The sequence below is a fragment of the Andreprevotia chitinilytica DSM 18519 genome, assembly GCF_000711875.1.
Classification (GTDB): Bacteria; Pseudomonadota; Gammaproteobacteria; order Burkholderiales; family Chitinibacteraceae; genus Andreprevotia; species Andreprevotia chitinilytica.
The window spans coordinates 1-48,459 of sequence record NZ_JONM01000027.1 but is presented as its reverse complement, the minus strand read 5'-3'; the positions used below and the strand labels follow the sequence as shown (position 1 = coordinate 48,459).

At 61.9% G+C, this 48,459-nt stretch carries 34 protein-coding genes; 15 read left to right on the top strand and 19 right to left on the bottom strand.

The features are described 5' to 3' along the window. Nucleotides 1-237, top strand: a 237-nt coding sequence (locus tag BR41_RS19515; protein WP_156970808.1) for a transposase, incomplete at its 5' end; no start/stop codon positions are given. Nucleotides 238-455: 218 nt separating this feature from the next. On the opposite strand, the gene BR41_RS19510 is transcribed toward BR41_RS19515, so the two are convergent. The 7 genes from BR41_RS19510 to BR41_RS19490 form a co-directional block, all read right to left on the bottom strand. Next, nucleotides 456-731: a hypothetical protein gene (locus BR41_RS19510; RefSeq protein ID WP_156970807.1), complete on the bottom strand. Its 276-nt coding sequence runs from the start codon at nt 729-731 to the stop codon at nt 456-458. Then, the gene (locus tag BR41_RS24360; protein WP_156970806.1) at nt 724-990 is read right to left on the bottom strand and encodes a hypothetical protein; all 267 of its coding nucleotides are present in this window, start codon (nt 988-990) and stop codon (nt 724-726) included. The genes BR41_RS19510 and BR41_RS24360 overlap by 8 nt, the downstream gene beginning before the upstream one ends. 1,316 nt (nt 991-2,306) lie before the next feature. Further along, complete coding sequence (locus tag BR41_RS19505; protein ID WP_035060453.1) at nt 2,307-3,683, bottom strand: beta-1,3-glucanase family protein; 1,377 nt, start codon at nt 3,681-3,683, stop codon at nt 2,307-2,309. 140 nt (nt 3,684-3,823) lie between these two features. Continuing rightward, the gene (locus tag BR41_RS19500; protein WP_035060450.1) at nt 3,824-4,573 is read right to left on the bottom strand and encodes a protein-tyrosine phosphatase family protein; all 750 of its coding nucleotides are present in this window, start codon (nt 4,571-4,573) and stop codon (nt 3,824-3,826) included. 209 nt (nt 4,574-4,782) lie between these two features. Continuing rightward, nucleotides 4,783-11,532 carry a retention module-containing protein gene (locus BR41_RS19495; RefSeq protein WP_035060446.1) on the bottom strand — a complete coding sequence of 2,250 codons (6,750 nt, stop codon included), beginning with the start codon at nt 11,530-11,532 and terminating at the stop codon, nt 4,783-4,785. 146 nt (nt 11,533-11,678) lie between these two features. Further along, entirely contained in the window at nt 11,679-12,164 is a 486-nt protein-coding gene (locus BR41_RS24355; RefSeq protein ID WP_156970805.1) for a hypothetical protein, read from the bottom strand. Further along, complete coding sequence (locus BR41_RS19490; protein ID WP_035060443.1) at nt 12,142-13,224, bottom strand: hypothetical protein; 1,083 nt, start codon at nt 13,222-13,224, stop codon at nt 12,142-12,144. Before BR41_RS19490 ends, BR41_RS24355 begins: the two co-directional genes overlap by 23 nt. A gap of 362 nt (nt 13,225-13,586) precedes the next feature. Here BR41_RS19490 and BR41_RS19485 point away from each other — a divergent pair, with 362 nt between their 5' ends. After that, a complete protein-coding gene (locus BR41_RS19485; RefSeq protein ID WP_156970804.1) occupies nt 13,587-14,783 on the top strand; it encodes a hypothetical protein in 1,197 nt (398 codons plus the stop codon). A 377-nt stretch (nt 14,784-15,160) separates the two neighbouring features. Here the strand turns inward: BR41_RS19485 and BR41_RS19480 are convergent, their stop codons facing one another. The 7 genes from BR41_RS19480 to BR41_RS19450 all read right to left on the bottom strand — a co-directional run bounded on the left by BR41_RS19480 (nt 15,161) and on the right by BR41_RS19450 (nt 23,321). Continuing rightward, on the bottom strand, nt 15,161-15,763 hold the full coding sequence (locus tag BR41_RS19480) for a response regulator transcription factor (RefSeq protein ID WP_051711406.1): 603 nt from the start codon (nt 15,761-15,763) through the stop codon (nt 15,161-15,163). 14 nt (nt 15,764-15,777) lie between these two features. Continuing rightward, on the bottom strand, nt 15,778-17,148 hold the full coding sequence (locus BR41_RS19475; protein ID WP_051711404.1) for an HlyD family type I secretion periplasmic adaptor subunit: 1,371 nt from the start codon (nt 17,146-17,148) through the stop codon (nt 15,778-15,780). A 7-nt stretch (nt 17,149-17,155) separates the two neighbouring features. Then, nucleotides 17,156-19,306, bottom strand: a complete 2,151-nt coding sequence (locus BR41_RS19470; protein ID WP_035060440.1) for a type I secretion system permease/ATPase — start codon at nt 19,304-19,306, stop codon at nt 17,156-17,158. A gap of 250 nt (nt 19,307-19,556) precedes the next feature. Continuing rightward, the gene (locus BR41_RS19465; RefSeq protein WP_035060437.1) at nt 19,557-20,942 is read right to left on the bottom strand and encodes an FAD-binding oxidoreductase; all 1,386 of its coding nucleotides are present in this window, start codon (nt 20,940-20,942) and stop codon (nt 19,557-19,559) included. A 212-nt stretch (nt 20,943-21,154) separates the two neighbouring features. Then, nucleotides 21,155-22,096: a homoserine kinase gene (locus BR41_RS19460; protein ID WP_035060434.1), complete on the bottom strand. Its 942-nt coding sequence runs from the start codon at nt 22,094-22,096 to the stop codon at nt 21,155-21,157. A gap of 131 nt (nt 22,097-22,227) precedes the next feature. Next, complete coding sequence (locus BR41_RS19455; RefSeq protein WP_035060431.1) at nt 22,228-22,551, bottom strand: DUF2782 domain-containing protein; 324 nt, start codon at nt 22,549-22,551, stop codon at nt 22,228-22,230. A gap of 35 nt (nt 22,552-22,586) precedes the next feature. After that, complete coding sequence (locus BR41_RS19450) at nt 22,587-23,321, bottom strand: LOG family protein (protein ID WP_035060428.1); 735 nt, start codon at nt 23,319-23,321, stop codon at nt 22,587-22,589. A gap of 138 nt (nt 23,322-23,459) precedes the next feature. Here BR41_RS19450 and polA point away from each other — a divergent pair, with 138 nt between their 5' ends. The 11 genes from polA to BR41_RS19395 all read left to right on the top strand — a co-directional run bounded on the left by polA (nt 23,460) and on the right by BR41_RS19395 (nt 39,472). Beyond that, a complete protein-coding gene (gene polA, locus BR41_RS19445; protein WP_035060426.1) occupies nt 23,460-26,255 on the top strand; it encodes a DNA polymerase I in 2,796 nt (931 codons plus the stop codon). A gap of 73 nt (nt 26,256-26,328) precedes the next feature. Beyond that, nucleotides 26,329-27,444, top strand: coding sequence for an AAA family ATPase (locus BR41_RS19440; RefSeq protein ID WP_035060423.1), 1,116 nt, complete (start codon nt 26,329-26,331; stop codon nt 27,442-27,444). Beyond that, nucleotides 27,438-28,037 (top strand): DUF4276 family protein, encoded by a 600-nt coding sequence (locus BR41_RS23800; protein ID WP_084187437.1) that lies wholly within the window; start codon nt 27,438-27,440, stop codon nt 28,035-28,037. Before BR41_RS19440 ends, BR41_RS23800 begins: the two co-directional genes overlap by 7 nt. A 68-nt stretch (nt 28,038-28,105) precedes the next feature. After that, nucleotides 28,106-29,965, top strand: a complete 1,860-nt coding sequence (locus BR41_RS19430) for a sensor histidine kinase (RefSeq protein WP_051711402.1) — start codon at nt 28,106-28,108, stop codon at nt 29,963-29,965. A gap of 6 nt (nt 29,966-29,971) precedes the next feature. Beyond that, nucleotides 29,972-31,324: a sigma-54-dependent transcriptional regulator gene (locus BR41_RS19425; protein ID WP_035060417.1), complete on the top strand. Its 1,353-nt coding sequence runs from the start codon at nt 29,972-29,974 to the stop codon at nt 31,322-31,324. 522 nt (nt 31,325-31,846) lie between these two features. After that, nucleotides 31,847-33,145: a dicarboxylate/amino acid:cation symporter gene (locus BR41_RS19420; protein ID WP_035060414.1), complete on the top strand. Its 1,299-nt coding sequence runs from the start codon at nt 31,847-31,849 to the stop codon at nt 33,143-33,145. Nucleotides 33,146-33,554: 409 nt separating this feature from the next. Beyond that, entirely contained in the window at nt 33,555-35,360 is a 1,806-nt protein-coding gene (locus BR41_RS19415) for a type IV pilus assembly protein FimV (RefSeq protein ID WP_035060411.1), read from the top strand. Between the two features lie 113 nt (nt 35,361-35,473). After that, nucleotides 35,474-36,421, top strand: a complete 948-nt coding sequence (hemC, locus tag BR41_RS19410) for a hydroxymethylbilane synthase (protein WP_035060409.1) — start codon at nt 35,474-35,476, stop codon at nt 36,419-36,421. 7 nt (nt 36,422-36,428) lie between these two features. Next, nucleotides 36,429-37,217 carry a uroporphyrinogen-III synthase gene (locus BR41_RS19405; protein ID WP_035060405.1) on the top strand — a complete coding sequence of 263 codons (789 nt, stop codon included), beginning with the start codon at nt 36,429-36,431 and terminating at the stop codon, nt 37,215-37,217. Between the two features lie 30 nt (nt 37,218-37,247). Further along, nucleotides 37,248-38,270 (top strand): uroporphyrinogen-III C-methyltransferase, encoded by a 1,023-nt coding sequence (locus BR41_RS19400; protein ID WP_035060402.1) that lies wholly within the window; start codon nt 37,248-37,250, stop codon nt 38,268-38,270. Next, the gene (locus tag BR41_RS19395) at nt 38,267-39,472 is read left to right on the top strand and encodes a heme biosynthesis HemY N-terminal domain-containing protein (RefSeq protein ID WP_035060400.1); all 1,206 of its coding nucleotides are present in this window, start codon (nt 38,267-38,269) and stop codon (nt 39,470-39,472) included. Before BR41_RS19400 ends, BR41_RS19395 begins: the two co-directional genes overlap by 4 nt. A 301-nt stretch (nt 39,473-39,773) precedes the next feature. On the opposite strand, the gene BR41_RS19390 is transcribed toward BR41_RS19395, so the two are convergent. The 5 genes from BR41_RS19390 to BR41_RS19370 all read right to left on the bottom strand — a co-directional run bounded on the left by BR41_RS19390 (nt 39,774) and on the right by BR41_RS19370 (nt 47,229). Continuing rightward, nucleotides 39,774-40,235, bottom strand: coding sequence for a SixA phosphatase family protein (locus BR41_RS19390; RefSeq protein WP_035060397.1), 462 nt, complete (start codon nt 40,233-40,235; stop codon nt 39,774-39,776). 143 nt (nt 40,236-40,378) lie between these two features. Next, nucleotides 40,379-42,457 (bottom strand): polyphosphate kinase 1, encoded by a 2,079-nt coding sequence (gene ppk1, locus BR41_RS19385; RefSeq protein WP_035060393.1) that lies wholly within the window; start codon nt 42,455-42,457, stop codon nt 40,379-40,381. 137 nt (nt 42,458-42,594) lie between these two features. Further along, the gene (locus tag BR41_RS19380; protein ID WP_035060390.1) at nt 42,595-42,867 is read right to left on the bottom strand and encodes an oxidative damage protection protein; all 273 of its coding nucleotides are present in this window, start codon (nt 42,865-42,867) and stop codon (nt 42,595-42,597) included. A 119-nt stretch (nt 42,868-42,986) separates the two neighbouring features. Further along, nucleotides 42,987-46,085: an efflux RND transporter permease subunit gene (locus BR41_RS19375; protein ID WP_051711401.1), complete on the bottom strand. Its 3,099-nt coding sequence runs from the start codon at nt 46,083-46,085 to the stop codon at nt 42,987-42,989. Between the two features lies 1 nt (nt 46,086). Further along, on the bottom strand, nt 46,087-47,229 hold the full coding sequence (locus BR41_RS19370; RefSeq protein ID WP_051711400.1) for an efflux RND transporter periplasmic adaptor subunit: 1,143 nt from the start codon (nt 47,227-47,229) through the stop codon (nt 46,087-46,089). A 281-nt stretch (nt 47,230-47,510) separates the two neighbouring features. Between BR41_RS19370 and BR41_RS19365 the strand changes: the two genes are divergently transcribed. Both BR41_RS19365 and BR41_RS19360 read left to right on the top strand, forming a co-directional pair. Continuing rightward, nucleotides 47,511-47,954 carry a cupin domain-containing protein gene (locus BR41_RS19365; protein WP_051711399.1) on the top strand — a complete coding sequence of 148 codons (444 nt, stop codon included), beginning with the start codon at nt 47,511-47,513 and terminating at the stop codon, nt 47,952-47,954. A 276-nt stretch (nt 47,955-48,230) separates the two neighbouring features. Beyond that, on the top strand, nt 48,231-48,459 hold a 229-nt coding region (locus BR41_RS19360; protein ID WP_156970803.1), incomplete at its 3' end, for a helix-turn-helix domain-containing protein.

Sequence of the window (48,459 nt, the reverse complement as noted above, 5' to 3'; positions counted from 1 at the left end):
GGGCCGTCCCGCCTGTCCAAAGCCGGCCCGGCGCGGGTGCGGGCTGTTCTGTACATGGCGGCGGTGGTGGCGATCCGCTACAACCCGGACATCAAGGCGCACTACGAGCGGCTGCTGGCGCGCGGCAAGGCGAAGAAATCGGCGCTGGGCGCTGCCATGCGCAAGCTGGTGCACCTGTGCTTTGGCGTACTCAAAACACAGAAGCCTTATCAGCCCGATTTTGCGTTCAGTGATTGACGGGCAAGACGGTATCTACGCATTTGCTGAACATTGAAATGAAACGACCTTGGCCGTAGGTTGGGCTAAATGAAATGCAGCCCAACACTCGCCATGCGCGAATCGCCAAGATCGTTGGGCTTCGCTGCGCTCAACACCAACCTACCAAGACCGGCAAAAACTGAAAAGGCCAGCGCGTTTAGCTGCGCTGGCCCACCATCATATCCACCGCACGGTGGTTAACGCCGATCCGTCATCCGATTCGTGGATGGCGTCACGCCAAGCCGCTGCACCGTCTCGTAGCGGGTTGTATCCAGCCCGAAATGCCATTCTTCCGCCAGATAGACGCCAACCCTTGCCAGCGCATGCAGATCAGATTCCGGCTCGGCGATGCCGACCATGGCCCGAAATACGCAGCCTAATTGGGCGATGCGATCCAGGCCGATGTCGGCGATATGGTTGAAATCATCGACAGCAAGCTTGGGCGGGACGGGGATGCGGTGTAGTTCAGCCATGTTGACCACCAATACGCGCATAACGCGTGCTGAGTGAGGCTGTGATGCGACGATCCGTGAACGGCACTTGCATTGCCGAATGGTGTCGCTCGGCCAGCCGGCGTCCATCGCGTGCCAATTGGTAGCCGATGCTGCGCTGGTCGATCAGGGAAGTGAGGATGGTAAAAATCTGATCCAGTTCGGCAAAGCCATCGCGAGCTTGGGCGATGAGATGACCGGGGTCGGGAGGTGCAGGGGTTCCTTGAGGGGTATGTGACATGGTGAGACCTCTTGTGTGTGCGGACTAACCCCGCCCCTTTCGTCGTCAAACGAAGGGGGCGGGCGCAAGGTGGGTTTGACGAACCGGCACACAAGAACCGGCGCACCCGAAGGTGCCCCCACCCCGGCCCGCCACTGAAGACGCACCACGGGTGTTGCAGACAAAAAGCCGCTGAAAGCGGCTGTCCGCTTGTGTGTTCGGGTCGTCAAACCCGGTCGCGCTATTGAACGCGACGCCTTGAAAGTATCCCAGCCGCTCCGGCTTGGTCAAGGCAGCGAGTAGGGCGGGTCGTTTGACCCGCGCAGGGGGATGTATGGCGAGCTCACAACGTTTGCGGGTTACGCCTCCCGGCTAACCCGCACTACGGGGCTTGGTCAATACGGCGACCGCGACAGCACGTAGCCCGGACGGCTTTGCCGGCCGGGGTAGCCATGCAGGCAAGCGCCACAGGCATAAGCAAGTGAACCAACCCCGGCCGGTAAACCGTCCGGGCTACGGAGACTGCTAGCGAGTAGGGCGGGTCGTTTGACTCGCACAGGGGGATGTATGGCGAGCCCACAAAATTTGCGGGTTACGCCTCGCGGCTAACCCGCGCTACGGGGCTTGGTCAATACGGCGACCGCGACAGCACGTAGCCCGGACGGCTTTGCCGGCCGGGGTAGCCATGCAGGCAAGCGCCACAGGCATAAGCAAGTGAACCAACCCCGGCCGGCAAGCCGTCCGGGCTACGGAGACTGCTAGCGGGTAGGGCGGGTCGTTTGACCCGCGCAGGGGAATGTATGGCGAGCCCACAGAATTTGCGGGTTACGCCTCGCGGCTAACCCGCGCTACCAGCGCTCAACCCATCCTACACATGCGGCCTCCCTGATCCATTGGACGGGCACCCCCACTCGACTGACGCCGTCGGGTGGAATTGGGCGGTAGCTGGCCCATTGCTTGGCGTGCGTCCACCAAACACCCCCAAGCGCGCACGTTCCTGCTCGGGCATCCCACCTAAAACCCCCGGCGTCGGATGAAAAACCGCCGGTGACGCACCAAATAGGGGCGTCGCCGGACCTTTGAGCGCCGACGCAGGCCGTTTTTCGCCCGACGACCGAGGTCTAGGGCTCCGGCATTGCCGCTTTTTTATGCGACGCCGGAGCCCTGGCCCCCCGACCTCGGCCCTTTTAACGCCGACGTCGCCCCTATTTGATGCGTCGTCGGAGGGGGAGGGCTCCGGCGTCGGGGGTTTTGGGCGGGACGCCGGCAGTGGCCGGCCCGGCGTCGACGCAAAAAGGCGCGTGGTCGGGCCTCCGCCTGCCGGCAAGCCTGCGCCTTTAACTGCCCATATCCACCGCCGCCCCTTCCAGCGTGATGGTCAGCGTATCCACCTTAGCCGGGTTCAGGCTGGCGAAGACAGCGGCGAAGCGGTCGGAGTAGGCGAAGTTATAAGCCTGCGACAATGGCGCCAGCGTGGCGGCCCACTGGTTGTAGTAGGTGCTGCTTTGCAGGCCGGCGAAGAACTGGCTGCTGGCCAGCCCAAACCACTGCTGGCTGTTGAGCGAGCCCACCATCATCGATTTGCTGCCGCTGTCGACGATGGTGGTGCTGCCTACCGCGCCGATGTTCAGGCCAGAGAACAAGTCTCCGCCTACCCAGCCGTATACATCGTTGCCCGGATTAGTAGAACTGGTCGCGCCATTGAGGTAGTACGGCGTGTTGCCGCCGTAGATGCCGGATGGGTTGGTCAGATCGGCCACCTTGTAAAGCATCGTGGTGGTGCCGCTGATACCGCCCAGTGTGCCGGTGAGGGTGATGTCCAGATTCGCGTCGATGGTGGCGCTGAGGTTGTAGCTTTGCGGGCTGAGCGGGCCGGTGGCTGGCGGATTGGGACCAACGCCGGCGAACTGGCCGGCAATGGTGGCGATCACGCCATTGCCCAGGGTGGGCACGACTGCACCAAGCGTGGTGCCGGGCCCGAAGGTAGTCGCCAAATATTGCAGGTAATCCTGCCAGGTGTCGTACGGCGTGACCGGGATCGATACCGGCTGGATCGGCGGGTAGGAGGACGGCCCGATCAGGCGCGCGAAGGTGGTGCCAGGCACCGGCCCGCTGCCGTACTGCAGGAAGTCGCCGGGCACCAGCGCCGGCAGTGGCGCACCGTCGGTGCCGCCCGGCCCGGTCACGCCCGATACCGGTGGCGTGGTCAGGGGATTGAGTGCATCGAACACGTTCTGCGCGGTGGTGCTGCCCAACAGGCCGGATACCGTCTGCACCGCCGTGCCACTTGAACTGGTGGTGAGCGACAGCGGGATGCTCCAGTAATCGATGCTGGTCAGGTTGGCGACGTCGGCCGGCTGGCCGGTGAAGGTCATTTCCAGCTTGTCATAGCGCAAGTAGAAATTGGGATCGGTGACGGCTTGCGCCGGCTCGTAGCCCGCACCCTCTACCGCCCATTCGGGGCCATAGGCCACGTACACACGGCCGCTGAAGGCGCTGATCGTCACGCCTTTCGGCAGCGCGCTGAGCGCATACCAGTTGCCGTTGAATGGGTAGGTGCCATCGCTGGCGATATTCAGCGGCAGCAGCGCGGTTTGGTCGGAAACGTTCTGAATGGTGAAGCCGGCGTTGGATGCGCCCGGCACGAAGCCGATCGACACCAGGCTATCGTCCACGCCGCTGTTATTGGTGAACTGCACGGTCAATGAAGCCATTGTTCTTCCTCGTTGTTGATTCCACGGTGGCGTTGCGCTGCCGCGGGGGTGTCGTGGCTCGGGCTATGGATCACCCGGCATCAGGCGCTCGACCAAGGCAAGCGCCCGATGAGCCCTTGGTTCATAAGGGGTTAAGCCACTCAGGCCGGATCGGCAGACGGTGCGGGAGTTGGCGTGGGGGATGGTGCGGGCGGGTTGATCACGGTGGCGTAGTAGTACTCCACCAGTTGCTTGTAGGTCGGCTCCCAATGGTGCTTGAACGCCTTGGCACCGTTGGGTGGCCCCTCGGTCAGCACGTCGTTCAGGCTCTTGCCCATGTACTTCATCATGTAGGCCGCGGTCAGGGCGCTGGTGCGGTCATGGCCGTGCTCGCAGTGGTAATAGATCACCGTCTTGGTGGTGGCGTGCAGCAGCGTGTGCAGCAGGACGACCAACTGGGTGAACTTGAATTGGGTCGGCTCCACCAGCGCGCAGTTCGACATGCTGGTACAGCCTTGCACTGGATACCAGATGATGGCGCCCGGATGCCCGGACACGCTGGTGCCGTATTGCGTGGTCAGGTTGAGTTTGGGATCGAGTGCCGGCGGCCAGCTTTGCGGCCACGGGAACGTCGCATCGAATTGGGTGGGGGTGATGCCATAGGCCTTGAACTCGGCCTCCAGCAGTGCCCGCTCGCTGTTGGGGTTGTCATCGATCAGCGGGATGTCGATCAGCTTGTAATGGGTCAGATTGAATGTTCCGCCAATCAGCGCTTGCAGCCGGGTGTTCAGCGCGTCGTAGGCAAAGGTCTTCTCATCCGCCAGCAACGGCTCGTTGCCGCGCACCAGGTAATTGCCATTGACGTGCGTGACGACGAAAGTGCGATCGGGAAGGTAAACAGGGGCGGTCAATTGGCGACTCCTCAGGATGGGTTGCAAACAAATCGCGACGCACCAGCCCGATAAACGGTACCCGGCTGGCGGTACTCATTGTTGATAGCCGATGCCATTGGAATAGCAAATGTCGCCAAGCCCTCCGGGCTGCATGAACCATGAACGTCGTCCTGCCCACAAAAAACCGGCAGGTCAGGCCTGCCGGTTTAACGTCACGCCCACTTTCCTTAACCGTGCTTGAGCAAGTCGTTATCGAGCATGTACTTGATCGCTGCATGCGATGTGTCGTGCCCGGTGTCGATCAGGTCGGCCACGCCTTGCAGCACGATCACCTGCGTAACCGACGTGCCGCCAGCCTTGACCGTGACGGTTGTGCCGGCACCGTTTTCGGTCAGATGCAGGTAGTTATCCAGCACCGTGGCCAAGGCTTCATGGTTGGTGTTGGCCCAGTTGACGCCGGTCAGCAGATCGCGCAGGTCGAGCGCATCGTGCTGGCTGCTATGGAAATCGGTCACGGTATCCTTGGGTGGGGTGACCGAGGTGTGGTCATCCGGCAGCCATTTGAAGACGTTCGCGCCCAATCCGCCCGTCAAGGTTTCATCGCCTTCGCCGCCGATCAGGATGTCGTTGGCCGCGCTGCCGATCAGCGTGTCGTGGCCTCCGCCTGCCAGCGCGGTATGGGTCGAATCGCCCACCAACAGGCCCGCGTTCTGCTCGGTGATATGGAACACGCCCGTGGTCGAATCACCATCACCGTCATGCGCGGTGAAGGCGAACGGCAGATCCCTGGCGTGCGCGTCGTCATACAAGTAGGTGGTCAACGAGTTGATCCGCACCGATGTGTCCGCCCCGGCGCTCAGATCGACGTGATCGAGGAATAGGCCGGTTGGCGAGGTGATCTTGAACGTGCCGTGGTCGAGACTCGCTGCCGTTACCGTGCCGGATGTAGCGGAGCCATCGGTGAAATGCGCCGTCCAGGTCACCGTCCAGTCGCTGTGTTCGCCGACGTCGGCTACGCCGATCTTGGCCGCGTACATGAGGTCCGGAATGCCGTGGCCCACCGTGCTCGCACCCGTGGCATCGAACTTCAGGTGCATCGTTTCACCGGTCTGGAACAGGTTGTTGCCTACCCCGATGCCTTGTGCGCTCGGGTTGATCTCGTCCGAGCCGGTGATCTTCACGACCCAATCCTTGGCGCTTTCCACCGAACCGAACGAGCCATCGAGATACACGTAGTAAGCCGGTTCAGGGCCACCGGCGTGCACATCGGCTTGCAGGCCAGAACTGACGACCGAGAGATCGAGCAATCTGGATTGATCAAACAGGTAGGTGCCATCCGCGAGCGCGGACAAGGTGAATACCGTGTCCTCACCCGCCTTGGCGGTCAGCACGCTATGGTCGGCGGACAAGCTGTACGTCACTGCATCGCCTTCCGACGTCAACCCGGTGGGCGGCGTACCGCTCAAGGTCACGTGTGCGCCGATGTTGTCCGCGCCGATGCTGGCGAGCGTGCCAGCCAGCACGGTATCGGCGGTGTTCTGCACCAGGCCGTTGGTGATCATGGCAACCGGCGCATCGTCCTCGACGTTGACCGTGAGCGTGGACGTGGCGGTGGGGTTATTCATGCCATCGTCCACCGTGACGCCGACGGCAAAGCTCGTCGTGACTTCCGTGCCTGCCGGCTGGTCGATCGGTCCTCCCAGCGTTACTTGATAACCACCGTGGGTATCGGTTTGCGCAATGTGGATGACTTCCTGACCGTGCGCCGTACCGATCAATACACCGGTGCCCGCGCCCGACCAGACAATGGCCTCGCCGCCTGAAGTCAGTGCACTGCTCGGCGCGGCGAACTTGAGGCTGAAGGTGGTCGAATCCACATCCGTAATCGCAAAGTGGCCGGACATGACGGCAACGTCGGTCGCATCCGCTGGCGTATCCGGATTGCCATGCGGCAATGCTTCCTCGGAGAGGGTGACGTTGCTTTCCGCCTGCACCACCGGCGCATCGCTCGTCCCCAGCACCGTGATATCGACCACCCCGTGCCCGGAGCCATCGACACTCGTGACCGCGAAGTGCAACAACACGCTGGCGCCGGTGCCCAAGGCTTCGACCGTCGGGCTACTGTCGTTGAGGGTGAAGCGCCACGTGCCATCCGCGTTGGCGACAAAGGTGCCGTACTCATTCGTCACCGTGGTGGGGGTCAGCGCAGCTTCGGCGTGTTCGTCGTCGGTCACGGTCACATGACCGGTGGCGACCAATCCGGCCGATGAGCCGACGTTGTCATCGTCAGCCCCACCCTTGTCACCTTCCGAATTGCCGTCTTTGTCGCCCTCATCGCTGCCGTCCTTACCTTCGTCGTCGCCGCCTTCTTTATCACCATTGCTGCTGTCTTCCCTGACCACGCCGGAATCGCTGCTCACCGTGCTGACATCGCTGCTGCCCTGCACGGTGATCGATACCGTGCCGTGGCCGGTGCCATCGACGCTGGTGACGTCGAAGTTGAGCGCCACGCTATCTTCCGAGGTCAGCGCTTGCACCACCGCGCTGTCATTGTTGAGGGTGAAGCTCCACGTGCCGTCGGCATTGGCGGTGAAGGTGCCGTAATCGTTGGTGACCGTGGTCGGCGTCAGCGCCGATTCGGCCTGCTCGTCGTCGGTTACGACCACGTGGCCGGTGGCAACGGTTTCAGCCGGCGTATCTTCCGTGACCACGCCGGAGTCGTTACTCACCGCGCTGACATCGCTGATGCCCTGCACGGTGATCGATACCGTGCCGTGACCGGTGCCATCGACGCTGGTGACGTCGAAGTTAAGCGCCACACTATCTTCCGAAGTCAGCGCTTGCACCTGCGGGCTGTCGTTGTTGAGGGTGAAGCTCCACGTACCGTCCGCATTGGCGGTGAAGGTGCCATAGTCGTTGGTGACCGTGGTCGGCGTCAGCGCCAATTCGGCGTGCTCGTCGTCGGTCACGAAGACTTGACCCGTAGCGACGGTTTCAGCCGGCGTATCTTCCGTGACCACGCCGGAGTCATCGCTCACCGTGCTGACATCGCTGGTGCCCAGCACCGTGATGTCGACGGTGCTGTGGCCGGTGCCATCGACGCTGGTCACATCGAAATGCAGCGATGCGCTGTCGTTTTCAGCCAGCGCCTGCACCTGCGGGCTGTCGTTGTTGATGGTGAAAGTCCAGTCGCCATTGGCGTCGGCATGGAAGGTGCCGTAGTCATTGGTGACCGTTTGCGGCACCAGCAGCGATTGGCCGTGGTCGAGGTCCGTCACGGTCAGGTGACCGTTCGCCACGCTTTGATCCGGCGTGTCTTCCTTGACCACGCCAGAACCCACGTCTTCCGAGCCCTGGCCGACCACCGCGATATCGTTCACGCCGGTGATGGTGATGCTGACGTCTTGGGTGGCGATACCGCCGTGATGGTCGTCGACCTGCACGGTGAAGGTCTCGGTGGCTTTTTCATCCTGCGCAAGCGCCTGCGCGGCGTTGTTATCCAGCAGGAAAGTCCACTTGCCGGTGTCGTCGACACTGAAGCTGCCATAGGTGGCGTGATCCGGTCCGACCACGCTCCAGCTATGCGTGTCGTGGATATCGACATCCGTTTCGGTGAGCTGGCCGGACACCGTGATGGGGGCTGGCGTTGGCGGTGGCAGGAATTGGCCTTCGCCTTCGAAAAGGGTGGGTTGGAAATCGTCCGCATCCGGCGCGCCGTTATCTTCCGTGACCGCGCCAGTGTGTTCACCGCTGATCACCGGCACATCGTTGGTACCCAACACGGTGATCTCGACCGAGCCATGACCGGTGCCATCGACACTGGTGACCGGGAAGCTGAAGCTGGTGCTTTCGTCCGCACCCAGCTGTTGCACCAGCGAGCTGTCGTTGTTGATGGTGAAGCTCCAGTCGCCATTGGCATCGGCATGGAACGTCCCGTAGTCGTTGGTGACCGTGGTCGGCGTCAGCGCAGACTGCCCGTGGTCGAGGTCCGTCACGGTCAAGTGACCGTTCGCCACGCTTTGCTCCGGCGTATCTTCCTTGACCACACCAGAACCCACGTCTTCCGAACCTTGGCCGACCACGGCGATATCGTTCACGCCAGTGATGGTGATGGTGACGTCCTGCGTGGCGATGCCGCCGTGATGGTCGTCGACCTGCACGGTGAAGGTCTCGGTGGCTTTTTCATCCTGCGCAAGCGCCTGCGCGGCGTTGTTATCCAGCAGGAAAGTCCACTTGCCGGTGTCGTCGACACTGAAGCTGCCATAGGTGGCGTGATCCGGTCCGACCACGCTCCAGCTATGTGTGTCGTGGATGTCGACATCCGTTTCGGTGAGCTGGCCGGACACCGTGATGGGAGCCGGCGTTGGCGGTGGCACGAACTGGCCTTCACCTTCGCCTTCGAAAAGGGTAGGTTTGAAATCGTCCGCATCCGGCGCGCCGTTATCTTCCGTCACCGCGCCAGTGTGTTCGCCGCTGATCACCGGTACATCGTTGGTGCCTAGTACGGTAACAGTGACGAAGCCATGACCGGTGCCGTCGACACTGGTGACCGGGAAGCTGAAACTGGTGCTTTCGTCCGCACCCAGCTGTTGCACCAGCGAGCTGTCGTTGTTGATGGTGAAGCTCCAGTCGCCATTGGCATCAGCGTGGAACGTCCCGTAGTCGTTGGTGACCGATTGCGGCACCAGCAGCGATTGGCCGTGGTCAGGATCAGTCACGGTCAGGTGACCATTCGCCACGCTTTGATCCGGCGTATCTTCCTTGACCACACCAAATCCCACATCGTCCTTGCCGTGGCCGACCACGGCGATATCGTTCACGCCGGTGATGGTGATGGTGACGTCTTGCGTGGCGATGCCGCCGTGATGGTCATCGACTTGCACCGTGAACGTCTCGGTGGCTTTCTCATCCTGCGCAAGCGCTTGTGCTGCGTTGTTGTCCAGCACGAACGTCCACTTGCCGGTGTCATCGACGCTAAAGCTGCCATAGGTGGCATGATCCGGGCCGACCACGCTCCAGCTATGCGTGTCGTGGATATCGACATCCGTTTCAGTAAGCTGGCCGGACACCGTGATGGGAGCCGGCGTTGGCGGTGGCAGGAACGGGCCTTCGCCTTCGAAGAGGGTAGGTTGGAAATCGTCCGCATCCGGCGCGCCGTTATCTTCCGTGACCGCACCGATGTGTTCGCCACTGATCACCGGCACATCGTTGGTGCCGAGTACGGTGATCGATACCGTGCCATGACCAGTGCCATCGACGCTCGTCACCGGGAAGCTGAAGCTGGTGCTTTCATCCGCACCCAGCTGTTGCACCAGCGGGCTGGCGTTGTTGATGGTGAAGCTCCAGCTGCCATCCGCATGGGCAGTGAAGGTGCCGTAATCGTTGGTGACCGTGGTCGGGATCAGCGCGGCTTGGCCGTGATCGACATCGGTAACAGTCAGATGGCCGCTGGCAACGGTTTCGGCCGGCGTGTCTTCCTTGACCACACCGGAACCCACGTCGTCTGCACCTTGGCCGACGACGGCGATGTCGTTCGTACCCAGCACCGTGATGCTGACCGTGCCGTGGCCGGTGCCATCGACACTGGTCACATCAAAGCTGAGCGGCACGCTGTCGCCCTCGGCCAGTGCCTGCACCACCGGGCTGCCGTTGTTGATGGTGAAGCTCCAGGTGCCATCGGCATGGGCGGTGAAGGTACCGTAGTCGTTGGTGACCGTGGTCGGAATCAGCGCAGCCTGATCATGATCGACGTCGGTCACGATGACGTGACCACTGGCAACGGCTTCCGTCGGCGTGTCTTCCTTCACGACGCCAGCATCATTGGTCACCGTGGCAATGTCATTGGTGCCCAGCACCGTGATGCTGACCGTACCGTGACCGGTGCCATCGACACTGGTCACATCGAAGGTGAGCGGCACGCTATCGCCCGCCGCGAGGGCTTGCACGATCGGGCTGGCGTTGTTGATGGTGAAAGTCCAATCGCCATTGGCATCGACATGGAAGGTGCCGTAGTCATTGGTGACGGTATTGGGAATGGCTACCGCCTGGCCGACGTCCGCATCGGTCACGACCACATGACCGCTGGCAACGGTTTGTGCCGGCGTATCTTCCTTGACCACACCCGCATCATTGGTCACGGTGGCCACGTCATTGACCGGCGTGACGATGAGATCGACCGTCGCGGTCGACGTGTTGCCGTGGCCGTCGCTGATGGTGTAGGTAAAGCTGGCCGCGCCGTTGAAGTTGGCGTCCGGCGTAAAGATCACGTGGCCAGTGGTATCGAGCGCCACCGTGCCGTGCGTTGCGCCTTGCACGCTGACGATGGTCAGCGTGTCGCCATCCGGATCAGAGTCGTTGGCCAGCAAGACAATCGGCGCGATGCTCAGCGGCGTGTCTTCCGGCGTGGTCAGCTTATCGCCCTCGGCATCGGGCACCGCATTGTCGTTCACGGCCGTGGGTGCCTGATTCGGCTGCCCGGTGACGGTGTTCAGCGCCAGACCATTGGCCGATGGGCCTGCCCCACCGTTAAAGTCGAACGATACCCCGCCGGCGCTTTCATCAATCCGGGTCAGTTGTATGAAGGTGTGGCCGCTGTTCGCGCCAGCATCCGCCCCGCCCCCGCCCAAACCGGCCGCCGCGGATTCCAGTTGCGTAGACAGGTCACCGCCTTGCGCAATGATCTGCGACACCTGCGCGGCAGCACTTTGATCCAGCGACTTGAGCGCCGCATCGACCGTATCGACCGGCGTCATCCCCAGGAATTGGGCATCCAGCAACACCGAGCGATCGGGCCCGATGTCCTGCGTTGTGCCGTTGGGCATCAACAACGCGGCATCGCTGCCCGGATCGGTCACCAGCACCTGATCCTGATGAATGACATCGCCCGGCTTGAGTTCGGTGACATGGCCCGCTGCATCGCGGATGAACACGTGACCGTTAAGGCGAACCAGAGTGGCTTGAGCAGCTGGGGTGGCCATGATGAACTCCGCACAGGCAGATAGGGACGCTTCCAGCTTATGCGTGTGACATGGCGGAAAATATTGTACGGAAGTACAGGAAAACTGCCGTTGGGCGGGTGGGGAGGCGCTGTAGGCGGAAAGACGCCCGTAGGATCGGGCCTTGTTTAATCTGGTTTGCCGAATGGGTATGGGGGTGGGTTGAGGATTGCTGCTCCTACAGAGCCCAAACAATTAGGACTTTGTTGAGCGAAGCCAAAGGTCAGCTTGCTTGTCTCAAATGAAGCAACATAGACAATTTCAGAGTCAGGAGCATTCGGGCGAGGAGTTTCTATCACAGGTAGTCTTCCATACCGCAGCCAAACTTCTTCACGAGTAATGCACACCCCGGAGATATTGAAGTACCCAAATATTTCTATCCTGTTTCCGTTGCTGGCAATGCGGCCTGGAGAGATCGTAACGCTCCCCGGCAGCCGTATCACTTCAAACACAAAGTTGCGCCAATATTTATTTCTCTTATTCAAAATGAGCGCGCCCGTCACCTGCTCAATTTGTTGGATATTTTGTGCTGCAATGGCAGCATGAAATGAATCAACAAAGTCGAAGACTCTTTTCTTTGCTGCAGTGATATCAATGTCCACAGCATCGGTCATAGTCGTCTCCGTAATAGGTTTCATAGGATAGGCCCGAGCCAGAAGCATTTTCGTCTCGGCGGTAGATATTGCCAATTGCCTCTCTTGCTGCGGGGGCATTACCTGTTCGTTTGTATCGATCATACGCGGCGTTGTATCCAGAAATATTCGCGTTTCGCCCGGCAATACCGATATCAACACCAGAGTCAGCAAGAATTTCACGTTGGACCTCAATATTTTTGAGAGTAGCGGCACCCTCATTGTCTAACTTGCCGTTGATATATTTCTCTCGGTTGGAAACGTCAGCCTCCAGGGGATATAAGGCGTGGCCAACTTCATGAGATAAAACCTGCACAGCAGATATGGGACTCCCTTGCAAGCTGCCATCTAAAACAATTTCCTTACGCTCATACCTCATCCACGACCCTCTTCCCGAGGCCCCATATCGTATGTCCCACCCTTCCCCCAACAGCGCCCGCAAATCCCGCTGCAACGTCGCCGACGACACCGCCAACTGATCCACCTCATCCCCCAACCCCGTCACCACCGGCCGTCTGGCGGCCTTGGCAACCCTGATTGCCTCTTGCACCAAATCCGGCAAGTCGTCGTAGGGCGCGGGGTTCTTGGGCATGTTGGGGTCGGTCAGCCGGGTCGGCCACGGGCTGGAATCGCGGCGGGGAATGGGTGGCGGCCAGTTCGCCAGCGGGTTCAGATGACGGTACAGGACGGCGTGGAGGCCGGCTTGCAGGTCGTGCGCGGCGGCAAGCGAGGGCTTCCAGTCGTCTGCGCCCATGCGTGGACGTTGCGATTCGTCATGGGGTGATTTGTTGGCGGCGAGCTTGAACGGGGGGTTTTCCTTGCGCAGGAAGAGCGGATTGCGGGCGGTGGTGTCGCTCAAATAGAAGATTTGCCCGCTGGCGAGTTGCTCGACCAATTCGTGGTCGTTGAGATGGCTGCACGTGTGGTCGAAGGTGTTGCGGGCCGCAACTGCGATGCTGAAAAGCGGCAGGTGCCGAGGATCTTCGACGCGCGGATAGAGGTGGGGGGTGAGTCGGTCAGCGCGGATGAGGGTAGCGGGCAAGGCGCAATCCGGATCGGGGAGAAAACGGGATGCGCCAGCTTAGTAAAGGGTGTCGAGCGTGACTTCAGACAACTCTGAGCAAGTGGAATGTTCACGCGGTTTGGCGTTTAGCTCGAACCCAAACTTGAACCACAGAGAACACAGAGTTGTAGGGCGGAACACCCAAAGGGCGTTCCGCCGTATCTCACCATGTTGCGTCGAAGGTGCGGCGCAATGCCCTACGGGTATTGCGCCCTACGCGCTGACCCTAAGGCTTTAACCCTACGGCTTCCCAGTTGTGCTGCCCTGCGAGCGACAGTAGCCTTTGGCAAAGAACGGCATTGCTTGCCTCGTCACAAGACAGTTTCACCCGAAGGAAAGAAATGCCACCGGCACTGAATACCACGTCCCATGCCCGCTTCATCGCGATCGCCTTCCTGTGCGCAGGCATCGCCGCCTGCGGCGGAGGCGGGTCGTCGTCGACAAGCCCCGACGCGACGGCCGCGTCGGCGCCAACGCCAACGCCATCGTCTGCACCGTCGATTAACACAGCGCTTGGCTTGCCCAATCGGCTTCTCGGCGGCTTGGGCGCCGGCAACGCGATCTCGGACATGACGAGCCAGCAGATTCACCCGGACATCATCGATACGTACCTTGTAGGGGTGGGCAGCGGTTCATGGCCGACATGGAACAGCCCCGCCGGGAGCTATGTCACCTATGTCTCCGCGAACGACAAGGCCATCGGCGCCGTGCCCATGTTCACGCTGTACCAGATGGCCGCCAACGGCGACGGAAACATCAGCGGCATCAACGACGCGACGTTCATGGCCAGCTACTGGGCACAAGCCAAGTTGATGTACCAGAAGATTGGCGCGACGGGCCAAGCCACGCTGGTCAACCTCGAACCGGACTTTTGGGGCTACGTCCAGGCAACGGCACCCGGCGGCGACCCTGCAAAGTTACCGGCACGCGTGAGCATGACGACGGAATGCGCGAGCCAACCGGATACCGCCGCAGGCATTGCGGGATGCCTGTTGACGCTCGGGCGGACCTACGCGCCCAAGGCGAAGATCGGGTTTCCGCCGTCCTTCTTCGGACAAGATGCAACCAGTGTCGGCACCTTCATGGCGAAACTTGGTGCAGACAAGGCCGACTTCATCGTGGCGCAGACGAGCGATCGTGATGCCGGTTGCATGGAAATCGCATCGCCAGTGTCTGAGTGTGCGGGGCGCGGCAATGGACCGTTCTACTGGGACGAAAACAACGTCACGACACCCAACTACAGTCAGAGCCTTGCCAAATGGAGCACCACGCGAAGCATCCTCGGCAATCTGCCCATATTGTTTTGGCAAACGCCGATGGGGGTGCCCTCGACAACCTCCGGTGGCAGTCCCGGCCACTACCGGGACAACCATGTCCACTACATGCTCACACACCCGACGCAGTACACCGCCATCGGTGTGTTTGCGATCGTATTCAGTGGCGGCGGAAGTACCTCGGCAAACATCACGACAGATGGCGGACAGTTCGCGCGCCTGTTCCAAGCCTACTTGACTAGCCCTGCTCCGTTGCCCCGGTGAGGGTGTTGAACGGTACGAATCGGCAGATCCTTAGCTCGGATGGGAATGGGTCTATCCAATAAACCAGACAGATATGGGGCAGGTTACGGCAGCGCCGTAGGGCGGAACACCCAGAGGGCATTCCGCCGTATCTCACAAGGTTGCGTCGAAGGTGCTTCAGACAACGCTGAGCGAGTGGAATGTTCACGCCATTGTGAAATGTAGCCCGGACGGCTTTGCCGGCCGGGGGGACCGTCACAAGGAGCATTGCCCCCAGCCGGGACCCGTTCACAAGCGCCGTAGCGCGGGTTAGCCAAAGGCGTAACCCGCGATCTCCCATCGACTCGCACATCGCTCCGCGCGGGTCAAACGACCCGCCCTATGGGACTGCAGGCCCATCACCGAATCCCATTCACCTTCAGCGCCAGCTGCAGCCGATCCGCCACGTGCAGCTTGGCGAGCAAGGCGGTGAGGTGGGCTTTGACGGTACGTTCGGTGATATCGAGCGCGCGGGCGATGTCTTTGTTGGATGCGCCGATCGCCACCAGCCGCGCCACTTCGGCCTCGCGGTCGGTGACGTGGGCTTGCCAGTCGCCGGGTTCCGGCACGTCGTTACGCGTCATGGTCTGGATCAGCTGCTGCAGCACCACCGGCCCGACCCACGCACCGCCGTCGGCCACCACTTCCAGTACCTGATGCCAGAACTCGACCGGCGCATAGGCGTGGCCGTAGCCGCGGGCGCCGGCTTGCAGGGCGCGCAGGTTTTCCAGATCGCTGGGCATGCTGCTGCCGATGACGATATGGCGGGTCGACGTCCACAAGCGCCAGTGCGGGTCATCCAGCGGCGGCAGGCCGGGCAGCGCCAGATCGACCAGCGCGAGCGGACCGGCTTCGCTGGGGCGCAGGGCGGCGCAAACGTCGAAGTTCTCGGCGGCGTGTCGCCAGTGGGTGACCAGCACCGGATCGATGGTGACGAGGGTGAGGGGCGAATGATTGACCACGGCTCATGGCTCCATCACCGCTCCGTCAGCGCGTTGGCCTTGGCGCGCAGCACCGGTTTGAGCAGGTAGGTCAGGATGGAGCGCTTGCCGGTGAGGATGTCCACCTCGGCGACCATGCCGGGGATGATGGGCAGCTTCTTTTCGCCGATGAAGGCGTTCTTGGTGCGCACGCGAACGACGTAGAAGGCGTTGCCTTTGTCGTCGGTCACGGTGTCGGCCGAGATGTGTTCCAGCGTGGCGTCCAGCCCGCCGTAGGTGGCGAAGTCATAGGCGGTGAACTTGACCAGCGCTTTTTCGCCGGGATGCAGGAAAGCGATATCGCGCGGCAGGATGCGCGCTTCGAGCAATAGCGCGTCGTCGGTCGGCACGATCTCGATCACGTCCTTGCCGGGCTGCACCACACCACCCACGGTGTTGAAAAACAGCGTCTTGACCGTGCCGCGCACCGGCGAGCGGATGTCGGAAAGCGTGACCCGATCCTGCAGCCCTACGCTGCCGGCGGTCAGGCTGGCCAGCTTGCCCAGCGTTTCGGACAACTCCGCCTTGGCCAGATTGCGGAAGGTGAGCTCAACCTCGCTGATCTTGGCGCTGGCTTCGGCGATGGCCGACTGGATGCGTGGCAATTGGGCGGCGGCCGAATCGCGCTCGCCGCGAAAACGCGCCAGATCGCGCTCCAGCCGCAGGATATCGACATCCGATACCGCGCCGCTCTTGAGCAGCGGCCGGGTGGCTTCCAGCTCTTTCACGGTCAGATCGTAGCTTTGCGCCGCCTGATCGCGCCGGGCGCGCACTTCATACATTTCCTGACTGTGCTGCGCGAACTGCTGCCGCGCCACGCCGATGCTGGCATCGAGTTCGGCGCGCTTGGAGAAATACAGCGATTGCTCCTGCGGAATCAGGCTGGGCGCTTCGGCGACCACTTCGGGCGGCGGCTCGAACGGCTTGCCGCTCGCCACCGCATCCAGCCGCGCCGCCTTGGCCTTGAGCGACAGGTATTGGGCGCGGTTTTCCTTCAGCGACGACATGAAGCGTGTCTGGTCGAGCTTGAGCAACATCTGCCCTTTTTCGACCTGTTGACCTTCCTGCACCAGGATCTGCAAGACCACGCCGCCGTCGAGACTCTGCACGATCTGCACCTGCCGGGACGGGATGACCTTGCCTTCGCCACGCGCCACTTCGTCGATCGGCGATAAGCCGGCCCAGAGCAACAAGGCGCCTAACGCGGCGGCGGCGAGCCAGATCAGCGTGCTGGCGCCACGCGGCTCCTGCTGGGCGATGGCCCAGTCGGCATCCCCGATGAAATCGCCTTCGTGCCACGGGTCTGCCGCTTCCGGCCCCCACAGCAGGCGGCTGAACCAGACCGAGATGCGCGTTCGCTTGACCATCTCATCCTCACTCGCCGCGTCCGACCCGGCCTTGCTTGAGCGCCTCGACCACCAGTTCCTTGGGGCCGTCGGCCACGATGGCCCCGTTGTCGAGCACGATCAGGCGGTCGACCAGATCGAGCAGCGAGGTGCGGTGTGTCACCAGCAGCATGGTTTTGCCGGAGATATACGGCCGTAGCCGCACTTTCAGCCGTTCTTCCGACAGGTGATCCATCGAGCTGGTCGGCTCATCGAGCAGCAGGATGGCCGGATCGCTGAGCACGGCCCGCGCCAGCGATACCGCCTGGCGCTGCCCGCCGGAGAGCGATTCGCCGCGCTCGCCGATCAGCATTTCGTAACCATGCGGATGGGCGTCGGCAAAGTCGCTCACGCCAGCCAACTGCGCGGCGGCCAGTGTCATTTCGTCATCGGCGAACGGTGCGCCCATGGCGACGTTATCGCGCAGGCTGCCGTAGAACAGGATCGGGTCTTGCGGCGCGTGGCCGATGTGGCGGCGCAGGTCGGCCGGATCGAGCTGGCGGCAATCGATGCCGTCGATCAGCACCGCGCCTTCGTCGGGTTGATAGAGCCCGAGCACCAGTTTCTCCAGCGTGGTCTTCCCCGAGCCCACCCGACCGATCACCGCGACTTTTTCGCCCGGCCGGATGCGCAAAGAGATGCCCTTGAGCACTGGCGGGTTGTCGCCATAGGCAAAGGTCACATTGCGGAATTCGATGCCGCCTTGCATGTGCTCGTGCAACAACAGGCTGGCATCGGTCGGCCGCTCGATCGGCAGCTTCATGTAGGTCTCGATGCTGGAGAGCGACGTGCGCGCATTCTGGTACTGCAGCAACAGGCCAGCCACCTGACCGAACGGCGCCATCACCCGGCTGGAGAGCATGGTGGCGGCGATGATGCCGCCGAGCGAGAGCTGGTTGTCGGTCAGCAGATACACGCCGGCGATCACGGTGATGACGTTGACCCATTGCGTGACAGTCGAAGTGAAGTTGACCGTGGTGGTCGATAGCAGCTTGAGCCGGCTGCTGACCTGCGCCAGGAACAGCGAGGTATGTTCCCAGCGACGCTGGAAGGTCGATTCCGCCTGCTGGGTCTTGACGGTCTCGATGCCGGCCACGCTTTCCACCAGCGTGGCGTTGCGCTGGGCGCTGGCGCGTTGGCTGATCTCGACCAGCTCGTGCATCTTGCCCTGGGTCAGCCAGGTGAACACGATGACGATGACCATGCCGGTGATCGGCGTGACCAGCAGCCACGGCGACAGCCACATCAGTACCAGCAGGAAAAGCAAGACGAACGGCATGTCGATCAGGGCGGTGATCGAGGCCGAGGCGATGAAATCACGCACCGATTCGAAGCTATGCAGATTGGCGACGAAAGAGCCGACCGATGCCGGCCGGTTGGCCATGCGGATGCCCAGCACGCGCTCCATGATCAGCGCCGACAAGGTCACGTCGATACGCTTGGAGGCCAGATCGACGATATAGCCGCGCACGGTGCGCAGGGTGAAATCGAACGACATCACCATGACCGCGCCGATGGCGAGCACCCACAGCGTTTCCACCGCGTGATTCGGCACCACGCGGTCGTACACATTCATGGAATACAGCGGCAGGGCCAGCGCGAAGGTGTTGATCAGCAGCGCCGCCAGCAACCCATCGCGATAGAGCCGCCAGTTGGCCAGCACCACGCTCCAGAACCAATGATGGGTGCGGGCGGAGGTCAGCTCCGGCGCACGCGCCTCGAAACGGAAGCGGGGTCGCACGAAGATCGCGATGCCGCTGTAGCGGGCAACCAGCACATCATGCGCAATCGTTTCGGCGCTCTCGCCAGCTTCGGGCCAGCGCACGCGGGCGCTGCCATCCGGCAGCCATTCGAGCAGGATGCAGGCTTGTTTATCCTTGAGCAGCAGAATCGCCGGCAACAACCTTGGCGGCAGACCATCCAGCGAGCGCCGCGTCAACCGCGCCGCCAGCCCGGCCCGCGCTGCCGCACGTGGCAGCAAAGAGGGCGTGAGCAAGTTCTCGACCAGCGGCAGGCCGGCGATCAGCTCCGCACGTGTCCACGCCTGCCCGTGGATCCGGGTCAGTTCGACGAGGCAATCCGCCAGTGGATCAACATGCAGTTGATGCGGGCCGATGCCCCACTCGCCAGGATGAGTCACGCTTGCCTTTCCTCCCCCAAGTTGAAGCGCGTTGCAGCAAATTGGATTGAATTGGAGTGAACAGCTGGGCGAATAGCGAAATGAATCGCGGCGTCGCAACGCCAATAACCCGCCTTGCTACCCGGTCACGGTAGCAAGGGCGGGCACGACTCATCTGTTGTTAGCACATCTTGAAAGGTAGAGGCTTACAGTGACGACCGGCGGAGGGAAGTCGGGGGTGAGGGGTGAAAGCGCAGGGGCGAATCGCTGCTTACAAAACCTTGCCCGGGTTCATGATCCCTTGCGGGTCGAACAACTTCTTCAGCGCCCGCATCAGTTCCATCTCCACGTCCGATCTGAATTGCGGCAACAGATCGCGTTTGAGCTGGCCGATGCCGTGTTCGGCACTGATGGTGCCGTGGTAGCGCTCGACCACCTTGTAGACGCAGGCGTTGACCTGCGGCTCGACCTCGTAGGCTGCTTTGCTGACGTCATCGCGGAACAGGTTGTAGTGCAGATTGCCGTCGCCGACATGGCCAAAGGCGACGATGTCGGCATCCGCGTAAGCCGCCTTGAGTGCCGTCTCGGCTTCCTTGAGGAACGCCGGAATGGCGGAGATCGGCACGGCGATATCGTGCTTGATCGAGACGCCGCGCCGCTTTTGCGCTTCCGGAATCGCTTCGCGCCAGGCCCAGAAGCCGGCCGCCTGCTCTGGCGATTGGGCAACTTGTGCAGCATCGGCGAGACCCAGGCTCAGCAAAGCTTGCGCCAAACGGACACGCAAATCGGCCGAATCGCCAGCATCGGACAGCTCCAGCAGCACGCACCACGCTGGCAAGGTGACGAACGGCGCGGGCAGCTCCGGGCAATGTTCGGCGATCAGCTCCCAGCAACGGCGCGAGATCAGCTCGAACGAGGTCACGCGATCGCCGGCGGTCGTTTGCAGGTTGCGCAACAGGTCGATGGCGGCTTGCACGTCCGTCACCGGCACCAGCGCAGTCGCGACGGCGGTCGGCCGGTTGTTGAGCCGCAGCACGGCCTTGGTGATCACGCCGAGCGTGCCTTCGGAGCCGACGAACAATTGCTTGAGGTCATAACCGCTGCTGTCTTTGCGCAGGCCACGCAAACTATCCAGCACGCGGCCATCCGGCAAGACGGCTTCCAGCCCCAGCGTCTGCTCGCGCATATTGCCGTAGTGCAGCACATTGAGACCGCCGGCATTGGTGCCCAGCGCACCGCCGATCCGCACTCGGCCATCCACCGCCCAGTGCGCCGCCAGCAAGCGATTGGCATCCGCCGCCGCCTTGCGGGCATCGAGCAGCGTGCAGCCGGCTTCGACGGTGATGGTGTTGTTGCCGGCATCGACTTCCAGCACCCGGTTCATCCGCTCCAGCGAGACGACCAGCGCATTGCCGTGGCGATCCGGCGTGGCCGCACCACACAGGCTGGTGTTGCCCCCCTGCGGCACGACCGGAATGCGCTGCTCGCTGGCGAGGGTGAGCACATCGGCCACATCACGGGTCGAGCGCGGCAGAACGACGGCGAGCGCCGTGCCTTGGTAGCGTTTGCGTTGATCCAGCAGGTAAGGCGCGGCGGCTTCGCCGGTGAGGACGGCATCCTGACCAAGCAGGCTTCTGAGGGCATCGAGGGCGTTCATGGTGGGTCCGGCTTTAGCAATCAAACTAGAAGAAAAGAGCCTGTTCCGCTTTCTCCCCTCGCCCACTTGTGGGAGAGGGGCCGGGGGTGAGGGTCGTACAAGCTGCAGCTTCCCTTGCAAGCACCCTCTCCCTAACCCTCTCCCACTTAATAGCTGAGCAAGGCTTTAGCCTTGCACGCGAGGGCGAGGGGACTAGAAAGCTCAAACAGCCGCTAAGCAATCCAGAAATCCTTCCGCGCCGCATGCTTGCTCAACACGAGCTGGAAGTGGCGGGGGTCTTTGGCGAAGGTCAATTCACCAGCCGCCGGCTTGTAAAAGTCATACAAGCGCGACGTCCAGAAGCGGATCGCGGCAGCGCGCAGCATCAGCGGCCAGGCGTCGATTTCCTCGGCGGTAAACGGGCGCACGCTGCGATAACCGTCGAGCAGGGCACGAGCGCGCGTCGCGTCGATATCGCCGCCGTTCAGCACACACCAATCGTTGAGCGTGATCGCCACGTCGTACAGCAGCACGTCGTTGCAGGCGTAGTAGAAATCGATGAAACCGCCGACTTTATCGCCTTCCATCAACACGTTGTCGCGGAACAGATCGGCATGGACCACGCCGGATGGCAGCTGGTCATAGCGATGCTTGGCTTGCAACGCCAGCTCGTCCTTCAGCAGTTGCGCTGCGTCGGGTGGCATGAAGGAATACACCTGCGCGGCGGTATGCGCCCACCATGCCGGGCCGCGCGGATTCTCCATCCGGCCTTGATAGCCATGCGCGGCAAGGTGCATCTGAGCCAGCATTTCACCGACTTGGCCGCACTGCACAGCGCTGGGGCTATCGACGACCGAGCCGGGCAGGCAATTGACCAGCAACGTGGGCCGGCCGTTGAGCGTGTCGACGTATTCGTCGTTGAAGTTGGCGATCGGCGCAGCGGAGGCAATGCCGTGGTGCGCCAGATGCGCCAGCAGGTTCACGTAGAACGGCAGCTCGTCGGCCTTGAGTGTTTCGAACAAGGTCAGCACGTAGCGGCCGTGCGTGGTGGTCAGGAAGTAGTTGGTATTGGTGATGCCGGCTGCGATGCCTTTGAGCTCGACCAGCGAACCGATGGCGTAGCGCTTGAGGAAGGGCGCCAGATCTTCCGGCGTAACGGTGGTGAAAACGGACATTTCTGACTCGGACTGGGTGATTCGGACAGGAAGGTGGAGGAAAAGCGCCGGACGATCAAGTACATCAAGAATATTCTGACTCGCAAACGGGTTTACCGATGAGGCAAAGCCCCACCGGCATCACCCGTTCATTACCATTCGAACAGCACCCATTGCGGCGGCGAGATCAGCGGCTGGCCCATTTCACGGCGAGTGAACTGGCCTTTGCCTTCGCGATCGACCAGGTAGTACGGCGGGCCGACCTTGGGGGTGACTTTCATCATGTAGAGCTTGCCGTGCATGCGGTATTCGGCCACGGTCGCATCCTTCTTTTCGATGATGCGCACTTCCGCCCCATTGTCGTCGCCTTCCGGAGCCGCGTTGGCAGGCATGGGCGGTGGTGGCGGGGCTTCGGCGGCCTGCAGAATTTGCGGCAACGCCAGCAACGCGGCGAGCAACAGGTGACGGGTAAACATGATGGGCTCCTTCCGGATGCTTCTGCTGTCCGGGGTTACAGACTGAACTGCTGTTCGTGTTGTCCCGGCGACATGCGGAAATCGCGGGATTCGTAGAATTTGAAAATGGCGTCGACCACTTCCTGCGGCTCGTCGATCAACTGGATCAGGCCGGTATCGTCCGCACCGATCATTTTTTCATCGACCAGCGTACTGGCGATCCAGTCGACCAAGCCTTGCCAGAACGCGGTGCCGACCAGAATCACCGGAATGCGCGGCGTCTTGCCGGTCTGGATCAGGGTCAGCACTTCGGTCAGCTCGTCGAGCGTACCAAAGCCGCCCGGCATCACCACATAGGCGGATGCGTGTTTCACGAACATCACCTTGCGCGCAAAAAAGTGGCGGAAGGTCTGGCTGATATCCTGGTAAGCGTTGCCGCCTTGCTCGTGCGGCAACAGGATATTCAGACCCACCGACGGCGAATTGCCATAGAACGCCCCCTTGTTGGCAGCTTCCATGATGCCGGGGCCACCGCCGGAAATCACCGAGAAACCGGCATCCGACAGCCTGCGGGCGATGTCTTCGGTGAGCTGATAATATGCGTGGTCACGCGGCGTGCGCGCCGAGCCGAAAATGGACACCGCCGGCTGGATCGGTTGCAGCCGCTCTGAGGCTTCAACGAATTCCGACATGATTTCGAAGACACGCCACGCTTCACGCGCCCGATAGCCTTGCAGCTCGGCGTGGAAAGTGGGGTCGGTCTGGGCGGGGAGTTTGTTCTTGATGCTCATGGCGTTCGGTCCCCTTGATTTGGCAGCCGATGCAACTGCCGGATCGGCACGACGCAGTCCGAAGCCGTCCCGGAACACGCCGCTTTTCCTTGAAAGTATATAGCAGGGGCCACCAAGCCGCCCCGTGCCGAGGTTGCCATGCCCACGCTGTTGCTCATCGACGGTTCGTCCTACCTGTACCGCGCCTTCCACGCGATCCGCGAACTCTCCGCCCCCGACGGCACGCCGACCAACGCCCTCTACGGCGTGATCAACATGCTCAAGAAGCTGCGCACCACCACCGCAGCCGACCATATCGCCTGCGTGTGGGATGCCAAGGGCCCCACCTTCCGCGACGACATCTACGCCGAATACAAAGCCAACCGCCCGAGCATGCCGGACGAGCTGCGCGTGCAGATCGACCCCATCCACAAGGCCGTCGCCGCCTTCGGCATTCCGATGCTGAGCATTACCGGCGTCGAAGCCGACGACGTGATCGGTACGCTCGCCAAGCAAGCGGGCGAGCAAGGCTGGGAGGTGATCCTCTCCACCGGCGACAAAGACATGGCGCAGCTGGTGAACGCCAATGTGCGCATCGAAAACAGCATGACCGAAGAGGTGCTGGACGAAGCCGGCGTGTTCGCCAAGTTCGGCGTGCGGCCGGACCAGATCGTCGACTTCCTCACCCTCAAGGGCGATGCGGTGGACAACGTGCCCGGCGTGCCCAAATGTGGCGACAAGACCGCCGCCAAGTGGCTGGCCGAATACGACAGCCTCGACGCCATCATCGCCAACGCCGACAAGATTTCCGGCGTGGTCGGGCAGAACCTGCGCGACTCGCTCGATTGGCTGCCGACCGGCAAGGCGCTGGTCACCATCAAGGTCGATGTCGACCTCAGCGCCGATCTGCCGAGCGGCCTGAGCGATCTCAAGCCGCAGCTTGAGGATTGGCCGACGCTGCTGGAGATGTTCCGCCGCTACAACTTCAAGACCTGGACGCGTGAAGCGGAAAGCAAAATCGCCACCGCGCCGGCCCCCGCTTCTGCTCCGGCTGCCTCCGGCACCACCACCGATCTGTTTGGCGATCATGGCGACAGCAGCACCGCTGAATCCGCCACTCCAGCAGCCGCAGAGCCCGCACCAGCTGTTGAGCGTCACTACGAAGCCATCCTCACCGATGCCCAACTCGATGCCTGGCTCGCCAAGCTGAATGCCGCCAGCATCACCGCTGTCGACACCGAAACCACCAGCCTCGATCCGCTCACCGCGAAGATCGTCGGCATGTCGTTCTCGGTCAAAGGTGGCGAAGCGGCCTATTTGCCGCTGGCGCATCGCGGGCCGGATGCGCCGACCCTGCTGCCGTTCGACGCCACGCTCGCCAAACTCAAGCCGTGGCTCGAATCGGATGCGCACAAGAAACTCGGCCAGAACCTCAAGTACGACCAGCACGTGTTCGCCAACCACGGCATCGCGCTCAAGGGCATCGCCGACGACACGCTGCTGATGAGCTACGTGCTCGCCAGCCACGAGCGCCACAACATGGACGACCTCGCCATGCGTGAGCTGGGCGAAACCACCATCCATTACGAAGACGTGTGCGGCAAAGGCGCGAAACAGATCGGCTTTGACGAAGTCGCCGTCGACACCGCCACCGCCTACGCCGCCGAAGACGCCGACATCACCTTCCGCCTCGCCCAAAGCCTGAGCGCCAAGCTGGCGCAAGAACCCAAGCTGCAAACGCTCTACCGCGAACTGGAACTGCCGGTGCGCGAAGTACTGTTCACCATGGAACGCAACGGCATGCTGGTCGATGGCGAACGCCTCAACCGGCAAAGCCACGAGATCGGCCTGAAGCTGATCGAGCTGGAAAAGCAGGCGTACGAACTCGCTGGCCAGCCGTTCAACCTCGGCTCGCCCAAGCAGATCGGCGAAATCTTCTTCGAGCGCCTCGGGCTACCGGTCATCAAGAAAACGCCGAAGGGCGCGCCGTCCACCGATGAAGACGTGCTGTCCGAACTCGCCAAGGATTTCCCGCTGCCCAAGGTGCTGCTGGAACACCGCTCGCTGTCCAAGCTCAAGTCCACCTATACCGACAAGCTGCCGCTGATGGTCAACCAGACCACCGGCCGCGTGCACACCAACTTCAACCAGGCCGTCGCCGCCACCGGCCGGCTGGCCTCGAACGACCCCAATCTGCAGAACATCCCGATCCGCACCGCCGAAGGCCGCAAGATTCGCGAAGCCTTCATTGCGCCGCCGGGCTGCAAGCTGGTTTCGGCCGACTATTCGCAGATCGAGCTGCGCATCATGGCGCACTTGTCGGGCGATGCCGCCTTGCTCAAGGCCTTCGCCGAAGGCATGGACGTGCACCGCGCCACCGCATCGGAAGTGTTCGGCGTTGAACCGGATCAAGTCAGCAGCGAGCAGCGCCGCTACGCCAAGACCATCAACTTCGGCCTGATCTACGGCATGAGCGCCTTCGGCCTCGCCAGCGCACTGGAAATCGACCGCAGCGCCGCCAAGACCTTCATCGACCGCTACTTCGCCCGCTTCCCCGGCGTGGCCGCCTATATGGAGCGCACCCGTATCCAGGCGCGTGAGCAAGGCTATGTGGAAACCGTCTTCGGCCGCCGCTTGTGGCTAACGGAAATCAAATCCGCCAACCCCGCCCGCCGCGCCGGCGCCGAACGCGCCGCCATCAACGCGCCCATGCAAGGCACCGCCGCCGACCTGATCAAACGCGCCATGATCGCCGTCGAAGGCTGGCTGGAAAGCGCCAAGCTGCAAAGCAAACTGGTGCTGCAGGTGCATGATGAACTGGTGCTGGAAGTGCCAGCGGCCGAGCTGGAATTGATCCGCACCGAGCTACCGAAGCAGATGGCACAAGTGGCCGAACTGGCCGTGCCGCTGGTGGCGGATGTGGGCGTGGGGGATAACTGGGATGAGGCGCACTGAGCAGCAATTGCCCACATTCAATTTATAAATACATGATCCCACGCCCCCGCATAACGGGAGGGAGTAAAGGCGAATGAATATTCAAAAAATCAGGGTAAGTGGCTTTAAAAGCGTTGCTGATGTCACACTCAATCAGCTGACGCCCTACAGTGTTTTTGCCGGCCCCAATGGGGCAGGAAAAAGCAATCTTGCCGATGCATTGGCATTTGTAAGTGCCGTCATTCAATCGGGTGCGAATTCGGCGATTCGAAGGTTTAATGGTTTTGCCCAAATTCACTGCTACAAATTCAAAAAAGATAAAACTCGAACATTCGAGTTTAATTTAGATGCCACCATGAACGGTGAAGCCATTGTATATCACATGAAGATTCATCACCTGGACAAATCCCCGATGCTTGAGGAAATGCTAAGCGTTGCTGGAAAATCCTTGATGATGAGAAAAAAGGGCAACCCTCCTTCAGTGCGTGTAGCAGACGCGGATGAGTTAGTGTCCTTACCTGAATTTCCTGATGAAATGTCTGGTTTGATACTTTTACCAAAATCGCCGCTTTATCAATACCTGATTAATTTGCGTGTATTCCGTTTTGATCCGTTGGGCGCAAAAATCCCCGATGAATCCAGTACCGATGCAATTGAACTGCATCCATTCGGCCATAATCTCGCCACGATCCTGGCCAGATTGGAAAAAGATCAAGATATCCGTACCGAGATCATAGACTGGATGGAACTACTGGTGCCCGGAATGGAGAAGGTCAGCACCGAACAGCAACGCTTGGGTGGCAATACGGTCATCAAGTTCAAAGAAGAAGGTACGAAGGCGCACTTCCCCGCCAATCTGATTTCCGACGGCACCATCTACGCCCTGTGCATCATGACAGCGGTACTCAGCCGGGCCAAGGAATTCGGCCCGACATTCATTGAGGAACCAGAACGGGGCATTCATCCGAAAGCAATTGCCCAGTTGGTCGAACTGATGCGGGCGAACGCATCACCCGAACATCCGGTCTTTGTTACAACGCATAGCGAATCAGTGGTGCGTGCATCAACCAAAGAAGAGCTGTGGTTGGTCAACAAAGAAGATGGAAAAACCCAAATCAAGAATGCAGCGTTACACAGTGGTGATTTAGGTGATCTCAATCTAGATAAAGCATGGCTGATGAATTTGTTTGACGGAGGCTTGCCATGGTAAAGGTGGGCTTTATCGTTGAAGGGGATACCGAGAAGATTATCGTCGAGTCCCCGGCATTTGTTGCTTGGCTACAGTCACAGCAAATTGAATTGTGTTCGCCGGTGGTTGATGCGAAAGGTGGCGGCAACTTGCTGCCACAGAATATTGATCCGATGGTAAATCGTTTGCGGGAGGCGCAAGCCGAACATATCGTGATTCTGACTGATCTTGAAGATGCAATATCGCCGGACGTTGTCCGAAGCAGAATAGGAACGGAGCATGCCGATCTGATTTTTATTGCCGTAAAAGCAATTGAAGCATGGTTTCTTGCAGATAGTCAGGCATTGAGAAAATGGCTCGGTCTTGATGACGTGGCTGAAGATCGGCCAGAAGAAACTGTCGGCATGCCTTGGGATCGATTAAAGGAATTGGCCAAGGAAAAAGCAAAGCAAGGGCCTGGTAGCAACAAACCTGGGTTTGCCAAAAAGATGGTCAAGCACTATGGATTTACTGTTGCCAATGCCGCCCAGCACCCTCATTGTCCAAGCGCAAAAGAATTTCATGACGGTTTGCAAGCATTGAATTCGCACAATGATCCGAACTCCAATCATTAATCTTGGCGGATCCCTTGATGGAACGGGATAACATTTACCTTTAATCCCGTAACGCCACACTTCCCTTCATGGCAGCATCCTCCACCCGCTCCTCCAGCCGCCGCACCCTCCGGGTGCTGGCCATGCTGCTGCCCAGCGTGCTGATCGCCTGGGCGAGTTACGCGTGGCTGTTCGAGCGCAATCTGGCCGGGCAAGAGGTCGAAGCACGGCGGCGGCTGGATTTTTATGCGCATAGCCTCGACAGCCAGCTGGAAAAGTACGCGCTGCTGCCAGAGTTGCTGACGCTGGAGGACTCGCTCACCGATGCGCTGGCCATGCCTGGCGAACCAGCACGCATCGACGCGGCCAACCGCTACCTCGCCGCCTTCCAGCAACGCTCAAAAATATCGGTCGCCTACCTGATCGACCGAGGCGGACTGACCCTGGCAGCGAGCAACTGGCAGGATGCACAGAGCTTCGTCGGCCGCCGCTTTGACTATCGCCCGTATTTCCGCGATGCCCTCGCCGGCCAGCCGGGGCGCATGTACGCCTTTGGCACCACCAGTCTCGCCCCCGGTTATTACCTGTCCGCGCCGATCAAGGAACGGGGACGAATCACCGGCGTGGCGGTGGTCAAGGTCAGCCTGGAACCGTACGAAGCGACGCTGCCGGGCGGCAGCGATCCATTGCTGGTGGCGGATGACGTCGGCGTGGTGTTCTTGTCCGCAGTGCCGGCATGGCGTTACCGCACGCTGAGCCCGCTATCCGGTGTCACCCGCGAACGGCTGGTATCCAGCCGCCAATATCCCGAGCAAGCGCTGTTTCCGCTCACGCCCAAGCAAGCGATCATGCCCGCCGCCAGCCAGCCGCAGCGCCTGAAGGTCACCGGGCCGGATGGCGGGCGCGAATATCTGGTCGAAACGGCGCCGGTCGGGCCCTTGGGCTGGCATATCGTGTTGTTCTCGAATATCGCCGAGGCGCGTCGTGCTGCGGGTTCGCAAGCGGCGGCGCTCGGTTTCGGGCTGGCTTTTTTGACTGCGCTGGCCCTTTTCATCAACCAACGGCGGCAACGGCTGCGCGAGCGGCACGAATCGCTCAAGGCGCAGCGCGCAGCGCATGCAGCGCTGGAACAACGCATTGCCGAGCAGACCGAGCATCTGGTCATCACCAACGACGCGCTAACCGAACGCATCCATGAGCTGGAACGCACCGAATCCATGCTGCGCCGCGCCCGCGATCAGGCGGTGCAAACGGCCAAGCTGGCGGTGTTGGGGCAGATGGCGGCGGGCGTCACGCATGAACTCAATCAACCGCTCGCCGCGCTGACTACACTCTCCGACAACGCGGCCAAGCTGCTGGAACTGAACGAAACCGGCGAGGCTCGCGAAAACCTCGGCCTGATCAGCCAGTTGGCGCAACGCATGGGCCGCATCGTCAGCCAGCTCAAGACCTTCGCCCGCAAGGAATCGGCACGGATCGAGTCCGTCAATCTGGCCGATTCGTTCGCCAACGCCGCCATGCTGATCGAACCGCGCCGCCGCGAGCTCAATGCCCACATTGATCTCGATCTCGCCGATGATCTGCCGCCAGTCCGCGCCGATGCGCTGCAGCTGGATCAGGTGTTGGTCAATCTGCTGCGCAACGGGTTGGATGCCATGGAAGGCCTGCCCGAACCCCGGTTATCCATCCGTGCCAGCATCGACAACGGCCAGGCACGCATCACCGTACGGGATTACGGCGCGGGCATTCCAGCCGAAGTGCTGCCACGCCTGTTCGAGCCCTTCCACACCACCAAACCCGTCGGCAAGGGACTTGGCTTGGGGCTGACCATTTCGCTGACCATCGTGCAGAGCTTTGCCGGTACGCTCACCGCTGAGAATGCGCCGGATGGCGGAGCGGTGTTTATTCTGACTTTGCCCATCGCCACGCCAGATCACCAAAGCCATTAGACGACCATGACCGACTCAACCGAATTCCCGCAAAGCATCCACCTCGTCGAAGACGACCCCATCGTGCGGCGCGGTAGCGAGCAGGCGCTGCGGCTGGCGGGCTTTCAGGTGCGCAGCCACCCGGATGCCGAGTCGCTGCTGGAAACCGTCGCGCAAGGCGTGCACCCGGCCGTGGTGGTCAGCGACGTGCGCCTGCCCGGCCGCGACGGCCTGGCACTACTGCGCGAACTGGTCACGCTCGATCGCGAGCTGCCGGTGATTCTGGTCACCGGCCACGGTGATGTGACGATGGCGGTCGGCGCGATGCGAGATGGCGCTTATGACTTCATCGAGAAGCCATTCCCGTCCGAACGCTTGGTCGACCAGGTGCGGCGTGCGCTGGAGCGGCGGCGGCTGTATTGGGAAAACCGCCGCCTGCGCGAACGCCTGGCCGATCCGCTCGAACAACTGTTGATCGGCCAGAACCCGGCCATTCTGGGTTTACGCAGCACCATCGCTGCCGTCGCCCCGGTCGGCGTGGATGTGCTGGTGAATGGCGAAACCGGCACCGGCAAAGAAGTCGTCGCCCGCGCCTTGCACACGGCCAGCGGACGCAAAGGGCATTTCGTCGCGCTCAATTGCGGCGCCCTGCCGGAAACCGTGTTCGAGGCCGAGGTCTTCGGCGCGGAAGCCGGCGCGTATACCGGTGCAGCCAAGCGGCGCATCGGCAAGATCGAATATGCCGATGGCGGCACGCTGTTCCTCGACGAGATCGAGAGTATGCCGCTGGCGCTGCAAGTGAAGCTGCTGCGGGTATTGCAGGATCGCAGCGTGGAGCGACTGGGCGGCAATCAGGCGTTTCCGGTCGATGTGCGCGTGGTGGCGGCCAGCAAGGCCGACCTGAAGGCCGAAAGCGACGCCAAGCGCTTTCGTGCCGACCTTTATCATCGGCTTAACGTGGTCACGCTCGATCTGCCCCCGCTGCGCGAACGCAAGGACGATGTGCCGCTGCTGATGGGCCACTTTCTCTCGGAAGCCGCATCGCGTTTCGGCCGGCCCGTACCCGCATGGTCGGCCGGCGATCTGGCGCGTTGGCAAGCGTATGACTGGCCGGGCAATGTGCGCGAGCTGAAAAATGTGGCCGAGCGCTTCTGCCTCGGCCTGCCGGAAGGCATGCCCCGTCTGGCCGAGGAGGCCGCCCAGCCGGCCAGCCTCGCCACTCAGGTCGACCGGGCCGAACGCCGCATCATCGAGGCCGCCCTGCGCGATACCGGCGGCCAGGTCACCCGCGCCGCCGAGCAACTCGGCCTGCCGCGCAAGACCCTGTACGACAAGCTCACCCGGCACGGGATCGATCCGGAGAATTTCCGGCAGGGTTGAGCTCTCTCCCCTCTCCCGGCTGGGGGAGAGGGGGCCTGCCAAGTACGGAGTCCTTCTCCCGATCCTCTCCCTAACCCTCTCCCACTAATCGCTGAGCAAGGCAAAGCCTTGCACGCGAGGGAAAGGGGATAAGGCTGATGTAGGTTGGGTTGAATGAAATGAAGCCCAACATTGGCCGTGCGACATGAATGTTGGGCTTCGCTGCGCTCAACACCAAGCTACAAAAGCGCGTAATACATTCGCCGATACCCCCACAACGGTGCACGGCCGGACTCCCCCCTTCCTCACTACCGAACGGGTGTGCGGTTTTTCGCACACAACGCACTACCCAGCGCGAATTCCCGCACACATCCGGCTGCACCGACGCCGTAGATTGTCCATTCAAATCAAAGCACTAACCAAAATCGTGCGCCTGGCACGCGGTTTGCACAGTAATGCAGCAAGCCGTAGCCCGCGCGGCCTGACTACGCGGCGCAATCGAACAAGAATCGGCGGGCATTCCCGCCACCCAGGAGTCGATCCATGAAACAACCTTTCTACAAGGTGCTTTACGTGCAGGTGCTGATCGCCATCGTGGCTGGCGTGCTGCTCGGGCACTTCAACCCTGAGCTTGGCGCTGCGCTCAAGCCGCTCGGCGATGCCTTTATCAAGCTGGTGAAAATGATCATCGCCCCGGTGATCTTCGTGACCGTGGTGCATGGCATTGCCGGCATGCAGGACATGAAGAAGGTCGGCCGGGTCGGTGGCAAGGCGCTACTGTATTTCGAAGTGGTGTCGACCTTCGCGCTGGTGATCGGCCTGATCGTGGCTAACGTGCTCAAGCCGGGCGCGGGCTTCAACGCCGATGTCGCGCACCTTGATGCCAAGGCCGTTGCCGCCTTCGCCGCCAAGGCGCACGACATGACGCTGGTCGATTTCTTCATGCACATCATTCCGTCGACCGTGGTCGGCGCATTTGCTGAAGGTGAAATCCTGCAGGTGCTGCTGCTGGCGGTGCTGTTCGGCTTTGGTCTGTCCCGCATGGGCGACAAGGGCCAGGTGCTGCTCGACCTGAACGACCGCATCACGCAAGTGCTGTTCTCCGTGGTCAACATGATCATGAAGCTGGCCCCGATCGGTGCATTCGGCGCGATGGCCTTCACCATCGGCAAGTACGGCGTCGGCTCGCTGATCCCGATGGCCAAGCTGATGGGCTCGTTCTACCTGACCTGCCTGCTGTTCGTGCTGGTGGTGCTGGGTTCGATTGCCCGCGCTTGCGGCTTCTCGGTCATCCGCCTGATTGCCTACATCAAGGATGAATTGCTGATCGTGCTGGGCACCAGCTCGTCGGAAGCCGGCCTGCCGCGCCTGATGGACAAGCTGACCAAGCTCGGCTGCTCCAAGTCGGTCGTTGGGCTGGTGGTGCCGACCGGTTATTCGTTCAACCTCGACGGCACCAACATCTACATGACGATGGCGGCGCTGTTCATCGCACAGGCGACCAACACCGACCTCACGCTCGGCCAGCAGCTGATCATCATCGCTGTGGCCATGCTGACCTCGAAGGGCGCAAGCGGCGTGACCGGCGCGGGTTTCATCACGCTGGCCTCGACGCTGGCGGTGGTGCCGAGCATTCCAATTGCCGGCATGGCGCTGATCCTGGGCATCGACCGCTTCATGAGCGAAGCGCGCGCGCTGACCAACTTCATCGGCAATGCCGTTGCCACCGTGGTGGTCTCCCGCTGGGAGAAAGAACTCGATGTCGAGCAGCTGAACCGCGTGCTGGGTGGCAAGCCGGCTGAAGTAACGGGCGCGATTGCACCGGTGCCCGACAACGCCTGATTGATTTCTGCTTGGTGTCCTCGTTTCCCTGTCCGGGGTGCGGGCCTGAAAATGGCTCGCCCCCGTTTTTTCTTTGCAAGTCTCCCGTCAAACATTGGCTTACTGCACAGCCGGTGCCGGCCGGTGCATGACAAGCCGGTACGGCATGCATCCTTCGCTTCACGATCCCCAGTCCGGCCGTCAATGCCGCTGACCATCCCCATGCCCGGCAGCGATTGCCTACCGCTCGTCGCCCATGCCAATACGGGGAGCGAACCGGGATGAAGCAGGTTAAATACTTGTTGCAGTGCGATATCCCGGCACCCCGCCAACCCAATACGCCGCTGGCATTCAAGAAAATCTTGTCTAGACTCGAAACCTGACGTTGACCGCAAAGTGGTCTATCCCACTGCGGCGATTGGAGGGGGCGATGCCGAAACACGCACGTTTTCATGTCCATCCAGCCCGGGTGCTGTTGTTCGGCCCGCTCCTGATGCTCGGTAGTACCGTGTCAGCCATGAATCTGGGGGAGTTGCAGCTGCACTCCTTCGTCGGCCAGCGCCTCCGCGCCGATATTCCATTCCGCGTCGCCGATGGCGAAACACTGAACGACGAGTGCATCAGCCTGGTGAGCAGCAACGCGACCGACCTCCCCGGCATTGGCGTTGCAACGTTGCGGGTGAAAGGCAATGTGCTCGAACTGCGGAGCCAGGAGTCCGTTGCCGAGCCAACCAGCGCATTCATCGTCAGGGTCGATTGCGGCAAGGAGATCTTCGAGCGCGACTATGTGCTCATGCTTGACCCCGCACCGGTCATTGAATCCGCCACGATCGCCGGCGATACGACGCGCCCCGCTACAACATCCAGCCTGCCAGCCACGACCTCCCCCCGCAAACATCGACATGCCGCCCCGGCCGGCGCACAGACGGCAGGCAATGCTGTTGGCGAAAAGGCCAAAACCCGCGCCGAGCGTCGGGCCGAGCAAGCTGCAGAACGAGACATCCTGCGGATCGAGGGTGGCGGCCCCCTGCCCGCCCCTGCGCCCTTGCAGCAAGGGTCGACCGCCTACACCAAGGATCTGGAAAATCGCGTCGCCACGCTGCAAGCACTGCAGGTCAAGCTGGAATCCGATATCGCCGAGCTGCAGCACACGCTGAAGGCGCTCAAATCCCAAACACCGGGGAATCAGCCGGGGAATCAGAATCAGGAACCCCAGACTATTTCGCTGGGCCACCTGCAAGGCGTTGGAAGCCTGCCGGCTGTCGCATCGCAAACGGCGGCCACCCTGGCCACCAGCGCCGCCGCATCCGCAGCGGCCACTGCGCCGGTCATCAAGCCGGTCGCGGTCGTCACCCCGATACCCGTCGTTACCGCTGACACCGTGCCCGCCAGGCCGATCGAAAAAAGCACGGGTTGGCCGATCTGGCCGTTTATCCTGGTCATCCTCGGGCTGTGCGGCGGCTTGTTCTTGTGGTGGTGGCAACGGCGCGGCAGCAGCACTGAATTTGCCGATACGCTGGGCATCGATACGCAACTCAACAGCCCGCCCAGCCTGAGCGCCACGCTGCAACGCAAGCTGACGCTGGCGTCCGGCTTCGTCAACAGCCAGCTGGCGGTTGGCTCCATCGAAGTACAAGAAGAAACACAGGACGTCGATGAACGCGCCCAGATGCTGATGGTGCAAGGCGATGTCACCGCTGCGATCGAGGAGCTGCAACGCGGCATCGAAGAAAACCCGCACGATGTCGAACGCTGGTTCCTGCTGTTCCGCATCTTCCGCCATCAGGGCATGAAAAATGATTACGCCCATCTGGCTCGCCGCTTCAAGACCATCCACACCGGCGACGACGACTGGGAGCTTGTGCGCAACATCGGCCATCGCCTCGATCCGGAAAACCCGCTTTACACCGAAGAAATACGCACACAGCAAGCGCAGGATGATGCCGATCTGGAGCTGATCGCCCCCTTGCGCGATGCCGCCGCAGCAGCCACCGCGGCGGAAAAAGCGGCCACGCCGGTCATGCATGAGCCACCGCTCGACTTCCTCGCCCAGAAAACCAAGCCCGGCGAAGAGCGTGCCGATTCCGCGCCGCCGCCCAAGCTGGAACTGGAGCTACCGCCGCTGGATCAGGATCTGATCGATGAATCTCGATCGGCGCGCACCAATGACCCGTTGATCGACGAGGTCGAGCTGGACCTGAAGCCGACCAAAATCCGCCGCCCCCGCAAGGCTTAGTCGCAGCTTCCTCGCCTCTTCCCACCCCGCAATCGCGGCCGCAGCAGCAATTGCAGCGGCCGTCGTCGTGTCGAGCGGGTAAAATCGCCGTTTTGCGCTTTCCGGAATCCGTCATGCCCGCCACTCCCTCCGTCCAGCCGCCGGCCAAACTCGTGATCGCCACGCGGGAAAGCCCGTTGGCCCTCTGGCAAGCGCACCATATCCAGGCCCGGCTGCAAGCGCTTTATCCCGCTACGACCGTCGAGCTGTTGGGCATGACCACCAAGGGCGACCAGATTCTCGACAAGACGCTGAACAAGATCGGCGGCAAGGGCCTGTTTGTGAAGGAGCTGGAAGAAGCGCTGGCCGACGGCCGTGCCGATCTGGCCGTGCATTCGATGAAAGACGTGCCGATGGTGCTGCCGGCCGGCTTCGCCATCGCTGCCATCACCGAGCGCGAAGACCCGCGCGATGCCTTCGTTTCCAACCGTTATAACGATCTGGCCGAGTTGCCCGCCGGTGCAGTGGTCGGCACTGCCAGCCTGCGTCGCGAAGCGCAATTGCGCACGCGTTTCCCGCATCTGGTCGTCAAACCGCTGCGCGGCAATGTCGGCACCCGGCTGGGCAAGCTCGATGCCGGCGAATTCGATGCCATCCTCCTTGCCGCTGCCGGCCTCAAGCGGCTGGGTTTCAGCGAGCGCATCAAGACCCTGATCTCCACTGACGACAGCCTGCCCGCTCCCGGCCAAGGGGCACTCGGCCTCGAAATCCGCGCCGATCGCGCCGACCTCATCGCACTGCTCGCCCCTTTCAATCATCCAGCCACCGCAGCGTGCGTCACTGCTGAACGTGCTTTGTCGCGCCAGCTTGGCGGCTCGTGCCAGATTCCGCTCGGCGCCTTTGCCGAAGACGAAGACGGCTTCCTGCGCCTGCGCGGCCTCGTTGCCCGGCCGGACGGCAGCCAGACCGTCGTCGCCGAAGCCAATGGCACCCATGCCGCTGCCGATGGCTTGGGCCGGCGCGTGGGCGACTTGCTGATGACCGAAGGCGCCGGCGACATTCTGCGGGATTTGGCGGGTTAAGGACGGCATGCGCCTCCCGACCGGCCCGCTCGCCGACCTACGCATCTGGGTGACCCGTCCAGCAGGGCAGGCCGCGGCGTTGGCCGATCTGCTGCAGCAAGCAGGTGCCACCCCCGTAGTCCTGCCGCTGCTCTGCATTGCCCCGCCCGCCGACCCCGAGCCATTGCAAATGGCGCTGGCCCGGCTGGACGAGTGCGATCTCGCCGCCTTCGTCAGCCCATCCGCACTGGATGCGGTGTTCGATACCCTCGGTCGGGCATGGCCGCAAACATTGCCTGCCGCTGTGGTTGGCCCCGGCAGCACCCGGCGCGCCTTGGCGCTGGGCATTCGCGACGTGATCGCGCCGGCCGAGCGTTTCGATAGTGAAGGCTTGCTGGCCGAACCCGCCATGCAGGCGTTTGCCGGCAAGCGCATCGTGTTGTTTCGCGGTGAAAACGGCCGCGAATTGCTGGTCGATGGCCTGCAAAAGCTAGCTGGGTCGCAAGGGGGATCGTTGACCGTGGTGCCGGCCTATCGCCGGCTGCCACCCGATCTCTCCGACACCCAAATCGCCGCAGCGCTCGATGCCGGCTGCGACGGCATCATCGTCAGCAGCTCGGAAGCCGCGCAACACCTGTTTGCAGCGGTTGGAGCGACCACGCGTGAACGGCTACAATCGATGCACTATTTTGTGCCGCACCCGAGAATCGGCACGGCACTCGAGCAGCAGGGCGTGCACGCTGCCCACCTGACGGAAGCCGGCGATGCCGGCATCGTTGCCACCCTCTGCCGCTACTTTGCTTCGCAGCTCCCTTGAAAGCACGCCTCTTATGAAAGTACATAAGCCATGACGCAACCCGAAGCCACGCTCTCCGCCGCCCTCACCCCGTCAGCGCCGCCACGCCGCAAGCGCGTGAAACCCGGCATCGCCCTGGCCCTTCTCGCGCTGCTGGTCGTCGGTGCGCTGGCCGTCTGGCAATACCAGTCGACCGAAACGCTGAAAGCGCAGCTGGCGCATCAATCCGAACTGCTGCAAACCGCCCAAGGCCACGAACAGGCCACACGCGAACAGTTCCAGGCGCTGCAGCGCGAAGTGGCGCTGCTGTCGGCCAAGCAGATGGAAGCGCAAAACCAGCAGGCCACGCTGGCGACCATGTATGAATCCGTCACGCAATATGACAGCCACCGACTGCTGGGCGAAGCGGAACAGGCGGTGTCCTACGCCAGCCAGCAGCTGCAGCTGACCGGACGCGTCGACATCGCGCTGGCAACGCTGTACGGCATCGATGGTCAGCTGCAATCGCTCAACCGGCCCGAGCTGATCCGCGTGCGCCAAGCCATCACGCGGGATATCGATACCCTCAAGACCGTGCCGACCAGCGATACCGTCGGTGTCTACGCCAAGCTCGAAAGCCTGCTCGACCAAATCTCGGCACTGCCACTGCAGGTCGATCTGGAGCGCAGCAAGCCCTCGGCCAATCTGGCCCCGGTCGGAGGAACCTGGACCGACCGCGTTGCCAATGGCCTCTTGACCAGCCTGAAACAGCTGGTGGAAATCCGCCGCATGGACAACGCCGATGGCGTGCTGCTGACGCCGGAGCAATCGATGCTGCTACGCGAGAACATCAAGCTGCGCCTGCTCGATGCCCGCACCGCGTTGCTGATGCGCAATGAGGCCGCCTACAAAGCCGATCTGGCCGCCGTGCGCAGCTACCTGAAAAAGTACTTCGACGGTCAAGCCACCCGCCAAGCCTTGCAGGATGTCGATGCGCTGGATCACGCCGCCATCGCGATCAAGCTGCCCGACCTCGCCGGCAGTCTGGCTGCCGTTCGCAACGCGCGCAGCAATACCGAAAAGGCTAAACCGTGAAACATCTGCTCGCATTCATGGCACTGGCTGCACTGGCCATCGGGCTGGTGTCGATCACTCAGGCGCACAGCGGTTACGCCGTCTTGATCCTGCCGCCGTGGCGGATCGAGCTATCGATCTATGCCTTCGCCGCCATCCTGATCGTGCTGGTGGCACTGCTATACCTGCTGACACGGCTCACGGCGGAACTGGGCGGCCTGCCGTACCGGGTGCGCCGTTACCGCGAAGCCAAAGCGCGCGAAGCATCGGTCAAGCTGGAGCGTGAAGCCCGCATCGCCTTCTTCGAGGGCCGCTATCAACGCGCCGAACGCCTCTCCGCCGAGGGCTTCGCCAACAGCCGCGAACTCGATGCTTTCGCCGTCAACGGCTTGCTGGCCGCCCGCGCCGCCCATGCCATGCGTGACTTCAACCGGCGCGACAAGCATTTCACCAAGTTGCGCGAGCGGCTCGGCCCGCAGCATCTGGCGCTGGCCATGACCATGGCCGAGCTTTACCTCGACGAGCGCCGCTTTGCCGATGCCGATCTGGCATTGACCGAAGCCAAGTCGATCTCGCCCAAGCTCACCGCCGCCCTCAAGCTGGAACTGAAACTGCGCCAGCGCGAAGACCGGCCGGAAGTCGTGGCCCGCATCGCCGAACAGCTGGAAAAGAGCGACGCCATCGATTCGTCGCAAGCACTGCGCATCCGCACGCAGGCGCATCTGTCGATGCTCTCCAGCAAGCCGATGACCGCCCGTGAAATCAAGGCGTGGTGGGCGAAGCTACCTGCGGATGAACGCGCCGTCGTGCCGTTGGTTGCCGCCGTCACCGAAGCGCTGCATGAGCAAGGGGCCGACAAGGACGCCAGCGAAGTGCTGGAAATCGCGCTCAACAACGAATGGTCCGACGAACTCGCCGGCATCTACGGCTTGCTGAGCCTCGATGAAGAAGGCCAGATCGCCCAGCTGCAGCAGGCGGAGCGCTGGCTCACCACCCATCGCCACGATCAGGCACTGCTGCTCACGCTCGGCCGCCTGTGCCGCCGCCGCTCGCTATGGGGCAAGGCGCAGACGTATCTTGAAGCGAGCCTGGCCGTGCGCCCGACCGCTGTCGCCCACGCCGAACTCGCCGCGATGCTGGAAGGACTCGACAAGCTTGAAGAGGCCAATCGGCATTACCGCGCCAGCCTGGCCTTGTCCTTGCCGATGCGTGTTGCGACTTGAATCTCAGCACCAGCAGCAAAACAAAACGGCCCTTCAACTGAAGGGCCGTTTTGTTTTGCAAGCTCAGGCGTTGCCAGCGTTACTCGCTTCCCGTGAGCGGGATGCCATGCTGATCCACTGAAACGGCAGGCTATCACGATGACGAGTGAAAAAATCCGGCTTCTTGAGCGCGGGCCTGGTGGGTAGCTTTTTGGGGGGCTTGATCGGCTTTTTCATACGTACCAACACCTATGGCTAGGTAACGTTCAGAATCTATACAGCATTTATTACAAATCCATACCTGATTCGTTTCAAATGCCCCCTAGTAAAGCTGCTCCGGCGCAATGCAGGCGCGCAACACATATTCGACCTGCGGCCCACGCGTGCGGCGTTGTATCCACCAGATCGCGCCTTTGCGTGTCGACCAATCAAGCTCGCGGCCGGTCAGCAACAAGCTCGCCAGACAACCGATCACCGGCTGATGGCCAACGATGATGGTGACGCGGCCGTCGCCTCGTGGCCACCCGGCCACCTCCAGATAGCTCGCGACCGGTGCGCCCGGATTGATGCGGCCATCCACTTCAAAACCGTGTCCGAGCGCCTGCGCGGTTTGCTGGCTGCGTTGCGCCACGCTGGAGATCACGCGAATCGGCTCGTCCTTCAATTCACGCGCCAGCCATTTCGCCATCCGTGCCGACTGTTTGCGGCCTTTGGGGGTCAGCCTGCGCTCAAGATCATCCGTGCCGTCTTCAGCTTCGGCGTGACGCCAGAGAATCAAATCCATGTGTTGTTTATCGCAATGAAAGATGTAGAAACGCCCGGCCTGGGCCGGGCGCAACGGGATACTAGGATGCCAATGGCAAGTGCGCCAGTTCGCCTATCGGATCGCCGCATCGCCCCAGTCGCATCAGTCAGATGCACACGGCATCAGGTGCGTTGCTTGGCAGCCAGTTCCGCCTGCAACATCGCCTGCGCCGAACGCGCCTTGCCGCCCCGCGCGCTCTTGCGGCGATAGCGGCCGTCCGACTGCATTTCCCACGCCTGCACGTTATCCACCAGATACGGCCGGATACTCTCGCGGATCACGCGGCGTTTGAGCTTGGGGTTGAGGATCGGGAAGGCGATCTCGATACGGCGGAACAGATTGCGGCCCATCCAGTCGGCGGACGAGAGATAGACGATCTCTTCGCCATCGGCATGGAAATAGAACACGCGATGGTGCTCCAGGAAGCGGCCGATGATCGAGCGCACGCGGATGTTGTCCGACAGACCCGGAATCCCCGGCCGCAGCGCGCACACGCCGCGCACGATCAGGTGGATGGTCACGCCGGCCTGGCTGGCTTCGTAGAGCTTCTCGATCACGGTCGGCTCTAGCAACGCGTTCATCTTGGCGATGATCACCGCCTTGCGGCCGGCACGGGCGATCGCGATCTCGCGGTCGATGGCCTTGGTCACGTTCTGCTGCAGCGTAAACGGCGCTTGCCAGAGCTGGTGGTGTTCGCCCGCCAGCCCAAGGCCGGTGAGCTGCATGAACACGTCGTTCACATCGCTGGTGATTTCTTCGTTTGCGGTCAGCAGGCCAAAGTCGGTGTAGAAATTGGTGGTGCGCGGGTGATAGTTGCCGGTGCCCACGTGCACGTAGCGACGCAGCTTACCTTCCTCACGCCGTACCATCAGCAGCATCTTGGCGTGGGTCTTGTAGCCGTACACACCGTAAACGACGTGCGCGCCGGCGCGTTCGAGCTTGGCTGCCCAGTTGATGTTGGCTTCCTCATCGAAGCGCGCCATCAGCTCGACCACCACCGTCACTTCCTTGCCGCGACGGGCGGCTTCCAGCAATGCCTCCATCAGCACCGATTCGCTACCGGTGCGATAGACCGTCATCTTGATCGCCACCACGTTCTGATCGATGGCGGCCTGCTGCAGCAAATCGATGACCGGCGTGAAGCTCTGGTAAGGATGGTGCAGCAGGATGTCGCCGTGACGAATGGCGGAAAACAGATCCGATTGCTTGCGCAATTCGACGGGAATGCCCGGCATGAACGGTTCGAACTTCAGATCCGCCCGATCGACCTGTGCCGGCACATCCATCAGCCGGACCAGATTCACCGGGCCATTGACGCGGTAGACGTCGATATCCGAGAGCCCGAACTGGTCACGCAGGAAATCCTTCAGATGGTTCGGGCAGTTGTCGGCGATTTCGATCCGCACCGCGTCGCCATAGGGGCGCTGCGACAATTCGCCTTCCAGCGCGGCGCGCAAATCCTTGACGTCTTCATCATCGACCGAGAGATCCGAATCGCGGGTGAGGCGGAACTGGTAGCAGCCAAGCGCGTTCATGCCGGCAAAGAGTTCGTCGACGTGCGCATGCAGGATCGACGACAGGAAGACGAAGCCGTTTGCCGAGCCGCTGATTTCCGGCGGCATCTTCACGAAGCGCGGCAGGATACGCGGCGCTTGCACGATGGCGATGCCGGAATTGCGGCCAAAGGCATCACGGCCTTCCAACTCGACGATGAAGTTGAGCGATTTGTTGAGGACACGCGGGAACGGGTGCGACGGATCGAGCCCGATCGGCGTCAGCACCGGCATCAGTTCGCGGAAGAAGAAATCCTTCACCCATGCGCGCTGTGCTTCGTTCCACGCGCTACGGCGCAGGAAGTGGATGCCTTCGGCGGCCAGCGCCGGGAACATGGTGTCGCGCAGCAGGCGGTACTGACGCTCGACGAGGTCGTGCGCATCCTTGGCGATCAGATCGAACGCCTGCTGTGGCGTAAGGCCCTCGGGCAGCAGGCGGGTCGGGAATTGGCGGATGCTTTCCTTGAGCCACGCCATCCGCACCTCGAAAAACTCATCGAGATTGCTGGAGACGATGCACAGGAATTTGAGGCGTTCGAGCAGCGGGTTATTAACGTCTTCGGCTTGTGCCAGCACCCGGCGATTGAATTCAAGAAGACCGAGTTCTCGGTTCAACATCAGCTGGCTATCGGCGGGCTTGTACGTCATGGGCTTGTGCACGAGAGTAAAGAGTAATTTTTCAGGATACCGAAATAAGATGACGTCGGCACTGCAGTGTTTGCTGTAGCCCGTCGGACAGGCGACAGAAAGCATTCAGGCCGCATGGGCGGCCTGACGGGTCTTGCTTACGACTGTGGCGGAACGTAGCCAGCCACCTGGTCTGCGCCGCCACCGAAGAAGTAGTTCTCCAGCTGCTGCTGCAGGTATTGGCGCGCACGCGGATCAGCGAGGTTGAGGCGGTTCTCATTGATCAGCATGGTCTGGTGCTTCACCCATGCCGCCCACGCTTCCTTGGACACGCCCTCGTAGATCTTCTTGCCCATCTCGCCGGGCAGCGGCGGGAAATCCAGACCTTCAGCCTCGCGACCAAGTTTTATACATTGCACCATCCGGGCCATGAGGCACCTCCGAGATCAATCAAACGTCGAATTATATCCGCGTTGGGCCCGTCTGCGCGGGCGGGTTCCCGTGCGGCCGCGATGCGCTCGATGGGTTACGGCCGTTGGCCTAACCCATCCTACGAGCTAGGGGCAACCGGCTCATCCGCATCCACCGCGGCCCAAGCCGCCGAAACGCGCCGGCTCAGCCGATCCAGATACAAGTAAACGACCGGCGTAGTGAACAGCGTCAGCACTTGCGAAACCAGCAACCCACCCACCAGCGCCACCCCGACCGGCGCGCGCAGTTCCGACCCGGCCCCGCTGCCGAGCGCCAAGGGCAGCGCCCCCAGAATGGCGGCCATGGTGGTCATCATGATCGGCCGGAAGCGCAGCCGGCAGGCATGGTGGATCGCCTCACTCGGGCTGATGCCACCGCGTTCGGTTTCCAGCGCCACGTCGACCATCATGATGGCGTTTTTCTTCACGATGCCGATCAGCAGGATGATGCCGATCAGCGAGATCACGTTCAGCTCATAGTGCAGCAGCCACAAGGCCAGCAGGGCCCCCAACCCGGCCGACGGCAGCGTGGAGAGAATGGTGAGCGGGTGGATATAGCTCTCATACAAGATGCCGAGCACGATATAGACCGCCAGAATCGCCGCCAGGATCAGATACGGCTGGGTGCTGGACGACGCCTGGAATGCCTTGGCATTGCCTTGGAAGCTGCCATGCAAAGTGGCCGGCAGCGTCATCGCCCGCAGGGATTGTTCCACCGCGTTGACCGCATCACCCAAGGCCACGCCCGGCGCGAGATTGAACGACAAGGTGATCGAGGGGAATTGATCCTGATGGTTGATCTGCAGCGGGATCAGCGAATCCTCGAAGCGCGAGAACGCCGCCAATGGCACAAGCTGCCCGCCAGCGGCCGGCACGCGGATTTCCTGCAGCGCGCTGGCATCGAGCTTGTGCGCCGGGTCCAGCTCCAGCACGACGTGATACTGGTCGATCTGGGTAAAGATCGTCGCCACCTCGCGCTGGCCCAGTGCGTCGTACAAGGTGTCGTCGATGGCCTGCGGCGTGATGCCGAACTGGGCGGCATGATCCCGATCGATGACCACCGTGGTGCGCGGCGCGGCGTTCTGCAGATCGGAGGTCACATCGCTGAGCTGCGGCAGCTTTTTCAGCTCCGCCATCAGGCGGGGCGTCCAGTCATACAGCTCGTGCAGATCGGTGTCTTGCAGCGTGTACTGAAACTGCGTCTGGCTGCTGCGCCCGCCCACTTGCAACTCCTGCCGGGTGCGCAAATGCAGCTCGATGCCCGGCACATCCGCCACCTTCTTGCGCAACCGGTTCATGATTTTGCCGGCATCGGCATGCCGCTCGGCGAAGGGCTTGAGATTGATCACCAAACGGCCATTGTTGGACGGCGTCGAGCCGATCCAGCTGTAGACCTTGGCGACGTCCGGGTCATCCACCACCAGCCGTACCAGCTCCAGCTGACGCGCTGCCATCGCCGGCGCGGAAATATCGGTCGGCGCTTCGCTGCTGCCCAGAATCTGCCCGGTATCTTGCTGCGGGAAGAAGCCCTTCGGCACCGCCCAGAACAGGAACAGCGTCAGTACCAGCACGAGACCAGCCACGGCCAGCGTCACCGCCGGATGCTTGAGCACCCTGGTCAGCGCGGCGTCGTAGGCGGCGGCCAGCCCGAGAAAGGCGGACTCGGCCCAATGCGCCACACGGCCCGGTTGATGGCGTTGATCCAGATGCAGCAGCACCCGGCACATCATCGGCGTGATGGTCAGCGACACCACGGCCGACACCAGCAGCGCCACGCTCACGGTGATGGAAAACTCGCGGAACAGCCGGCCGACCACGCCGCTCATGAACAGCAATGGAATCAAGGCCGCGATCAGTGACAACGTCATCGAGATCACGGTAAACGACACCTGGCTCACGCCAGTCAACGCCGCCTGAAACGGTTTTTCGCCCGCCTCGACGTGCCGGATGATGTTCTCGATCACCACGATGGCGTCGTCGACCACGAAGCCGACCGCGATGGTGATGCCCATCAAGGACAGATTGTCGATGCTGTAGCCGGCGAAACTCATGATGCCAAAGGTGCCGGCAATCGAGAGCGGGATTGCAATCGCCGGGATCAGCGTCGCCCAGAAGCCGCGCAAGAACAGGAACACCACCAACACCACCAGCGCCACCGTCATCAGCAGCGTGTATTGCACATCGGTCAGGCTGGCGCGGATGGTTTGCGTGCGGTCGTTCACCACTTCGGCCGACACCGACGCCGGCAGCGAGTGCTCCAGCTCCGGCAACACGCGCTTGATTTCATCCACCGTCTCGACCACGTTAGAGCCGGGCTGCTTGTGGATATCGACGATGATCGCCCGCTTGCCCTGAATCCACGCCGCCTGCTTTACATCCTGCGCGCCGCTGACCGCCCGGCCGATATCGCGCACCCGTACCGGTGCGCCGTTGCGATAGGCCAGGATCAGATTGTCGTATTCGGCGGCCTTGCTGAGCTGGTCGGTGGTATCGACCGACACCGAACGCTTCGGCCCGTCCAGCGTGCCCTTGGGCGAATTGGCCGTCGCCGAACCAAGCGCCGCCCGGACTTGCTCCAGACTCAGGCCCAGCGTCGCCACCTTGCCGGGATCGATCTGTACGCGGATGGCCGGCTTCTGCTCACCATGCAGATCGACCAGCCCGACGCCCTTGATGCGCGACAGCTGCTGGGCGATATACGAATCGGCGTAGACGTTGACCTGCGGCAGCGGCAAGACGTCCGACGTGACCGCAATCGACATGATCTGAAAGTCAGCCGGATTGGCTTTTTCATACGACGGCGGGCTGGGCAGCGTCTTGGGCAGCAAGCCCCCGGCCGCGTTGATCGCCGCCTGCACGTCCTGCGCAGCGGCATCGATGCTGCGGCTGAGATCGAACTGCACCGTGATCGACGTGCTGCCTTGCGAGCTGGTCGAGGTCATTTCCGACACACCCGGAATCAGCGCCAGCTGCCGCTCCAGCGGCGTGGCGACCGATGTCGCCATCACCTCCGAGCTCGCGCCGGGCAGATCGGCCGACACGTTGATGGTGGGCAATTCGACCTGCGGCAACGCAGCCAACGGCATCAGCGTGTAACCCGCCAGACCGAACAGCAACAGCATGAGCATCAGCAGCGACGTGGCGACCGGTCGGCGGATAAACGGCTCGGAGATGTTCATGTCACAGCCCGGTCGCTGCGGAAACAGCCGAGGCGGTGGAGATCACCACCCGGCTCTTGGCCCGCAAACGCGACTGCCCGCTGGTCACGACCCGCTCGCCCGCGGCCACGCCGGATGCGATCACGGTCAAGCCCGCCTCGTCGCCGCCGGTCTTCACTGGCCGGATATCCACGGTCGAATCCGGCTTGATGACGAAGACAAACGAACCATCGGTGCCGTTTTCCACCGCCACGGACGGCACCACCAGCACGTTATGCAATTGCGCCAGCTGCACGCTCGCCTGTGCGAACTGCCCCGGCGTCAGGATGCCTGCCTCGTTACCGAACACCGCCTTGGCCATGATCGTGCCGGTGGTGGTGTCCACCGCGTTATCCACAAACGCCAAATGGCCGGTGAGCGCCTTGTCCACACCGGGCAAGGATGCGCTGACCGGCACCTGGCCCGCAGCCAGCGCCTGCTTCAAACGGCCCAATTGCGACTCGGGCACGGCGAATGTGACGTAGATCGGCTGCACCTGATTGATCACCAGTAACGTGGTGTCATTCGCCTTGGCCGCGCCGCCCGCTGGCAGCAGCACCGCGCCAGCCACACCATCCATGGGGGCCAGCACGCGAGCGTAGGAAAGCTGCAACCTGGCATTGTCGATATTGGCGCGATCCGCCTTGAGGGTGGCTTGCGCCGCATGCAGATCAGCTTCGGTCTGGTTCAGCGCGCTCTTGGAGATAAAACCCTGATCGGCCAAGGTCGCGTTGCGGCGGTAGTCCCCCTTGAGCCGTTCCAGCTGGGCCTCGTCCTTCGCCGCCAGCGCCTCGCTTTGGCGCAGTTGTGCCTCCAGTACCGATGCATCCAGCCGCAACAAGAGCTGCCCCTTGTGCACCGGCTGACCCTCGGCATAAACCACTTCCGCCACCTGCCCATCCAGCCGCGCCTTGACGCTGACCGATGCCTTGGCCTCCGCCCGGCCGACCGCCTTGAGCGAGAGCGGCAAGTCTCGCTGCCGAACCTCCGCCACAGTGACACTGATCGGCGTCTGCACTTCCGCATTCGCCGGTGCGCCCCCTTTGGGCTGACCATGAGTCACTAGATAAACGCCCACGCCAGCTACCGCGACGCCAAAGCACACACCCATCCACTTCAGATTCATGAATTGCTCAATCCCGGCCCACTCGCGGGCGCCTTAGGGTCAATCTGCTCAAAGCTCGCAACGGCGAGAACGAGGGATATAGCACAGTGGCATTAATTCTAGGCGAGTGTTGGCGGGGAAACGACAAAGCCCCGCGTTGGCGGGGCTTTTAAGCACAGCTTCTACTAGAGGACTGTTGACTACATTTCACGCCACTTACACCCATTTGGCATATAGTTCGTACCCTGAATGTATATGTCATGCCCCATCCATTATCCCGTCCAATACTAAAAGGCCAGAGAATGAAACGAATCCTCCCCATCGTCGCCCTGCTTGCTGCCGGCGCAATGTCTGCCCATGCCGAAGACGCCTACAACCAGGCCGTCGTGGCGGTTCCGGTGCTGAAAACCACAACGACCTCGATCGGCCAGCCGATCCAGTATCCGGCAACCGTCAAGCCGGAAGTCACCTCCCTGCGCGTCGACATCCCGCCGGGCAAGGAAACCGGCTGGCACACCCACCCGGTCCCTGGCTTTGCCTATGTGCTGGCCGGCACGCTCACCATTGAGCTCGAAGGCGGCAAGCAATTGCAGTTCAACGCCGGCCAAGGGTTTGCCGAAGTGGTCAATACGCTGCACAACGGCAAGAACCTGGGCACGGAGCCGGTGAAGCTGCTGGTGACGTTCGCCGGGGAATCGGGCTCGCCGTTTGCGGTGAAGGCACCGGCACCCGCTCCGGCCAAGTAATAAGATTGTTCATGATCTTTTATCCCCTCTCCCATCCCATGCAAGGCTTTTAGCCTTGTTGTGGGAAGGTGGGAGAGGGTGCTTGCAAAGGTCGCTACCCCCGGCCCCTCTCCCACAAGTGTGAGAGGGGAGCCCTCGCACTAAATCACCTTGGAATAACGCACCAAAGGCTGCGGCTGGCGCAGGTTGTTCAGCCGGGAGACATAGGTAACACTTGTCGGGAGACATGGGTAACACCTTTTATGATCATCGCCTTGCCATTCACAGGAGCAGGCGATGCCTTGGAAGGAGTATTCCACCATGTCCTCACGCCACGAATTCGTCTTGCTGGCCCAAGCCCCTGGCGCCAATGTCCGTGCGCTGTGCCACGCCTTCAACATCAGCCCCAAGACCGGCTACAAATGGCTGGCCCGCTTCGCTGAACACGGCGCCGCCGGGTTGCAGGATCGCTCCCGCCGACCCCTGCACTCTCCGGCACGCAGCAGCAGCGCGCTGGAAACCCTGC

What these genes read in the sequence shown, in the direction of transcription:
- hemC (WP_035060409.1), top strand. Translation starts at nt 35,474, where the DNA reads ATGCCCGCCACTCCCTCCGTCCAGCCGCCGGCCAAACTCGTGATCGCC.
- ppk1 (WP_035060393.1), bottom strand. Translation starts at nt 42,457, where the DNA reads ATGACGTACAAGCCCGCCGATAGCCAGCTGATGTTGAACCGAGAACTC.
- BR41_RS19510 (WP_156970807.1), bottom strand. Translation starts at nt 731, where the DNA reads ATGGCTGAACTACACCGCATCCCCGTCCCGCCCAAGCTTGCTGTCGAT.
- BR41_RS19440 (WP_035060423.1), top strand. Translation starts at nt 26,329, where the DNA reads ATGAATATTCAAAAAATCAGGGTAAGTGGCTTTAAAAGCGTTGCTGAT.
- polA (WP_035060426.1), top strand. Translation starts at nt 23,460, where the DNA reads ATGCCCACGCTGTTGCTCATCGACGGTTCGTCCTACCTGTACCGCGCC.
- BR41_RS19475 (WP_051711404.1), bottom strand. Translation starts at nt 17,148, where the DNA reads ATGGTCAAGCGAACGCGCATCTCGGTCTGGTTCAGCCGCCTGCTGTGG.
- BR41_RS23800 (WP_084187437.1), top strand. Translation starts at nt 27,438, where the DNA reads ATGGTAAAGGTGGGCTTTATCGTTGAAGGGGATACCGAGAAGATTATC.
- BR41_RS19430 (WP_051711402.1), top strand. Translation starts at nt 28,106, where the DNA reads ATGGCAGCATCCTCCACCCGCTCCTCCAGCCGCCGCACCCTCCGGGTG.
- BR41_RS19365 (WP_051711399.1), top strand. Translation starts at nt 47,511, where the DNA reads ATGAAACGAATCCTCCCCATCGTCGCCCTGCTTGCTGCCGGCGCAATG.
- BR41_RS19495 (WP_035060446.1), bottom strand. Translation starts at nt 11,532, where the DNA reads ATGGCCACCCCAGCTGCTCAAGCCACTCTGGTTCGCCTTAACGGTCAC.
- BR41_RS19405 (WP_035060405.1), top strand. Translation starts at nt 36,429, where the DNA reads ATGCGCCTCCCGACCGGCCCGCTCGCCGACCTACGCATCTGGGTGACC.
- BR41_RS19455 (WP_035060431.1), bottom strand. Translation starts at nt 22,551, where the DNA reads ATGTTTACCCGTCACCTGTTGCTCGCCGCGTTGCTGGCGTTGCCGCAA.
- BR41_RS19420 (WP_035060414.1), top strand. Translation starts at nt 31,847, where the DNA reads ATGAAACAACCTTTCTACAAGGTGCTTTACGTGCAGGTGCTGATCGCC.
- BR41_RS19370 (WP_051711400.1), bottom strand. Translation starts at nt 47,229, where the DNA reads ATGAATCTGAAGTGGATGGGTGTGTGCTTTGGCGTCGCGGTAGCTGGC.
- BR41_RS19460 (WP_035060434.1), bottom strand. Translation starts at nt 22,096, where the DNA reads ATGTCCGTTTTCACCACCGTTACGCCGGAAGATCTGGCGCCCTTCCTC.
- BR41_RS19375 (WP_051711401.1), bottom strand. Translation starts at nt 46,085, where the DNA reads ATGAACATCTCCGAGCCGTTTATCCGCCGACCGGTCGCCACGTCGCTG.
- BR41_RS19390 (WP_035060397.1), bottom strand. Translation starts at nt 40,235, where the DNA reads ATGGATTTGATTCTCTGGCGTCACGCCGAAGCTGAAGACGGCACGGAT.
- BR41_RS24360 (WP_156970806.1), bottom strand. Translation starts at nt 990, where the DNA reads ATGTCACATACCCCTCAAGGAACCCCTGCACCTCCCGACCCCGGTCAT.
- BR41_RS19415 (WP_035060411.1), top strand. Translation starts at nt 33,555, where the DNA reads ATGCCGAAACACGCACGTTTTCATGTCCATCCAGCCCGGGTGCTGTTG.
- BR41_RS19505 (WP_035060453.1), bottom strand. Translation starts at nt 3,683, where the DNA reads ATGGCTTCATTGACCGTGCAGTTCACCAATAACAGCGGCGTGGACGAT.
- BR41_RS24355 (WP_156970805.1), bottom strand. Translation starts at nt 12,164, where the DNA reads ATGACCGATGCTGTGGACATTGATATCACTGCAGCAAAGAAAAGAGTC.
- BR41_RS19400 (WP_035060402.1), top strand. Translation starts at nt 37,248, where the DNA reads ATGACGCAACCCGAAGCCACGCTCTCCGCCGCCCTCACCCCGTCAGCG.
- BR41_RS19425 (WP_035060417.1), top strand. Translation starts at nt 29,972, where the DNA reads ATGACCGACTCAACCGAATTCCCGCAAAGCATCCACCTCGTCGAAGAC.
- BR41_RS19380 (WP_035060390.1), bottom strand. Translation starts at nt 42,867, where the DNA reads ATGGCCCGGATGGTGCAATGTATAAAACTTGGTCGCGAGGCTGAAGGT.
- BR41_RS19450 (WP_035060428.1), bottom strand. Translation starts at nt 23,321, where the DNA reads ATGAGCATCAAGAACAAACTCCCCGCCCAGACCGACCCCACTTTCCAC.
- BR41_RS19485 (WP_156970804.1), top strand. Translation starts at nt 13,587, where the DNA reads ATGCCACCGGCACTGAATACCACGTCCCATGCCCGCTTCATCGCGATC.
- BR41_RS19465 (WP_035060437.1), bottom strand. Translation starts at nt 20,942, where the DNA reads ATGAACGCCCTCGATGCCCTCAGAAGCCTGCTTGGTCAGGATGCCGTC.